At 41.5% G+C, this 57,671-nt stretch carries 51 protein-coding genes (1 of these 51 running past the window's edge); 35 read left to right on the forward strand and 16 right to left on the reverse strand.

Annotated features, from left to right (window positions below):
* The 5 genes from lysA to C509_RS26190 all read left to right on the forward strand — a co-directional run.
* On the forward strand, positions 1–1,060 hold a 1,060-nt coding region (lysA, locus tag C509_RS0115135; protein WP_018707772.1), incomplete at its 5' end, for a diaminopimelate decarboxylase.
* Positions 1,061–1,144: 84 nt separating this feature from the next.
* A complete protein-coding gene (locus C509_RS0115140; RefSeq protein WP_018707773.1) occupies positions 1,145–2,860 on the forward strand; it encodes a sigma-54 interaction domain-containing protein in 1,716 nt (571 codons plus the stop codon).
* A 28-nt stretch (positions 2,861–2,888) separates the two neighbouring features.
* Positions 2,889–3,755 carry a dipicolinate synthase subunit DpsA gene (gene dpsA, locus C509_RS0115145; RefSeq protein WP_018707774.1) on the forward strand — a complete coding sequence of 289 codons (867 nt, stop codon included), beginning with the start codon at positions 2,889–2,891 and terminating at the stop codon, positions 3,753–3,755.
* Positions 3,756–4,035: 280 nt separating this feature from the next.
* The gene (locus C509_RS0115150) at positions 4,036–5,583 is read left to right on the forward strand and encodes a glycine betaine uptake BCCT transporter (protein ID WP_373315312.1); all 1,548 of its coding nucleotides are present in this window, start codon (positions 4,036–4,038) and stop codon (positions 5,581–5,583) included.
* 16 nt (positions 5,584–5,599) lie between these two features.
* Positions 5,600–5,755, forward strand: a complete 156-nt coding sequence (locus C509_RS26190) for a hypothetical protein (protein ID WP_018707776.1) — start codon at positions 5,600–5,602, stop codon at positions 5,753–5,755.
* A 5-nt stretch (positions 5,756–5,760) separates the two neighbouring features.
* On the opposite strand, the gene C509_RS0115160 is transcribed toward C509_RS26190, so the two are convergent.
* Positions 5,761–6,564, reverse strand: coding sequence for a TetR/AcrR family transcriptional regulator (locus tag C509_RS0115160; RefSeq protein WP_245542489.1), 804 nt, complete (start codon positions 6,562–6,564; stop codon positions 5,761–5,763).
* 121 nt (positions 6,565–6,685) lie between these two features.
* Between C509_RS0115160 and C509_RS0115165 the strand changes: the two genes are divergently transcribed.
* From C509_RS0115165 to C509_RS0115200, 8 genes are all read left to right on the forward strand, one after another.
* Positions 6,686–9,769: an efflux RND transporter permease subunit gene (locus tag C509_RS0115165; RefSeq protein WP_018707778.1), complete on the forward strand. Its 3,084-nt coding sequence runs from the start codon at positions 6,686–6,688 to the stop codon at positions 9,767–9,769.
* 87 nt (positions 9,770–9,856) lie between these two features.
* The gene (locus C509_RS0115170) at positions 9,857–10,435 is read left to right on the forward strand and encodes a uracil-DNA glycosylase (RefSeq protein ID WP_018707779.1); all 579 of its coding nucleotides are present in this window, start codon (positions 9,857–9,859) and stop codon (positions 10,433–10,435) included.
* Positions 10,436–11,294: 859 nt separating this feature from the next.
* Positions 11,295–12,494: a sensor histidine kinase gene (locus C509_RS0115175; protein ID WP_026319886.1), complete on the forward strand. Its 1,200-nt coding sequence runs from the start codon at positions 11,295–11,297 to the stop codon at positions 12,492–12,494.
* Entirely contained in the window at positions 12,494–13,153 is a 660-nt protein-coding gene (locus C509_RS0115180) for a response regulator (protein ID WP_018707781.1), read from the forward strand. Before C509_RS0115175 ends, C509_RS0115180 begins: the two co-directional genes overlap by 1 nt.
* Before the next feature lie 481 nt (positions 13,154–13,634).
* Positions 13,635–14,570 carry an ABC transporter ATP-binding protein gene (locus tag C509_RS0115185; protein WP_018707782.1) on the forward strand — a complete coding sequence of 312 codons (936 nt, stop codon included), beginning with the start codon at positions 13,635–13,637 and terminating at the stop codon, positions 14,568–14,570.
* An 11-nt stretch (positions 14,571–14,581) separates the two neighbouring features.
* Positions 14,582–15,796, forward strand: a complete 1,215-nt coding sequence (locus C509_RS0115190) for an ABC transporter permease (protein ID WP_018707783.1) — start codon at positions 14,582–14,584, stop codon at positions 15,794–15,796.
* 12 nt (positions 15,797–15,808) lie between these two features.
* Positions 15,809–16,972: an ABC transporter permease gene (locus C509_RS0115195; protein WP_018707784.1), complete on the forward strand. Its 1,164-nt coding sequence runs from the start codon at positions 15,809–15,811 to the stop codon at positions 16,970–16,972.
* Between the two features lie 387 nt (positions 16,973–17,359).
* Positions 17,360–18,817: a protein adenylyltransferase SelO gene (locus C509_RS0115200; RefSeq protein ID WP_018707785.1), complete on the forward strand. Its 1,458-nt coding sequence runs from the start codon at positions 17,360–17,362 to the stop codon at positions 18,815–18,817.
* A gap of 92 nt (positions 18,818–18,909) precedes the next feature.
* Here the strand turns inward: C509_RS0115200 and C509_RS0115205 are convergent, their stop codons facing one another.
* Together C509_RS0115205 and C509_RS24060 are read right to left on the reverse strand one after the other, a co-directional pair.
* Complete coding sequence (locus C509_RS0115205; protein WP_018707786.1) at positions 18,910–19,725, reverse strand: carbon-nitrogen hydrolase family protein; 816 nt, start codon at positions 19,723–19,725, stop codon at positions 18,910–18,912.
* Complete coding sequence (locus tag C509_RS24060; RefSeq protein WP_018707787.1) at positions 19,726–20,955, reverse strand: sigma-54 interaction domain-containing protein; 1,230 nt, start codon at positions 20,953–20,955, stop codon at positions 19,726–19,728.
* Between the two features lie 200 nt (positions 20,956–21,155).
* Here C509_RS24060 and C509_RS24065 point away from each other — a divergent pair, with 200 nt between their 5' ends.
* From C509_RS24065 to C509_RS0115225, 3 genes are read left to right on the forward strand one after another with little or no spacing between them, the layout of a single operon-like run.
* Complete coding sequence (locus C509_RS24065) at positions 21,156–22,268, forward strand: class II histone deacetylase (protein ID WP_018707788.1); 1,113 nt, start codon at positions 21,156–21,158, stop codon at positions 22,266–22,268.
* Positions 22,268–22,486 carry a DUF3311 domain-containing protein gene (locus C509_RS0115220; RefSeq protein ID WP_018707789.1) on the forward strand — a complete coding sequence of 73 codons (219 nt, stop codon included), beginning with the start codon at positions 22,268–22,270 and terminating at the stop codon, positions 22,484–22,486. The genes C509_RS24065 and C509_RS0115220 overlap by 1 nt, the downstream gene beginning before the upstream one ends.
* Complete coding sequence (locus C509_RS0115225; protein WP_018707790.1) at positions 22,483–23,976, forward strand: sodium:solute symporter family protein; 1,494 nt, start codon at positions 22,483–22,485, stop codon at positions 23,974–23,976. Before C509_RS0115220 ends, C509_RS0115225 begins: the two co-directional genes overlap by 4 nt.
* Before the next feature lie 78 nt (positions 23,977–24,054).
* On the opposite strand, the gene pgeF is transcribed toward C509_RS0115225, so the two are convergent.
* The gene (pgeF, locus tag C509_RS0115230) at positions 24,055–24,822 is read right to left on the reverse strand and encodes a peptidoglycan editing factor PgeF (RefSeq protein ID WP_018707791.1); all 768 of its coding nucleotides are present in this window, start codon (positions 24,820–24,822) and stop codon (positions 24,055–24,057) included.
* Positions 24,823–25,000: 178 nt separating this feature from the next.
* Between pgeF and C509_RS0115235 the strand changes: the two genes are divergently transcribed.
* The 5 genes from C509_RS0115235 (at position 25,001) to C509_RS0115255 (ending at position 28,551) form a co-directional block, all read left to right on the forward strand.
* Entirely contained in the window at positions 25,001–27,061 is a 2,061-nt protein-coding gene (locus tag C509_RS0115235; protein ID WP_026319888.1) for a GAF domain-containing sensor histidine kinase, read from the forward strand.
* A 63-nt stretch (positions 27,062–27,124) separates the two neighbouring features.
* Complete coding sequence (locus C509_RS0115240) at positions 27,125–27,505, forward strand: VOC family protein (RefSeq protein ID WP_018707793.1); 381 nt, start codon at positions 27,125–27,127, stop codon at positions 27,503–27,505.
* Between the two features lie 63 nt (positions 27,506–27,568).
* Positions 27,569–27,715, forward strand: coding sequence for a hypothetical protein (locus C509_RS26760; protein WP_018707794.1), 147 nt, complete (start codon positions 27,569–27,571; stop codon positions 27,713–27,715).
* A 5-nt stretch (positions 27,716–27,720) separates the two neighbouring features.
* Positions 27,721–27,891: a hypothetical protein gene (locus C509_RS26540; RefSeq protein WP_018707795.1), complete on the forward strand. Its 171-nt coding sequence runs from the start codon at positions 27,721–27,723 to the stop codon at positions 27,889–27,891.
* 171 nt (positions 27,892–28,062) lie between these two features.
* On the forward strand, positions 28,063–28,551 hold the full coding sequence (locus C509_RS0115255) for a metallophosphoesterase family protein (RefSeq protein ID WP_018707796.1): 489 nt from the start codon (positions 28,063–28,065) through the stop codon (positions 28,549–28,551).
* A 146-nt stretch (positions 28,552–28,697) separates the two neighbouring features.
* Here the strand turns inward: C509_RS0115255 and C509_RS0115260 are convergent, their stop codons facing one another.
* Positions 28,698–30,329 (reverse strand): FMN-binding glutamate synthase family protein, encoded by a 1,632-nt coding sequence (locus C509_RS0115260; RefSeq protein WP_018707797.1) that lies wholly within the window; start codon positions 30,327–30,329, stop codon positions 28,698–28,700.
* 141 nt (positions 30,330–30,470) lie between these two features.
* Between C509_RS0115260 and C509_RS0115265 the strand changes: the two genes are divergently transcribed.
* The 11 genes from C509_RS0115265 to nhaC all read left to right on the forward strand — a co-directional run bounded on the left by C509_RS0115265 (position 30,471) and on the right by nhaC (position 42,164).
* Positions 30,471–32,315: a DUF4153 domain-containing protein gene (locus tag C509_RS0115265; RefSeq protein ID WP_211214279.1), complete on the forward strand. Its 1,845-nt coding sequence runs from the start codon at positions 30,471–30,473 to the stop codon at positions 32,313–32,315.
* Between the two features lie 199 nt (positions 32,316–32,514).
* The gene (locus C509_RS0115270; protein ID WP_026319889.1) at positions 32,515–32,856 is read left to right on the forward strand and encodes a zinc ribbon domain-containing protein YjdM; all 342 of its coding nucleotides are present in this window, start codon (positions 32,515–32,517) and stop codon (positions 32,854–32,856) included.
* A 111-nt stretch (positions 32,857–32,967) separates the two neighbouring features.
* On the forward strand, positions 32,968–34,017 hold the full coding sequence (locus tag C509_RS0115275; RefSeq protein WP_018707800.1) for an LLM class flavin-dependent oxidoreductase: 1,050 nt from the start codon (positions 32,968–32,970) through the stop codon (positions 34,015–34,017).
* Positions 34,018–34,186: 169 nt separating this feature from the next.
* A complete protein-coding gene (locus C509_RS0115280) occupies positions 34,187–34,486 on the forward strand; it encodes a metal-sensing transcriptional repressor (RefSeq protein ID WP_018707801.1) in 300 nt (99 codons plus the stop codon).
* Positions 34,487–34,781: 295 nt separating this feature from the next.
* On the forward strand, positions 34,782–34,988 hold the full coding sequence (gene copZ, locus C509_RS0115285; RefSeq protein ID WP_018707802.1) for a copper chaperone CopZ: 207 nt from the start codon (positions 34,782–34,784) through the stop codon (positions 34,986–34,988).
* Positions 34,989–35,087: 99 nt separating this feature from the next.
* The gene (locus C509_RS0115290; RefSeq protein WP_018707803.1) at positions 35,088–37,505 is read left to right on the forward strand and encodes a heavy metal translocating P-type ATPase; all 2,418 of its coding nucleotides are present in this window, start codon (positions 35,088–35,090) and stop codon (positions 37,503–37,505) included.
* A 14-nt stretch (positions 37,506–37,519) separates the two neighbouring features.
* Positions 37,520–38,359, forward strand: coding sequence for a hypothetical protein (locus C509_RS0115295; protein ID WP_018707804.1), 840 nt, complete (start codon positions 37,520–37,522; stop codon positions 38,357–38,359).
* A 103-nt stretch (positions 38,360–38,462) separates the two neighbouring features.
* Positions 38,463–38,738, forward strand: coding sequence for a glutaredoxin domain-containing protein (locus C509_RS0115300; RefSeq protein ID WP_018707805.1), 276 nt, complete (start codon positions 38,463–38,465; stop codon positions 38,736–38,738).
* An 85-nt stretch (positions 38,739–38,823) separates the two neighbouring features.
* Positions 38,824–39,444, forward strand: coding sequence for a Nitrite and sulphite reductase 4Fe-4S domain protein (locus C509_RS0115305; protein WP_018707806.1), 621 nt, complete (start codon positions 38,824–38,826; stop codon positions 39,442–39,444).
* A 585-nt stretch (positions 39,445–40,029) separates the two neighbouring features.
* Positions 40,030–40,713 carry a GntR family transcriptional regulator gene (locus C509_RS0115310; RefSeq protein WP_018707807.1) on the forward strand — a complete coding sequence of 228 codons (684 nt, stop codon included), beginning with the start codon at positions 40,030–40,032 and terminating at the stop codon, positions 40,711–40,713.
* A 41-nt stretch (positions 40,714–40,754) separates the two neighbouring features.
* On the forward strand, positions 40,755–42,164 hold the full coding sequence (gene nhaC, locus C509_RS0115315; RefSeq protein ID WP_018707808.1) for a Na+/H+ antiporter NhaC: 1,410 nt from the start codon (positions 40,755–40,757) through the stop codon (positions 42,162–42,164).
* A gap of 144 nt (positions 42,165–42,308) precedes the next feature.
* On the opposite strand, the gene pdxR is transcribed toward nhaC, so the two are convergent.
* Complete coding sequence (gene pdxR, locus C509_RS0115320) at positions 42,309–43,712, reverse strand: MocR-like pyridoxine biosynthesis transcription factor PdxR (RefSeq protein ID WP_018707809.1); 1,404 nt, start codon at positions 43,710–43,712, stop codon at positions 42,309–42,311.
* 124 nt (positions 43,713–43,836) lie between these two features.
* Here pdxR and pdxS point away from each other — a divergent pair, with 124 nt between their 5' ends.
* Positions 43,837–44,718 carry a pyridoxal 5'-phosphate synthase lyase subunit PdxS gene (gene pdxS / locus C509_RS0115325; RefSeq protein ID WP_018707810.1) on the forward strand — a complete coding sequence of 294 codons (882 nt, stop codon included), beginning with the start codon at positions 43,837–43,839 and terminating at the stop codon, positions 44,716–44,718.
* Between the two features lie 382 nt (positions 44,719–45,100).
* On the opposite strand, the gene C509_RS0115330 is transcribed toward pdxS, so the two are convergent.
* From C509_RS0115330 to C509_RS0115350, 5 genes are all read right to left on the reverse strand, one after another.
* On the reverse strand, positions 45,101–46,423 hold the full coding sequence (locus C509_RS0115330) for a sodium-dependent transporter (protein WP_018707811.1): 1,323 nt from the start codon (positions 46,421–46,423) through the stop codon (positions 45,101–45,103).
* Between the two features lie 214 nt (positions 46,424–46,637).
* Positions 46,638–47,648: a FecCD family ABC transporter permease gene (locus C509_RS0115335; protein WP_018707812.1), complete on the reverse strand. Its 1,011-nt coding sequence runs from the start codon at positions 47,646–47,648 to the stop codon at positions 46,638–46,640.
* Positions 47,645–48,652 (reverse strand): FecCD family ABC transporter permease, encoded by a 1,008-nt coding sequence (locus C509_RS0115340; protein WP_018707813.1) that lies wholly within the window; start codon positions 48,650–48,652, stop codon positions 47,645–47,647. Before C509_RS0115340 ends, C509_RS0115335 begins: the two co-directional genes overlap by 4 nt.
* 229 nt (positions 48,653–48,881) lie before the next feature.
* On the reverse strand, positions 48,882–49,802 hold the full coding sequence (locus C509_RS0115345) for an iron-hydroxamate ABC transporter substrate-binding protein (RefSeq protein WP_018707814.1): 921 nt from the start codon (positions 49,800–49,802) through the stop codon (positions 48,882–48,884).
* Positions 49,753–50,598, reverse strand: coding sequence for an ABC transporter ATP-binding protein (locus tag C509_RS0115350; RefSeq protein ID WP_018707815.1), 846 nt, complete (start codon positions 50,596–50,598; stop codon positions 49,753–49,755). The genes C509_RS0115345 and C509_RS0115350 overlap by 50 nt, the downstream gene beginning before the upstream one ends.
* 142 nt (positions 50,599–50,740) lie before the next feature.
* Between C509_RS0115350 and C509_RS0115355 the strand changes: the two genes are divergently transcribed.
* Entirely contained in the window at positions 50,741–51,793 is a 1,053-nt protein-coding gene (locus tag C509_RS0115355; protein ID WP_018707816.1) for an NAD(P)/FAD-dependent oxidoreductase, read from the forward strand.
* A 92-nt stretch (positions 51,794–51,885) separates the two neighbouring features.
* Here the strand turns inward: C509_RS0115355 and C509_RS0115360 are convergent, their stop codons facing one another.
* Together C509_RS0115360 and C509_RS0115365 are read right to left on the reverse strand one after the other, a co-directional pair.
* On the reverse strand, positions 51,886–52,170 hold the full coding sequence (locus C509_RS0115360; protein ID WP_425423167.1) for a DUF2653 family protein: 285 nt from the start codon (positions 52,168–52,170) through the stop codon (positions 51,886–51,888).
* A complete protein-coding gene (locus tag C509_RS0115365) occupies positions 52,167–52,604 on the reverse strand; it encodes a hypothetical protein (RefSeq protein ID WP_018707818.1) in 438 nt (145 codons plus the stop codon). Before C509_RS0115365 ends, C509_RS0115360 begins: the two co-directional genes overlap by 4 nt.
* 441 nt (positions 52,605–53,045) lie before the next feature.
* On the opposite strand from C509_RS0115365, the gene C509_RS0115375 reads away from it, so the two are divergent.
* A complete protein-coding gene (locus tag C509_RS0115375) occupies positions 53,046–54,215 on the forward strand; it encodes a TraB/GumN family protein (protein WP_018707819.1) in 1,170 nt (389 codons plus the stop codon).
* 100 nt (positions 54,216–54,315) lie between these two features.
* Here the strand turns inward: C509_RS0115375 and C509_RS0115380 are convergent, their stop codons facing one another.
* From C509_RS0115380 to C509_RS0115390, 3 genes are all read right to left on the reverse strand, one after another.
* On the reverse strand, positions 54,316–56,259 hold the full coding sequence (locus tag C509_RS0115380) for an ABC transporter permease (protein ID WP_018707820.1): 1,944 nt from the start codon (positions 56,257–56,259) through the stop codon (positions 54,316–54,318).
* The gene (locus tag C509_RS0115385; protein WP_018707821.1) at positions 56,249–57,010 is read right to left on the reverse strand and encodes an ABC transporter ATP-binding protein; all 762 of its coding nucleotides are present in this window, start codon (positions 57,008–57,010) and stop codon (positions 56,249–56,251) included. The genes C509_RS0115380 and C509_RS0115385 overlap by 11 nt, the downstream gene beginning before the upstream one ends.
* Positions 57,011–57,305: 295 nt before the next feature.
* Positions 57,306–57,671: the end of a sensor histidine kinase gene (locus tag C509_RS0115390; RefSeq protein WP_018707822.1), read on the reverse strand. The gene runs 636 nt beyond the window's last position; only the last 366 of its 1,002 coding nucleotides appear in the window; its start codon lies off the right edge, out of view — the gene reads right to left on this strand; it ends in the stop codon at positions 57,306–57,308.

The raw sequence follows: 57,671 nt of genomic DNA on the forward strand, positions 1-57,671 counted from the left end.
ATCAGGCGGGGAGTTGTATACGGCCATTGCTGCGAAATATCCGGTTGAAAAAATTCATTTTCATGGAAATAATAAGAGCGAAGAAGAGCTGGAAATGGCTTTGGATCATAAAATCGGCTGTATCGTTGTCGACAATTTCCACGAGCTTCATATGCTCCATCACCTATGCCAGGAAAGAAAACAAATCATTAATATATTGCTCCGTGTGACACCTGGAATTGAGGCTCATACCCATGACTATATCCTTACCGGACAGGAGGATTCGAAATTCGGATTTGATCTGGAGAATGGGCAGGCGGAAACAGCGCTGGCTATGTCTTTGGAAAGCGAGTATTTGAATCTGCTCGGGCTCCATTGCCATATTGGGTCACAAATTTTTGAAACAGCCGGCTTTGTGATGGCCGCCAAAAAAGTTTTGGAAAAATTAAGTCTATGGAATGGTGAATATGGCTTTGTCCCTCAGGTTCTAAACCTTGGAGGCGGATTTGGGATTCGCTACACGGAAGGGGACACACCTCTTTCTCCTGAACAGTATGTCGAAGAAATGATTGTAGTCGTGAGAAATGAGACAGAACGGTTGTCGCTTCCGATGCCGGAAATTTGGATCGAACCTGGGAGGTCGCTTGTTGGGGATGCAGGCACAACCCTATATTCGATCGGTTCCAGAAAAGATGTCCCGAATGTAAGGAAATATGTGGCTGTTGATGGCGGGATGAGCGATAATATCAGACCTGCTCTATACGACGCCAAATACGAAGCTATACTGGCAAACCGGGCGCTTGACAAGCATGACGAAGTTGTATCGATTGCCGGGAAGTGCTGTGAATCCGGCGACATGCTTATTTGGGACCTTCCGCTCCCAGAGCCAGGAACACAGGATATTTTAGCTGTTTTCTGCACAGGGGCGTATGGTTATGCGATGGCAAACAATTATAATCGGATTCCAAGACCGCCGGTTGTTTTTGTTGAAAATGGAAAAAGCAATCTTGTTATTAAACGTGAGACCTATGAGGATCTGGTCAGACTTGATGTCCCTTTTGGTGAAAAGTCCACCATATAAAATACTCTGTCCACTATTTTTCCCCCGTGTTAAGATGATATAAATTATAAAAATTATAATTTATACAGTTCGGGAGGAAATAGGATGGCAGTATATACTCCGATGACCCTTTTAGTCATTGGCCATCAAGAAGATATGGTGAATAAAGTGAAGAAATGGGATGAAAAAGGGTTCTTTTCCATGGTTGGTGTACTAGATCCGCTTTTTGATCAAGCCCAAAAAGAAATCCCGTTCTTTCATTCGGCAGAACCATTCATTGAACAGGAAATTGATATCATTTTGATGGCAGTAAAGGAAGAAGCATATCGCAAAGAAACTGAAAAATTGAAAAGAAAAAACAGATTGACAATCGGGCCTGAAACCTTTTGGATTCTGGAAAAGATGGCCCGGCAAATAGATGAAATTCAATCTCTGACCGAAGAGCAAAAGTTTTTTCAAACCATTTTAATGCATTCGCATGAAGGTGTGCAGTTTGTTGATTCTGACGGTATTATCCGCTATATAAATCCCTCGTTTTCCAGAATTACAAACGTAACTCCTGAGGAAAGGCTTGGAAAGCACATTGAAGAGGTATCGCCAAATGGGTCATTAAATAAAGCTTTCAAAACGAGAGCCCCTGTTTTTGGATATAAATCTTCCAGTGTAGGGTCAAATGTCGAAACGGTTGCCAATGCGGCCCCCATTTTTGTTGAAGGTAAGTTCATCGGGGCAGTTGCCACTTTCCAAGATGTCACTGAAATAAAGTACCTGACGGAAAAATTGATGGAGCATGAACAGGATCAGAGTCGGATCAATCAACAATCCGGAAATGGATATCAAGCAAAATATTCTTTTGGCCATATTATTGGAGAAAGTGAAGGAATAAAAGAAGCTTTGCACATGGCAAAGAAGGCGGCGCGAACCCGTTCTACAGTATTAATTACGGGGGAAAGCGGTACAGGGAAAGAATTATTTGCCCATGCTATTCATGCTGAAAGTAAATTTAATGATAAACCTTTTGTCACGGTTAATTGTGCAGCCATTCCAGAAGATTTATTGGAGAGCGAATTATTCGGCTATGAAAAAGGGGCGTTTACACACGCGGTCAAACAAAAATTGGGCAAAATCGAACTGGCGGACGGAGGCACTTTATTTTTAGATGAGATTGGTGAGATGAGCCCCTCTTTACAGGTGAAATTGTTAAGAGTTTTACAGTATAAGGAATTTGAAAGGATTGGTGGATTAAGGAAAATTAATGTGGAGTTCCGGATTATCGCAGCAACAAATGCGAACTTGGAAAAATTGGTGTCAGAGGGTAAGTTTCGTGAAGACTTATATTATCGGATAAACGTCATCAGACTTGAAGTGCCGCCTTTAAGACAAAGAAAGCAAGATATCCCTTTATTGGTACAAAAGCTTATGGATAAGATTGCCCAAAGAATTGGATTTCATCCAATGCAGGTAACAAGCAAAGGCATGTCGATTTTATCTGAACATGGTTGGCCGGGGAACATTCGTGAATTGGAGAATGTTTTAGAAAGATTAATGAATGAGAGCCCATCATCTGTGATACCGGATGATCTGGTAAAAAAGCATGCTCAAAAAATGTTGAGATCATCAACGAAGAAAGAGACAGATACTCCCCTCGTTTCTGCGTCTTCCGCTTCGCTATTGTCATTGAAGGATATTGAAAAAGAATATATTCAAAGAACTTTAGAACATTTTGGCAGGTCGTTGGAAGGGAAAAAGAAGGCCGCCCATTCTTTGGGAATATCCATTTCAACGCTCTATAATAAAATAAGAGATTACCAACTGGAATAATAGTGTTATATGAAAGGCGGTATTGTCAGTGGAAAAAAATTCTGATTTATTGATTTTGGGCGGTGATCAGAGGTATTTGGAAGTCATTAATCAATTGGCTTCAAAAGGGCTGCATATTGTTTTAGCCGGATTTGATCAAATGGCTTTTTCCCATCCCAACATAAGTAATCAAAAAGTAGATCAGGTGGATTTTGGACAAATTGATGCCATTTTACTTCCATTGAATGGAACAGGTGCCGGTGGAGTAGTCGAGGCTGTGTATACGGATGAAGCAGTGGCTTTGTCGCCCGATATGTTAAAGCGAACACCGGACCATTGCATAGTGTACACGGGAATTTCAAATGAGTATTTGGATAAAGCTGTCGATCAGGCCGGCAGAAAGCTTGTGCGTTTAATCGCCCGGGATGATGTTGCGATTTTAAACTCGATCCCTACGGCGGAAGCAGTATTAAAGATTGCTATAGAAGAAACGGATTATACAATCCACGGTTCCAACGTGATTGTGCTGGGGTTTGGCAGAACGGGTGTAACTTTAGCAAGGCTGTTCTCAGCTGTAGGTGCCAATGTATTTGTAGCCGCCAGAAAAGATTCCGATTTTGCACGGATAACTGAAATGGGGCTGCACCCGGTTCATTTGGACCATTTAGTCGATTATATTTCTGACATTGATATTTGCATTAACACAGTTCCTCATATGCTGTTGAAAGAAGCAATTCTTTCAAAAATGCCGGTGTCTGCCCTGATTATTGATATTGCCTCAAAACCAGGAGGTACGGACTTCTCGTTTGCGGAGGAAAAAGGTATAAAGACGATCCATGCCCTCGGTTTGCCAGGAAAAACGGCTCCCAAGACAGCGGGGGAAATCATTAGTAACGTTTTGTTCAAGTTGTTATAAATTAATTAACAAAGCATAGCATAGCAGAACTATGTTGATTGTGTGAGGAACTTCCAATATGCCATCCGTAGTCCTTTTAAATACATAAGCTCTTGATCTGATTGTATTTCATTTAAAATGCAAGTGCCTGTCAATTATGGCAGGCTCTTTTTGCGTGGTGTGATCACTCTGATAGCAGAGGGATTGAAACCCCAGACATGATGCATCTCAAAAAAATCTTTTCGATGAATTCATTATTTCCCTTCGGGAAAGATATCAGTATTCGATTTTTGCAAGGGAGATGGCTTGTGTGTGCAAAATATCAATAGTCTTTTGGATTTCCCTCGTTATTGCAATTGTCTTTGTCGCCTGGGGAGTCATTGCGCCAGTTCAATTGGGAAAGATGATGGATCAGACGAAGGCATTTTTCCTGGATTCATTCGGCTGGTTTTATCAATTGTCAGCAACCTTTTTCCTCGTCTTTGCCTTATTTTTAATATTCAGCAGATATGGAAGGATTAAGTTAGGGAGAGATGAGGATAAGCCAAGCTTTAGCCGTCCTACTTGGTTTGCCATGTTGTTCAGTGCCGGAATGGGGATTGGTCTGCTGTTTTTTGGCGTTTCAGAGCCAATTTCACATTATGCAAGCCCTCCTGTTGGTGAAGGAAGTACGGCGCAATCCGCCCAGGCTGCTTTAGTATATACCTACTTGCATTGGGGATTTCACGCATGGGCCATCTACTCAGTTATTGCACTTATATTAGCTTATTATAAATTCAGAAAGGAACGGCCAGGTCTAATGAGCACGACGCTTTCCCCTCTCTTGGGCGGAAGGGAGAAGGGTGCCATAGGGACGGTCATTGATGTGGTCGCTGTATTTGCTACTATCTTTGGTGTGGCGGCTTCGCTGGGATTGGGGGCTGCCCAAATTAACGGGGGCCTGCACTACGTGGCAGGGGTACCGAATAACTTTACAGTCCAGTTGATAATCATTGCTATCGTAACCGTCTTATTCATTTTGTCGGCAAGTACGGGTCTGCAAAAAGGGATTAAATATTTAAGCAATGCCAATATGATATTGGCAGTAATCTTGCTTGTAAGCATTTTATTTTTAGGTCCAACGAAATTTATCCTTAATATGTTCACAACCACTTTGGGAAGCTATATACAGAATTTGCCAAGTATGGGTTTAAGACTTGCTCCCTTTAATAAGGAACAGGCAGCCTGGATTAAAGACTGGACAATTTTTTACTGGGCGTGGTGGATTGCCTGGGCTCCGTTTGTCGGAACATTCATCGCCCGTGTTTCTAAAGGAAGGACAGTACGGGAATTTATGGTGGCTGTTCTTATCATTCCGACGCTTGTCTGCGCATTCTGGTTCTGCGTTTTTGGAGGAGCGGCCATTTTTTATGATTATTACAAAGGAGCTGATATTGCGGGGCAACCCCTTGAAACAGCTCTGTTCCATGTATATGATGTGTTGCCATTCACTGGGGCATTTGTCATTGTCACACTTTTACTGATCACCACATTCTTTGTAACCTCAGCTGACTCTGCCACTTTTGTATTAGGGATGCAGACAGCGTATGGAGCTTTGAACCCACCAAATTTCGTGAAAATTATTTGGGGTATCTTTCTATCTGCTTCGGCTATCGTATTAATGCTGTCTGGTGGGCTTAATGCCATGCAGACAGCCATTATTGTCAGCGCCTTTCCCCTTACTTTCGTACTTGTTGCCATGGCATTTTCTGTTTTAAAAGACTTTAAAAAAGAAATTCCTCCAAAAGTACACAGTAAGAAAACAAAGAGGAAAAAGGAAAAAGAGGAGCCAGAACCAAAGCTGACATAAGCAAAAAGGTTGGCAAGTGAAAGGCAAATGGTCTGGGATATACGGTCCCATTGGGAGCAAAATACCTGAAATGTGGGCGGGGGCGGAGGACGCAGCGCATGAGACAACCAGAGATAGAAGACAATCCAAAAGAGGCAATCATACCGGTCTTTCTTATGGTGTGATTGCCTGATTTTATTAAAATCCATAATATTTCCGGAGTAAATAGGAGATCCATTCACAATGAGGATGGTTCCGTATATTTTCCAGCAGACCCTTCACGATCGCTGGGCTAAAAGTCGGTTCCAACAGGTGTTGCTTTAACAGAACTAATGATTCTTTTTCAATTAATTCTTCCATTTCTTCAATTTTTTCTTCAATCACTGAAAGGATTTGTTCCTTCGATGTTTTTTCATTTGCCGGAAACGTCCGGGTAATTTCCCTTGAAAGGAAGGGGATAGTCGTATATTTCGCCAGTATATTTGTTTTTTCCACAAGTGATTGGGCCAGTAGCTTCAAATCAACCGGTGCATTACAGAATAGAAGATAATTTGTGTAAGTGTTTAAAAGTCCCTTGATGCAATAGATTAAATCATACTTCGACTCCTTGACTTCCTCGCCATATACCCGTTCCACCATGGTTAAAATGATTTGCTCGAATGATTTTTCATAGGAATACATTTTTTCCATGAATTTTTCGTTAAATGGCTGCATTTGTTCCTTGAGTAGAACTTTGGCAAAGTCCGTGTGTTTTTGAAAGAGGTCAAACATTGTTTGATAAAATTCAAATATTAGAGTCTCTTTTTCAGTGTTTTTGACCAGGTAGTCAGTTCCGGATAAAGTCAGTTTCGCAAAACGATCAATCAATGCTAGTATCAATTCTTCTTTTGATTTGAAGGACAAATAAAAAGCACCTTTGGAAATACCGCAATGTTCTGTTATTTGCTGAATGGATGTGGCTTCAAACCCTTGTTTTGCAAAAAGTTCTAACGCCTTTTCCATAATTAATTGTTTTTTCACTATGATAATCGATCGCTCCCAAGGTATTCATTTGACAGATGACCAATCGGTCATTATTATAGGTAATTGGAACGATAAAGTCAATTTTGGGGCAGGTGTGAATGTGAAAGGGTTAGTCAATTTTGTCTTAAAGAATAAACTTGCTGTATGGCTGCTTACAATCATCATTACGGTATCGGGTATTTATTCAGGGACACGAATGAAAACAGAGACGATCCCGGATATTTCCATTCCTTTCTTAATGGTAACGGGCGTATATCCTGGAGCGACCCCTGAACAGGTAATGGAAGAAGTATCGATGCCGATAGAAAAAGCGGCAGAGGGGCTAGACCATGTAAAAGCTGTTTATTCCAATTCCTATTCCAATATGGGGAGTATTCAGGTGGAGTACGAATATGGCATCGATATGGACGAAGCCAAAAGAGAATTAAAATCTGCGTTGGATAACATAGAGCTGCCGGAAGGGGCAGAGGAGCCGACAACATCTGCTATCAGCATGAACATGATGCCGGTTATTGCCTTGAGTGTCAGCAGTTCAAAAGAAGACATTGTCGAACTTACGTCAACAGTAGAGGAAAGTTTGCTGCCGAAAATCGAAAAACTAGATGGTGTAGCTTCAGCCACCATTACCGGTCAGCATATCGAAGAAGTAGATCTCACGTATGACAAAGCGAAAATGGATGAATTGGACTTGACTGAAGATAAAGTCAAAGAAATAATCCAAGCCAGCAACATGGATGTTTCATTAGGGCTTTATGAGTTCAAAGAAGGCGAGCAGGCTGTATCAGTTGATGGGAAGTTCATGACTGTTAATGAATTAAAGAATATGTTAATTCCTGTCACACCATCGGCTGCCAATCCATCCCCATTTGTGAAACTTAGCGATATCGCAAAAACTAAGTTAGTCGGAAAGGTTGAATCAGTTTCCCGTACAAACGGAAAAGATGCCATTGCAATCCAAATTGTCAAAGATCAGCAGGCAAACACAGTTGATGTAGTCAACAATGTGAAGAACCTGATAAAAGATGAAAAGGCGAAGTATAATGGCCTTTCCATTGACGTAACGCTTGACCAAGGAGAACCGATCGAGGACTCCGTGGCTACGATGATTGAAAAAGCGTTATTTGGCGGATTGATAGCTGTATTAATTATTCTGCTTTTCCTTAGGGATTTCAAATCAACGCTCATCTCCATCATTTCAATTCCAGTGTCTATTTTCATGGCATTAATGCTGTTGAATTGGATGGATATTACGTTGAATATTATGACGCTTGGTGCGGTGACAGTCGCAATTGGACGGGTCATCGATGATTCGATTGTAGTTGTTGAGAATATTTACCGGCGCTTACATTTAAAAGAAGAAAAATTAAATGGTCGAGCCCTTATACGTGAAGCGACCATTGAAATGTTCAAGCCGATTATGTCTTCAACATTAGTGACAATTGCCGTATTTGCCCCGATGATTTTTGTTGGTGGCATGGTTGGTGAGTTATTTATGCCGTTTGCTTTGACGATGGCGTTCGCGCTTGGTGCATCGTTGCTTGTGGCGATCACGATTGTACCAGCCTTATCTCATTTCTTGTTTAAAAAGAAACTTTATGGTGAGAAAACGGAAAAAAGCCACAAAGGTCCTGGCAAATTGGCAAATGGATATAAAAGCTTTCTTAACAGGGTGCTTAACCATAAAATCATTGCCTCAGTACTCGCAATTGCTTTATTAGTCGGAAGTTTGGCGTTAACGCCACTCATTGGTTTCAGCTTTTTAGGCAGTGATGAAGAAAAAGTGATGTATCTGACATACACGCCAAAAACTGGGGAACTGCGTGACGATACCTTGAAAAATGTTCAAGTCGTCGAAGATAAAATGCTGAAACGTGATGATATTGATATTGTCCAAGTATCTGTAACAGAAGCTGGCGATCCCTCAGCTGCAATGATGGGCGGCGGATCAGGCGGCGCTTTGATGTATTTGATCTTTGATCCGGATATGGAAAACTTCCCGGAAGTAAGGGAGAAAATAGAAAAATATGTAACTACCCTTGAACAATCGGGAACTTGGAAAAGCCAAGACTTCTCTTCAATGTCTGGCTCTACCAATGAAGTGAGTTACACCCTCTACAGCGAGAATTTAGATAAGCTGAATGAATCGGTTAAAAAAGTGGAAGATGTCATGAAGAAAAATGACGGACTTAAAGATGTATCTTCCAGTGGTGAGGATGCTTTCGTTAAACATACCTTCAGGGTTGAACAGGCTGATTTGCTGAAACATGGATTGACAACGGGTCAACTCGTGATGATGTTAAACCCTCAAAAAACAAAAGATGTGTTAACGACGGTAGAAAAAGACGGGAACTCTTTAGATGTCATAGTCCAGCAAGAACAGGCTTCCCAACCGAAAACGATAGATGAACTTCTGGATAAGAAAATCCCGACAGCGCTTGGGAAATCAGTTCCGCTTTCAGATCTTGTCAAGGTAAAGAAAGGATCTACGTACAACACGCTTGACCGCAGTAAAGGTGAATACTATGCAACGGTTTCAGGGACAGTTAAAGGAGACGATATATCCAAAGTAACTTCCCAGATTGGTAAAAAAGTAGATCAGTTGGATCTGCCAAAAGGTGTGACTGTCGATATTTCCGGCGTGCAGGCTGATATGGATGAAACATTTACACAGCTTGGCATGGCTATGTTGGCGGCAATTGCCATCGTGTACTTCATCCTTGTTGTCACCTTCCATGAAGGTGTAGCGCCATTTGCTATTTTGTTCTCACTGCCATTTACCGTTATTGGATCTTTCGTCGGCTTATTCCTTGCCAATGAAACTATTTCAGTCTCTGTCATGATGGGGTTATTAATGTTAATTGGTATCGTCGTGACGAACGCAATTGTTCTGGTCGACCGGATTGTCCGTATGGAACGAACTGGACTGACGATGCGCCAAGCGATATTGGAAGCTGGAGCGACACGTCTCCGTCCAATTCTTATGACTGCGATCGCTACAATTGGTGCATTAGTTCCATTGGCACTTGGTAATGGCGGAGGAGGTTTAATCTCCAAAGGTCTTGCAATTACCGTTATCGGTGGTTTGGCAAGTTCGACATTACTCACTTTGATTGTTGTACCGATTGTATATGAAGTATTGTCCAAGCTATTCAAGAAAAATCGTAGAAAAATAGAAGAAAATTAATGAATGGAGCCCAGCAAGTGAAAGTTCTTGCAGGGCTCATTCTTTTTTATGCATTGGGGTATCCTATGTAAAAAGGAGCGTGAAAACATGACTTCATTTTGCCCGGAAATCTGGCCGGAGGACCCAACACCTGAGTCTCAATTGGACTGTAGGAAATGTGGATTGTATCAACAAGGGTCCCGGATGATATGGGGAGAGGGCAATCCAAATGCTCCCATCATGCTCATCCTTGACAATCCTGGAGCCCGTGAGGACCGACAAGGGAATCCAATGGTCTGCGGGACGCGGCAGACATTGCAAAAAGCATCCTATGAGGCCGGTTTGGATAAAAGCGAGCTTTATGTTACCTATATTTTAAAAAGAAGGCCTGTCCGCACATATGACAAGGAGCAGGTCCGGACAATCTGCATGCGCCATTTGGAAGAACAACTGCATGGGCATCGGCCTGGAATCATTGTCTGTCTGGGAAACGTGGCGGTACAGTCATTTTTTCGCAACCCGGAGCTTGATGTTAAAGGTTTGCGGGGAAGCCTGTATAAGGTGAACGGATATCAAACCACTGTGGCTTACCATCCGCTGGCTGTCAGGCGCCGACCCAATTTATACCCTCAGTTTCTTGAAGATTTGCGGTTTGTGGCAGCAATGCGTAATAGTCCTGCGGATTAGTAGGGCTTTTTTCTAAAGTAGAGAAAATAGACTAAGACTTCGATTCGGGTAGAAGTTTGTTTTGTCCACCATCACCTCGAGGTCATAAGCCTCTTATTTTTGAAAGTTAACGCCCGTATTATGCTATTCTCCTAAGGCTTCCCGCCTGTACTTTCCTTATTATCTTAACGCTGGAGGAAAAATGGTATACTGTGAATATGTCTCGCTAAAAAAACAGGGCGGGGTTAAGGAAAATCAACGATATTAAAAAAGTTGTTTGTGTAATTGCACTACTTTTAAAAAGCATAGATTTTATGGATACGGAGCAGGGCATTGTCCAAAACTATATTCTCTATATGATTTAGGGTTTTGCACAAAGTGTTTACAAGGTGGTTTTGATAATTTCTAACCGGGCTGTATATGGTGTGACGGATGCGGAGGAGATGGAACGTAAGCTCTCCAAGGCGAGTGAACATCCTTTAAAAGCCGTTATACAAAAACAGTACGAGACGAGAGCTATACCCTGTGCATAGAATTATAATTTGTAAGTGGATATATATATATAAATACTTCGACGAATTGGAGAACTTTATGGGGGTTCCTAGATTCATTGAAGTAAAACTCTTTTTAATCTTATTCTAAACATCAACCCGATACCCAGATTCGCGGTAGAGATTCCTTTCTGGTCATTGTAGTACACTGCTACACCTATCTTGAGATCTGATTCCGCACTTTAATCCTCATTAGCATACATGAGAACGAAAAAGCTGCAAATTTAATGAAGTCCAATCTTCTCAATTCGTGTATTATATTTTTAAATCGATTTTATTAGGAGTCGAAAGTGAAGCATTCGGAAATGTTAGTTTTTGGAGGTGCCTCTTTGAATTTAACGCTTTTAAGCAGTATCCGTTTGGTTATGATGATTCTGCTCAGTTATTTTTACTATATGAGCATCGAAGATCATACAACAGCTCAAACAGCGTTTGTCATTATAGCTGTTCTAGGTTTCTGTATCAATCACTTTTTGATGATTTCGTCATTCGCAAACAAGTATTTTTCTTTGGTTCTAGGGCTTGATACAATTCTAATTCTCTGCTTTGTTATATTCTTCCCGGAACAGACGCTTTATTTGATCCTGTTTGGAGTCAATGCTGTTACTCTTTTTTTAAAAGTTGACAATAAAAAGTTGCTTTATGCATTTTCCCTTGGGTTTTTCATCATATGGGGAGGGAGTATCCTCTATATCTATCAAAAGACCGGAACATTTGATATACCATCAAATATAATCAATTTTACTTTTATTGTATTCGCAACTATTGTTGGCCGGCTCATTCATAAACTGCAGAATGCACAGGAAAAAATCAAAGCTCAGTATGATGAACTCCAAGAAACGCATCATGCGTTAACAAAAGCACATGAACAGCTGCATGGTTATTCCATGCAAGTGGAAAAACTGACACTTGTCAAAGAGCGCAATCGCATCTCAGGCGAGATACACGATACCGTTGGACATAAAATGACAGCATTGCTCGTTCAGTTGCAGGTTGCCAAGGAACTCCTTAATATCCAGCCTGAACAAAGTAAGGAAACAATTATTCTTTGTGAGGAACTGGCAAGAAATGCCCTTCAGGAATTGCGTCTATCTGTCCGTACGTTAAAGGAAGATAATCAAAGCCAGTCATTTATTGCTACAGTGAAAAAGATTTTAGAAGATTACCAGGAAATGACGGGACTGAAGTCCAATATCTATGTGAAGGGAGATGTCTTGCAAATCCCCCCTTCCATTCAGTTCGATTTGACCCGGATGATACAGGAATCCATAACAAACGCCGTCCGTCATGGCCAGGCAACAGAGTGCCATATATCGATTGAAATATCCGAGTCGGCGATTGAAACATCCATTAAGGACAATGGAACAGGGTCACCGGGAGTAAATCCCGGATTTGGAATGAAGAATATGAGGGAAAGGGTTCTTCATCACGGCGGCCAAATTGTTTTTGAAAGCAATCCGGAAGAAGGGTTTATTGTAAAAGCAAGTTTTCCATTGAGGGAAATGCGCTGGGAGATGGGGGGAGCGTAGTGATCAAGGTTTTAATAGTAGACGATCAGGAATTAATGAGGGATGGCCTTGCTACGATTTTGAACTTAAAGCCCGAAATCGATGTGGTGGGGGTCGCTTCCAACGGAAAAGAGGCATTTGAAAAAGCGGAGCGGCTTCGCCCGGATATCGTATTAATGGATATTCGGATGCCAATTGCCACCGGGGTGGAAGGTACAAAGCTAATTAATGCTTCATTGCCGGAAACAAAAGTATTGATGCTAACTACGTTCAATGACAGCGACATCATTTTTGAAGCTTTGGAAGAAGGGGCAAGCGGCTACCTGTTAAAAGACATGCCCACGGATGCGATTGTTCAGGCTATCATGACTGTCCAATCTGGAGGGATGGTTCTGCCCAAAGAATTGACTGCTGAGATCGTAAAAGAAATGAGAAATAATCAAACAGCAGGTCATGCTGTCGAAGCTGTTCCTTCGATCATCAATGAATTGACAGAGCGCGAACTGGAAGTATTGAATAAACTCGGCCTAGGCTTGAACAATAAAGAAATTGCCGCAGAATTATTTATTTCCGAAGGCACTGTCAAAAACCATGTGTCTAACTTAATAAGTAAGCTTGAGCTGAGAGATCGGACGCAGGCAGCGATTTTTGCCGTCAGGCATCATATCACTACCTTCTGATAGATGACTTTTAGCATAGTGCCCCATGACATACAGCTAATATAGCTGTATTTTTTTATGGAAAAATCTATCTCCAGGGAGATTTCGTGTAAAAGGATCCCCGATATAATGGGGTTAATAAGAAAAGCGTAAACGCCTTGCTCAGCGCGGGCAAACAAGACGATTCCCGAGTAGGCAGTACTTCAGCCAAGCGGCTGACTTCCATCACATTATGTGAAACTTCTCTGAGTATCCTTCATGCAGCTTTGCGACGAGCTGAACAAGACTTCCTGGGATATCCTTTGGAGCTTAAGCCCATTCTTCCTTACAGGCTTGATCCTTGCAGGGCTAGGCGCTGGCCGACTTAGGACGCCACGTCCTGTGGCGCCGTCGGCACTAGGACATCCTGTCCGTCGAAGCTGGACAGTCATTTAGTCTTGAAAATATATAGATTCTTTTTTTAAAAAAGGCGGCGAAATTTTTCAAAAAAGGGAGTGGTACCATGTTACAGGTGACGGATCTTAAGAAAAGCTATGGAAAAAAAGAAGTGGTAAAAGATGTTTCTTTTACAATCAAAAAGGGTGAATCATTCGGACTGCTGGGTCCTAACGGTGCGGGGAAATCGACCACGATATCAATGATTTGCGGACTGATTCCTTACGATGGCGGAGAAGTATTGGTCGATGATCAGTCGGTGAAAAAGTCTCCGATGGAAATAAAGAGAAAAATTGGTGTAGTACCACAAGAAATTGCCCTTTATCCGACGATGTCAGCAAGGGATAATTTGCTGTTTTGGGGAGCCATGTACGGCCTGACAGATACAGAAGCAAAGAAACGTGTGGAGGAAGTGCTGGAATTTGTTGGCTTGAAAGACCGGGCAAAAGATCGGATTGAAACTTTCTCCGGCGGAATGAAACGAAGAATCAATATTGGTGCAGCTTTGATGCATGAGCCAGAGTTACTGATTATGGATGAGCCGACGGTAGGGATTGATCCACAATCGAGAAACCATATTTTAGAGACAGTCAAGAAGTTGAATGAAAAAGGGATGACCATTATTTACACGAGTCATTACATGGAGGAAGTAGAGTATTTATGCAATCGGGTCGGAATCATCGATCATGGAGAAGTCATTGCGGTGGGGACGCAAGCTGAACTTTGCGGCCGGCTGGTCGGTGGATCTGTCGTTCAATTGACTGTGGAACAAGATTCTTCTGAAGCGATGGATGCGATAAAGAATTTGGAGAATGTGAGTGGGGTTGTCAAAAAAGAAGGGTCGAATGTAATTGAAGTTTTAACGCAGCGGCCGCATAAGATGCTGGGTTCCATTGTAGCAACCGCAGTGAATCATGGAGTAAAGATAGGATCAGTTGAAATAAAAGAGCCGAATCTTGAGGCGCTTTTCTTACAATTAACCGGGCGGTCATTACGGGATTAGGGGGATTATGGGTGAAAGCTTTTACGATAGCAAACAAAGATATGAAAATTCGTCTGCGGGATCGGAAGGGATTCATTACGTTGTTACTGATGCCGTTAGTTTTAACAGCCATCCTTGGTTCGGCACTCAGCGGCCTATTTAGTGAAAGCGGCTCAATACCTGATACATCAGTTGGAATAGTCGTATCTGCAGATGATGATTTGACTGATCAGTTTGTAAACAAAATTTTACAGGGCGATGAATTAAAAGAAAGTATTGCGCTTAAGGAATTTAATTCTAAAGCAGCCTTAAAAAAGGCTGTAGGTCAGCAACAGGTTGATGTCGGGGTCATTATTCCCTCTGGCTGGGGCGAGGGTCTGATGATGGGTGAAGTGAAGGAAGCAACTATTTTGAGCGATCCTGAAAAAGAAATTCAATCCACGATTATGAAGTCGATCATGACATCTTTTATTGACAGGGTGACTTCTGTATCGATTGCCTCTGAAGTTGTGTCGAAAGAATTATCGTCAGCTGTACCTGTTTCGGATCAGAAAGTCGATGTTGTAAACGCAGTATCGGGGCTTGCAAATGACCTTTCCGAAATTGCCGGAGCCCAATTAAACGCGGTAACGACTAAAGAGGGTGGCAAGGAGCCAATTTCCGGAATGCAGTATTATGCAGCCGCGATGTGTGCCATGTTCGTTTTATTCAATGTAACCTTTGGTGCCAAATCGATTGTCCAAGAACGTAAAACGGAGACATTGGCACGACTGTTGAGCAGTCCGATCCACCGTTCCTCTATTATTACTGGTAAGTTTTTGGGAACCTTGTATTTCTCCTTCCTCCAATTTTTGGTGTTTGTCACAGCAACCCATTATCTGTTTGGAGTGAGTTGGGGAAGTAATATTTTACAGGTCCTCGTGATCGGACTGGCGTACTCCGTTACTGTTGCGGGTTTCGCCATGATCATTGCAGGGATTATTACGGAAGAGAAAACAGCAGACACCGTTGGCGGAATTGGGGTTCAAATACTGGCATTGTTGGGCGGTTCGATGATTCCGGTCGCGACATTTCCAAACAGTCTGCAGCAACTTGCGAATATTGCGCCTAACAAATGGGCATTGGGAACTTTATTAGAGATAATGAACGGCACTGCCTGGAGTACACTTATTTTACCTGTTTCCGTACTCGTTTTAAGCGGGCTGCTGGCATTGATGGTTGGCTCGCTGAAATTAAGGGCCAGATAGGAGAGGAAAGTTATGAAGAAAGCAAAAGCCATTGCGGTTTTTGAAATAAAAAGAATTTTTAAAAAGCCGCGGTCATACATTCTGATGTTCGGGATGCCTCTTTTGTTTACGTTCATCTTCGGAGGGATTTTTTCCGGTGGAACGGACGATAAACCAAACATTGCTGTGATCGATCGTGATCAATCGACTTTATCACAATCGTTGGTAAAAGAGTTGGAAAATAAAAAAATCATGAACATGAGGATTGAGAGCGCCGAAAAGGCACGGTCAGAGTTCGAAGACCAAAAAATAACAGGATATATCCGAATTGATGAAGGCTTTGAGGAACAGATGCTGAGGAAAGAAGTTCCAAAGGTTGTGTTTGTTCATTCCCCGTCGTTTAATGGGGCGACAATGATAGAGCAAGTCATAAACGATAGCATGGTGAAACTGAGAATAGGAGCGGAAGCTGCCAGCGTTTATCAGGATATGACAGGCGGGGACTGGAAAGGGGTTCAGAAAGAAATCGCGAAAGGACTTTCGGAAGCCTCCGAAGGAATAAAAAACGTAACGGTCACAAAGAGTAAAGAGCTCGCTTCCATGAACAATATGACGGCTTTTTCTGCAGGGTTTACAATTATGTTCGTCATGATTGCAATGCTTATCAGCACAGGAGTGTTCCTTGAGGCCAGGCAGACGGGAGTGTGGTACCGAATGATGTCTGCACCTGTATCAAGAAAAGAGATCTTACTTGGGTATTTGGGAGCCTTTTTCTTGATTGGATGGATTCAATTTGGCGTTTTGATGCTCATATCTACATTTGTTTTTGACGTTTATTGGGGAAATGTATTGGGAAACTTCGTTCTTGTTTCAAGCTTGCTTCTGTGCATCATAGGTTTGGGCCTTTTTATCGCAGGATTCGTACAAACGTCGGAGCAACAAACTGCATTTGGCAATTTGATTATTGTTTCCACTTGTATGCTTGCCGGCGTCTATTGGCCGGTTGAGGTCATGCCGGATTTTATGCAGAAAATGGCCATGTTTGTTCCGCAATATTGGGGGCTGGAGGGCTTTGCTGAATTATCCGGAAGAGGCGGTACGGTGGTAGATGTCCTTTTGCCAAGCGCAGTTCTGCTTGTTTTTACTGCTATCTTTTTAATCGTTGGAATGTCGAGAATTCGTTTTGATAGGGGTTAAGACGAAGGAGCATTTCCCTGTAAAAGGGTCTTTCTTTTTTTTAGGATAATCACATGTATCTTGTCATATAAAGGGTATAATACAAGAACAGACGCAGTAATGTCCATATAATCGTAAGGTCCTTCCTGATGTCATCTATACTCCTGAACAAAGGCCTGGCTGGAACGGCCGTCTGTAAAATTTCTGAGCAGAACAAAGGCCTGGTCATCCAAATAGGAAGGGGTCTATCCACATGAACAGGTCCCTGACTTATCGGAACAATGGTGTTTAGAACAACTTCATAATTTCGGAATATCGAATTGCCTAAGTCGCAGATTTGGTTTTTAAACAGACACAAGGATTCATTTGAAAGATTTGTGTTATTAACCTAAAAGGAAAGGAGAAATCATGAAAAAGGAAACAGGATGGAACTTTGACAATAGTTATGCCCGCTTGCCGAAGATGTTTTATTCTAACATCAAACCGACTCCCGTAAGGTCCCCTGAATTGGTGATACTCAATGGAGAATTGGCAGCATCCCTTGGGTTGAACGCCGCAGCATTAAAAGGTGATGGCGGTGCAGCGGTGTTTGCCGGAAATGAAATTCCGGAAGGGGCGGAGCCGTTGGCTCAAGCTTATGCCGGACACCAATTCGGCCATTTTACGATGTTGGGTGACGGCCGTGCGGTACTGTTAGGAGAGCAAGTGTCACCTCAAGGAGAAAGATTTGATATTCAGTTGAAAGGTTCAGGGAGGACGCCTTATTCTCGCGGAGGTGATGGCCGCGCAGCGCTGGGTCCGATGCTCCGCGAATGTATTATCAGTGAAGCCATGCATGCACTGGGAATCCCCACTACCAGGAGCCTGGCGGTTGTGACAACGGGTGAACCGGTAATGCGGGAAACAAGGCTGGAAGGTGCCATTTTAACCCGTGTCGCGGCGAGTCATTTACGTGTTGGTACTTTTGAATATGTCGTGAGATGGGGCGGTGTTGAGAACCTGCAAATCCTAGCTGATTATGCAATTCATCGTCATTTCTCAAAGATCGATGATGATGAAAATAAGTATTTGTCTTTTCTTCAGGAAGTCATTAAACGGCAGGCCGCGCTTATCGCGAAATGGCAGCTTGTCGGCTTTATCCATGGGGTGATGAATACAGATAATATGGCTATCAGCGGAGAAACGATCGATTATGGCCCATGTGCGTTTATGGATACGTACGATCCAAAGACGGTATTTAGTTCAATCGACCATCAAGGCCGCTATGCTTATGAGAATCAGCCGCTGATCGGAGGATGGAACCTTGCCCGTTTTGCTGAAACGCTCTTGCCGCTGCTTCATGAAGATAAGGAAGAGGCTGTTAAACTGGCCCAGGAAAAGGTTTCCGGTTTTAATGATATTTTTCACTCACACTGGCTTGCAGGAATGAGAGCAAAGCTCGGCCTGTTTAATGTCGAGGAAAAGGATGAAGAGTTGATCAAAGATCTTCTTAGCCTGATGGAGAAGCACCGTGCAGATTTTACGAACACTTTTCTTGCTTTAACCCGCGATGAATTTGATGAGTCAAGCCTTTATAAAACGGAAGAATTCGCTCAATGGAAAATGCGTTGGGAGACAAGAGTGGACAATCAGGAAGAATCCAAAGCAGATTCGCATAAATTGATGGAGAATAGCAATCCTGCGGTGATCCCTCGTAACCATCGGGTGGAGGAGGCCTTGGAAGCGGCAGTCGAAGAAGGGGATCTAAGTGTAATGGATCGGCTTTTGGAAGTGCTATCGAATCCTTATGGATATGCACCGGAAAAGCCTGAATACACAAAGGTCCCGGCAACGGACATTCCTTACCAGACTTTTTGTGGAACTTGATAACATCTGCTTTAATATCACGAAAGGAGCCATCGGCTATAAGTCGATGGCTCCTTTCAAATCAAGCAAGGCATTGTATATGAAATAAAATATTAATTAGGAATAAAAGGTTCGCATATATTGCTTTTTTTAAAATAGCTTAAATTCCTATTTTCAAGATACTTCATGGGCAAACTTTCTCGTGTTTTTGATACCAGCGACAGGTCGATACTTTCAATGATCACTTTTTCTTGATGTTCTGTTTTATTTAAGTAGTCACCATACGGAGATATAATGGCACTTTCTCCAAAATAAACGGATTGTTCTTCCAATCCAACTTTATTAACCACAGCTAAAAAGACTTGATTTTCTAATGCTCGTGCCCTCATCATAATTTTATGATAGATTTGGTAGGGTACCACATGTGCCGATAGGACGACAATCATTTCAGCGCCATTTAGGGCATATATTCTCGACATCTCGGGAAATCCAGCATCGAATGTCATCATTAAAGACATTTTTCCGTTACCAATAGTGAACAAGGGTCCATCATTGCCAGCAGTGAAAATATCCTTTTCCCACTCAAATAAATGAACTTTTCGGTAAACCCCTTGTATCTTTCCATCTTTTTGAATAAAGACCGCCGAATTAAAATATTGGTTCTCCTTTTTTTCCGGAAAACCAATCACTACTCCTATTTCGTTTTCCTGTGCTGCTTGACACAATTGTTTCAAACTTGGCCCATCCAGCGGTTCAGCCAACTCACGGGCTTTTTCTTTTAGAGCATATCCCGTTAAAAACATTTCAGGGAATACGATCAAATCGACGGCTTTTTGCTTGCATTCCCTCATGGTAGTTACAGCCGCCTTAATGTTTTCCTGCTTGTTCATGAAGGTACTTTTCAATTGTGCCAAAGCGATTGTTAGCAATTAAAGCTCTCCTTTCTCTCGTAACTCCTTTACCTTTCTGGCGATTGTAGATTGGTTTACTTGGAGTACTTCCGCGACTTTATAAGTGTTTTGGTAAATTTTATAAGCGTTTGATATTAATTCATTTTCTACTCTTTGTTTTGCTTCTTTCAAAGGCAAGAATGGCTGGGAGTAAGATTCATAGTTGGTTTTGCTAGTAGAAAAATTGGATATGCCTTCGGGCAAATCATTTAATGTAATCACTTCTTCTTCAGAAGTAATAAAAAGGCGTTCAATAATGTTTTCCAACTCTCTTACATTGCCGGGCCAATCATATTGATAAAAGGCATTCATCACTTCTGGAGTGAATACCTTTTCCACCCCATACTTTTGACCGAATGTATTTAAAAACTGGGTGATTAAGACCTGTAAATCTTCTTTTCTTTCTGATAATGGCGGGATTTGAATGGGTACAACATTTAAACGATAGTATAGATCCTCTCGAAATAACTTCCTTTCAACCATGTCCTCAAGATCTTGGTTAGTTGCTGCTATAATTCGAACATCTACGGGAATCGACTCAACCGAACCAATAGGTCTTATATGATTTTCCTGAATCACTTCAAGTAGCTTAGACTGAAGATGGAAAGGTACTTCTCCTATTTCGTCCAGAAAAATAGTGCCTCCTGAAACTGATTGAAAGATCCCCGGCTTTCCATCTTTGTGGCCTCCAGTAAAACTTCCTGCTGTATATCCAAATAGTTCAGCCTCAATGAGCGATTCGGGGATGGCACTGCAATTGACTGTAGCAAATTGCTTATTCGACCGATGGCTGTATTGATGGATAAGTTTGGCTATATGGCTTTTTCCAACTCCTGTTTTTCCAAGGATAAGGACTGTAGAATCCACGAATGATACCTTTCTGACAAGCTCCATTACGCCTTTCATTTTGGCGGACTGGAAAGAAAGCTGTTTTCCGTTATGGTGTTTTAGGCCCTCGGTCGTTCCATTAGAGGAATTTATTGTTGAGACACCCAACCATTTAACATGATCTTTTTTTATAAGAAGAAAAGGTATTTCCTCTATCCATATCACTCGAGCCGTCCCTTCCTTTAAATGTGAAAGATGCTGATCAATTTCATTATAAGGTTTACCCTTTCTTAGTTTTTTCGGGATATATTGATTAATCTTTTCCTTGTTTTCTTCTTGAAAATTTAATATAAACCATGATGTATTTTCTTGGAGAACCACGATTTTCCTCCTTTCAAGAATGCAAAAATACATTATAATGTTTATTTGCATTCAAAAACCCTTGAATTAAACAGAAATACCCTCATAAAAATGCATATTTTCATTATTGTAATTCCAAAATACCGATAAATCAATACTTTTTAAATTGGCACACAATTTGCGATATAAAAGGAAAATCAAATAGAGGAGGAATTAAAGCAATGAAAACAGCATTAATTTGGGACGAGAAGTATAGTGAACACGATATTGGAAAGCAGAAATATGTTCTAAGCAAAGAACTTGAGATGAATTCAGGGCTAGCTTTTGAAAACCCTTACAGATTGAATCTTGTACATGAACTATTGGAAAAAACACAACTAATAAACAAAATGGTAGCTTACAAGCCTGAATTCGCCAGGGAAGAAGATTTATTAAAGGTACACACAACCGAAATGGTTGAGAAAGTCAAAGAAGCCAGTAAAAACAAGGTAAATATAGAGGTTGGAGAAGCGGCAGTCTCCTCGCCCGGAGCCTATGAAATTGCTTTATTATCAGCGGGAGGGGCAAAAAAAGCCATCGATGTTGTATTTGAGGAGCAAGATGTTAAACAGTCATATGCTTTGATCAGGCCACCTGGACACCATGCGACAAGAACTAGCCCAATGGGATTTTGTCTATTTAATAATGTTGCTGTAGCTGTGGAGTATGCAAAGGAAAAATTTGGTATGGAAAGAGTATTGGTTCTTGATTGGGATGTGCATCACGGCAATGGAACACAGGATATTTTTTATCATGATCCGAGTGTTCTGTTCATCTCTATCCACCAATATAAAAATTACCCGTTAGAGGGAGGAGAAATAGCCGAAACCGGCGAGAATGATGGTAAGGGATTCAATATTAATATCCCCCTTATTCCTGGTTGTGGAGATCAAGAATATATAAAGGTTATTGATCAAATTATCACACCTGCAGTTAATGCATTCAAACCACAACTGATTATAATATCAGCCGGACAGGATGCTAATCTATATGACCCGTTATCCAGAATGATGGTTACCAGAGAAGGATTTAGAACGATGGTGACAAAAGTAAGGGAGCTGGCAGCAGTTCACTGTGCCGACAGGTTGGTTATTATACAAGAAGGGGGATATAGCTTGCCTTATTTCCCCATTGCAACATTGGGTGTCATCGAGGGTTTATTAGATGAAAACTATCCATGGCAGGCGGACATAGAAAAACTGCTCCCATATTCCGGTTTTAAGCCGGTTATCGACCCTATTTTAGCCGAAGTTAAAAAGGCGTTCCCCGCCATATTTAAGGAGTTGAAGGTTTAGTGAAGAGAGGAACTGTGACACTTATATTTTTCTGTGCTATGTGGATGATCTTAAGTACCGTTGTTTTTCCTCCGTTCTTTCAATTCTTTAACAGAGTCGATCCATGGGTGTTAGGTCTTCCGTTCGTTCAGTTTTGGATTTTGTTCGTTGTTCTGGCAGTTTGTGTCCTGCTCGCTATTTGGTACAAAGTTGAAGAGAAGAGAGGAGAACTCGAATGAATGCATTAATAGCAATTGGTGTCATTATTGGGTTCTTTATTATAAATGCGGTCATCATCAAACTTGCTCATAGAAAGCAAGATTCACTTGAAGAATTCGCTGTTGGAGGCAGATCGTTTCCATGGTATTTAAGTATGTTTGGGTTTATCGGTGCCTGGTATGTTGGAGCAATGTATACAGGCTGGTTTGCTGATTCAGCTAATCTAGGTTTGTTTGCACAATATTTGGCACTCTATTCCTTGGGTTCAATGGTTATGATGTATACTATTGTCCGTCCAGTTTGGGTTTGGGGAAAGGAATACCAACTTGAAACTAATGCCGATCTTGCAGAACTTAGATATGGAAGTAAAAAATTCGGTACTTTTATTGCTATTACAACGTTTCTATTTTGGAGCCCATGGTTAATTGTAGAAATCAAAACCATCGGTTATCTTATATCTGCTGCAACATATGGAACAGTTCCATTTAATCTGGGACTTGTATTGGTAAGCTTGTTTGTTGTCGTGTACTGCTGGCTTGGAGGAGCACGAGCAAGTGCCGTGGGAGCGCTTGTTCAAGGAGTATTCTTTACAATTGTAGGAACGGCTCTTGTTTTATACTTGATGTTTCAAGCTTACGGTGGTATCTCGCCAATGTTTAAACAAATAGCCGAAACTGCACCTGAATTATTGGTGATTTCCGACACTGTTGGATACGGGGGATGGAGTTCTGCCATCATCATCGGAGCACTGGGTGGGATGATGATGCCGGGGGTATTTATCCGAATGTATATGACCAAGAACGTAACAGAATCTAAAAAGGCCGTTTTAATTGTTCCTTTCATCGGAGCGATATTTACAATCTTATTATTATGGCTTGGTCTTGGTTCAGGGTTGCTTGACGGTTTTCCGGATGATGCGCAAAGCGGCGCTTTCTGGATTGCAGATCAGTTTGGGGGGCCTGCAGCTTTGGGATTAATGGGAGTTTTTGCGTTGGCTGCCAGTATGTCGACGATTAGTGCGGCAACCCTTACGGCTGCAGTCATGATAGGAAAAAATATTCTTGCGCCTTTAAACCTTTCTAGAGATCAAACATTAAAAGTTTCAAAAATCGCTACATTATTTGTAGGATTAATTGCCATAGGGATTGCTACATTGGAAATAGGAAGATTGGTTTCTATCATTCTTTATGTCTATGATTGTATAGTTCAGGTTGCAGTGCCGATGGTACTTGGCCTTTTTTGGAGACGAGGCAATGTATACGGAGCTTTTATAGGAACATCGGCAGGCATGTTGGTTGTACTGACTGCTGGAATATTCCCGTGGCTGACGGATTGGGCCGGGAGTTGGTCAGCAGGTAGTGTTGGCCTATTGTATAATCTAATACTTTATATTGTTGTTTCTTTACTGACGAAAAAGCAAAGACATGTAGATGGCCTATTTGAGACATTGGAAAATTATCAGGCTCAAGAAGAAAAAGCAGAAGAAAAATCAAGTTTAAAGGCGCTTTAGCCGTGATAAAACAAAGAGAATGTAATAGCGATTGAAAATGTATTCAGGCGCATGGAAAAATGCGCCTTTCCTTTTTATTTATGCTGTAGGCTTCCTCATAACAAAACTCATATGCCTGCCGCATTTCTTGTCCTGGCGGTAGGAAAAACCATCCGGGCTCAAATAGGTGCAGGCACGGTCAATCATAATCCGCTCCGCGGGAACCCCCGCTAACTCACATTGCTTTTTTACCGTTAATTGATTATCGATATGATATTTTCGGGTTTTGTCATTAAAATAAATAAATTCCTCCGTGTAGCCCAGATCCTTGAATTTTACATACACGTCTTCATCGACTTCAAATTTCTCCTGGCTCAGTGCTGTTCCGAGTTGAACATAAAAATCCTCCGGATTACAATGCTCAACTTGCTTTAAATGTTCAAACAGCCTCAAGGTGATTTCTTTGACAGTGCCCTGCCACCCGGAATGGATTACTCCAGTTAGCCCCTTTACTTCATTGAAAAAAATGACCGGTACACAATCCGCAGTAAAGCTGCACAATAGTAGATTGGGTTCATATGTGTACAGGGCATCTGTATCAGGGATAGCTGTGTCTAATCCATCAGACCCACGTCCTTTATCCGAAAGCGTTACCTTATGGAAATTTGAAGAATGGGTTTGGTTGGCACAGACGAAATCACTCAGTTCGCACTCCAGAAATTTGGCCAGTTTTTTTCGATTCTCCACCACATTATCTGTGCTTTCACAGACATGAAGGGCCATATTATTCATTTCAGGTTGTGCTTCCTCTTTCATGGTCATTCCAAGCAGGAAATTCCGATTTTTGACATATAATTTGGTTTTCATATCATCACCTAATTTAAATATATGTGAGTAGACAGCAGTTGTATAGAGAAAAGTCCAATGGTTGTTGGCATTTTTATTTTTCCAAGGTGCTTATCATCATCATGCAATCCATGTAAAATATAGGTACATTACTAGACTTTTGTATGTTTGGGAGAATTGTATGATTGGAGACAGAAAAATGGTAAAGGGACCGACTAGATATTCTTTGCTTGAGCATATAACAAAAATAATCAATACCAAATCGAATCTGCATGAAGTACTGGAGCATGTAACCAAAGTTATTTCCGAAGAAATCGTTCAATGCAGCGGTGCTGGGATTTATTTACCGCAGGAAGATGGGACATTCGGTGGATTTGTAGGGAAACCACAAGAAATCAATGGAATAGGGATCGGCACTCTGGTCATTGATCCCGAGAAGGATTTGTTGGTAAAGGAACTGATTGAATCGAGAAAAGCGATTTATATTCCGGATACATCCAAGGATAACAGGCCCGATCCCAAAATTGTCGAAGCCTTGGAAATCAAATCTTTGCTGGCACTTCCTATATCTTTTGAGAAGGAGTTATTCGGTCTTATTTTTTTATTTGATAGCGGAGTCCCTATGGGTTTAACAGGGATGGAGATAAAAAGTGTCGAAGCGTATGTGAACATTGCTGCGATTGCCATTCAAAATGTAAACCATTTAAAACAAAAGGAAGTTCTGTTGGCTGAAAAACAGCTGATGCTTGGTATGTCACGTGACCTGACCAAGTGTTCCTCAATGGAAGAAAGTCTCGATATTTGCTTTTCATACATGGAAAGGATTTTAGGCAGCCATCAGATGGTTGCGTATCTTCTTGAACACCCAGATATGGTGTTAAGCAATAGTTGTACTGAAACTGGTCTTATCTCGATCAAACAAAGCCTCGAAGGTATCATTCAAGATGTCATCAGTGACAATAAAGCGATACATATTCCGGATATTCTCAAAGATGAAAGAATAAACTGTGAAGAATTCAAGCATTTTAACATTAAATCACTGTTGGTCTTTCCTTTCGTTTCATTGGGGGAAGTACTGGGAGTTATTGTTGTTGCCATTCAAGAGGAACATTTCAAGTACTATGACTGCCTTATTCAAACTGCACAATCAATTGTTGACTGGACTGCTCCGGTCTTTTCAAACCTGCAATATGTAGGCCGACTTGAAAAAATGGTCGAAGAGCGAACGAGGGAGCTGGCTGTGGCCAATGAAAAAGTGATCAGTGTCATCGAAGGGATTACAGGCGGATTCTTTGCATTGGACAGGGATTGGAAAATTACCTATGTCAATCAGCATCAATTTTTACCTCATAATAAAAAAGCAGAGGATGTAATTGGAAAAAACCTATGGGAGATTGCTCCTGAAACTATCGATACGGTCATGTATAAGGAGCTACATCGAGCGATGTCCGAGCGGGTTGCTGTACAATTCGAAGTATTCTCGTCCTATGAAGAGATTTGGTACGAAATTGTCGCTTATCCTTATGAGGATGGCATTTGTTGTCTTTTTAAAAACATAACGGAAAAAAAGAAGTTTGAGAACGAATTTAAACGATTATCGAGCCTTGACCTAATTGGACAAATGGCTGCAGGGATTAGTCATGAGATCAGAAATCCGATGGCGACGGTGCGGGGATTCTTGCAACTATTAAAGATGGACAATGACTTTGGAAAGCAGGAACATTACTTTGAAATCATGATCGAAGAGTTGGACCGCGCCAACTCAATCATTACGGAGTTCCTCTCAATAGGCAATACTAAGACCTCTGATATGAAAATGCTGGATTTAAACACAATCATTTTTGATATGTGTCCATTGATGGAGGTTGACGCCGTCACTCAAAATAAAATGATCGAAGTAGAAACGGAAGATGTCCCATATTTGCTATTAAATCATAATGAGATACGGCAATTAATCATGAACATTTATCGAAATGGCCTGGAAGCGATGGAAGAAGGGAAGACTCTATTGATCAGAACATACAAAGAAAACGATTCTGTGGTGCTTGCTGTCCGGGATCAAGGGATAGGAATCAGTCAGGAAGTCATGGAAAAACTAGGCACTCCATTCTTTACGACAAAAGACAATGGAACAGGTTTGGGACTCGGTGTGTGCTATGCCATTGCTGCACGTCACAATGCAAAGATCGAGATTGAAACAGGGAATGAAGGCACAACTTTTTTCATTAAATTCAATATAGGACATAGGACAAAGGGTTGATGAAAGCGGAACCAGAATGGAGTAAGATGTACAAAACTGCGGAATCGGAAAGGAAGGGGAAAAGTGATTAACAAAGTAGGCCAAATTATGTTGTATGTAAATGACCAAGATGAGGTATTACGGTTCTGGACGGAGAAAGCCGGTTTCATTGTAGTTTCCGAAGAAAATAATGGCCAGGGGATGAGGTGGATTGAAATTGCCCCCACTAAAGATGCAGAAACAAGTCTTATTCTGCATAATAAGGAGTTAATTGCAAAAATGGAGCCAGAGTTAAATTTGGGCACCCCTTCGTTGATGTTTTTCTCGGAAAACGTTGAAGAATTGTATCAAGACTTTCTGGATAAAAATATAGCAGTTGGTGAAATGGTTGATATGCCTTCCGGAAAAGTATTTAATTTTGCAGATAGTGAAGGAAACTATTTTGCAGTCATGGAAAAAAAGTGAATAATTAAGCGATATTCTAAAGCATTTCCTATAGAGGGCGATTAGAGGAATGCTCTTTTTTTTATGGCGGTTTTTGTTCGGCAGGGCCAAGATAATTCGTGGAAGACAGCAGTTATGTTGAGGAACTTTGGAGCAGGGAAAAAGATTAAGGTCAGCCCGCGTGCTGATCCTGAGATGGAAATGAGGCCGCTTGTCAGCCTGACCATATAGAAAAAGTGCTTGGTTATATTGAGATTGGAAAGGAAGAAGGTGCACGGGTGGCCAAGCAGGACCACCAGCTCAAAAGAAGGTATATTGGAATAAGAGTGTTTTTTCAAGCCGATCGTTTGGTAAATGTGTGTATAGGCGCTGCTATTGAGAATAGCTCCGATCTAAATAAAATTTAACAATGGATCCATTATGGAAAAATACGGGTTCAAATAAAGGACCAGGATACCTCGGAATGAAGAGGCCTGCGTATCAACTCGTGATAAGAGATGAATGCCTGTTATGGAGTGAAAATCTTTTGGCATTATCATACATAATATTGAATATTACGATAAAAGGAGCTGTCTGAGTTGAAGATAGTTGTAACAGGGGACACGCATATTCGGAATAAGAACAAACAACTGCCGGAATGCTTGTTAAAGGAATGTGAATCGGCAGACTTGATTATTCATACGGGTGATTGGGTATCTATGGAGGTCCATAAGATTTTGTCCGAATATGCCAAGGTTGTCGGTGTACATGGAAATGTGGATGGTGACGGGGTTCGGGAACATTTTAACGCGAAGGAACTCTTCGAGGTGAACGGTTTTAAAATTGGAGTTGTCCATGGGGATGGTGAAAAAAGGACTACCGAAAAACGTGTCCTGGAAGCTTTTGAAGAGGAAGGGACGGACATCATCATTTTCGGTCATTCTCATATTCCTATGCTTCGTTATGTTAAAAAAGTTATGCTAATGAACCCCGGATCGCCGACAGATAAGCGGAAGCTGCCTTATTATTCATATGGAATTTTACATATTGATGAGCATTTTCGGGCTGAGATTGTGATGTTTGATTAAAGATCATAGGCATTGCCTTTATCAATGGCGGTTGCCAAACGAAAGTTATTATAGAGTGTCGAAGGGATTGCTGAATATGCAGCAGTCGTGAACAAAGATATGTCAGTTAGTCAAGGTAAGCCGCGGTGTTTTTTATGGCGAGCAGATCAATATTTTATTGGCTCTGTCGATAAAGCCGGTGTTTCATCAAGTTGCTGTTCTATTTCGTGTATGATGCTTTCAAGTGAATGTACGACGCCTTTATCATCCTTGAACATCACGTTTTTGGAGGAAAAATGGACAGGTGAATCCAATCCAGCTGCAGCGGCTATTCTATATAATGCTTTCCTTAATGTAATGACATAGTTCGCAACACGGTGTTTTTTCTCATCAACGACAAGAGCCTTTTGTAAATGAGGGTCCGTTGTTGCCACTCCGACCGGGCATATATTGGATTGGCATTTTAATGTCTGGATGCACCCGACTGATATCATGAAACCTCGTCCGATTTGGACAAGGTCTGCGCCCATCGCTAATGCGACAGCAATCCTGTCAGGAGAAAATAACTTTCCGGAAGCAATGATTTTGACACGATCGCGGACACCATATTTTTTGAGGGTGGCATTTAAAATGAGCAGCCCGGATTTGATAGGGAGACCGACGCTGTCTGCCAATTCCTGATAAGAGGCTCCGGTTCCCCCTTCACCGCCATCCACTGTGATAAAATCAGGCCCTCTGCCTGATTCACTCATATATTTTGCCAATTCATGTACACTGTCATTTCCGCCAATCACAATTTTTATACCAACAGGCTTCCCGGTGGTTTCCCGTATTTTGTCGATAAAATCAAACATTGTTGGCACGTCATGAAACTGCTTGAATCGGTTGGGGCTATCCACTGCTTTGTAAGGCTCGACTTTCCGGATTTCAGCCACTTCCGGGTTCACTTTTTCCGCATCAATGTGGCCACCGCGGACTTTCGCCCCTTGAGCGAGCTTGATTTCAAATGCCTTGACTTGGGGAAATTCACTTTTCCTTTTAAGCTCATCCCAATCGACCTCACCGTCTTTATCACGAATGCCGAAAAGGCCTGGCCCGATTTGCATGATGATATCGACGCCGCCTTCCAGATGATAGGGTGACAAACCACCTTCTCCGGTGTTCATCCATGTCCCTTTGGCAATCGCAAGTCCCTTGGATAAGGCGGTTATCGCATTTTTTCCCAAAGCTCCATAGCTCATGGCGGACATCCCGATCAGCCCTTTAAGGACAAAAGGGTATTCCAGATGTGGGCCGATAACAACTGTATCATTATCATGAAGCAGATAGGCGGAAGATCCGTCATCTTCAATCTTCTCAATTCTCTGGGTAAACAGTGGATCTTTGATGAGAAGATATTTTTTTGTCAAAGCCATTGTTTCCTCATCCACTTTCAATTCTTCAGTCAACTTCGGAAACATGTCATTGCGAATGTAGTAGCCTTCTTCTTCAAAGTCTCTTCTGGACCCAAAGCCGATCACGTCCCGCTTGTATTTTGCACTTCTTACGATATGCTCATAATCTGCTCTGGAAAAAGGCCTTCCTTCCGTATCGCTGTTAAACCAATACTGGCGCATCTCAGGTCCGATTTTCTCGAAAAAATAGCGGATCCTTCCAAGTAAAGGATAATTTCTTAAAATGGAGTGCATTTTCTGGTTCCGGTCGAACAAGATCAAATATATGAAAAAAACAATGAGTGCCGCCAACATAAGGGCCCCAATTGTAAAGGCGATAATGATTAAGATGTCTGAAAGATTCATGTTGTCCTCCTGTATAAGTCTGGCTTTCTTTGTATTTTGTCCTGAATCGTTTTTTCTTATCAAATGAAGCTATGTACAGTCTACTCATTTATTAGTAACATCAAGGAAAGCACATTACATTGTTCTCATCCAAACAGGTATATGAATAACATGAAAGAAACTCCGTCCCGAATAAACAGGAAAAAGGTGATGCTGATGAATATGGTCAAAAGCTTAAGGAATAAGCTGCTGGGCCTGATAGATGCTGTTAACCGTTATCCATTGACGATGCTATTCCTGGTGGCTGCTGCTACGGTGAATGTAAATATGATCAACAATGAAATGGAAAGCTATTCAAAGTATCTTTTCACCTTCGTGATTGGTGCCCTTTTGAGCGCAGTGGCTCAGCAAACGTTCGAACGATTTTTCACGAAGGTAAGCGAACGGTTTCTGCTTATGGGGGGAGCAGTGGTCTTAACAGCCGGATACTTATTCGCCATTCGATCCGCATCTACCTTTAACATGGAGATTGGAACAAAAACGGATGTGGCCATATTTGCGCTTATCATGGCATTTATATGGATTCCTTCTATAAAAAGCGAGATAACATTTAATCAGAGCTTCATGTCCGTGTTCAAAGCATTTTTTACCACAGTTCTTTTTACAATTGTCATTTCAATCGGGCTTTACGCTGTTTTATTGGCTGTTGACCAGCTTTTATTTTCACTGGACCAAAAAGCGTACGGTCATGTTATGAATGTTGTTTACTCTTTGTTTGCACCGATATTTTTCCTGTCCTTCACCCCTTTTTATTCGGGTAAAAAGGATGCTGGCAGAGTGAACATACAAAAGGAGAAGGTAGCAAAAGCCGTTGATACCCCGAAATTGTTGGGGATATTGATTTCATATATCATCATCCCGTTGACGGCTATATACACCGTGATACTTCTTGCATATGTCCTGTTGAATATACGCGGGGATTTCTGGACGAACAATCTGCTGGAACCGATGCTTGTTTCGTATGCCATTACCGTCATTTTGGTGTATATTCTGGCGAGCAGCATAGAAAATCAATTTGCAGTTTTGTTCAGAAAAGTTTTCCCCAAAGTGTTAATTCCGATCGTGTTGTTCCAAACGGTTGCTTCGATTTTGAGGATTGGGGAAATGGGCATTACACATGGACGCTATTATGTTATTTTGTTTGGAATTTTTGCCATTATTGCAGGGGTGATATTCAGCTTTTTTCCTGTTAGGAAAAACGGATTAATAGCGGCAGTCTTAATTGTTTTTTCTGCCATTTCCATTATTCCGCCTATAGATGCTTTTACAATTAGCCGTGAAAGTCAGATCAACTTGCTTAGAAGTACATTGATGGAGAACGGGATGCTTGAAAAAGGAGAAATTGTTCCAAATACGGACATCTCCATCAAAGATAAGAAAACCATCACAAGGACGGTCAGTTATTTAGACAGCATGGATTATATTGATGATATTGGCTGGCTGCCGGATAAGATTTTTCATTATGGAAATTTTAAAAACACCTTCGGATTTGATGAAACCTACGATGATACGGGTCAAGGCGCGGATGGTAGCCAAATGGCCATTCTTGACTGGGATCGGAGTCCGGCTTTGAACATCGAAAATTATGACCGGATGGTCTCTGTATATATCGACGATGATCAAAAGAAGGGCACTGGGACGGTTATTCCGGTAGAAATAGATCAACATAACTATGTATTAAAAAATGTGTTCGATGAGAAAGAGATCTATTTAGTTCTGGTTGACGAAAACAATCGGGAACTGATTCGATTTGATGCAAAAAAAGCTTTTAATCGGATTCTTGATAACCAAAAGGAATTAAAAGGGGAAAATGGCACTTTATCTGTGGATCAGGCCACTGTGACCAAAGAAAATGATAGGGCCAGAATAAGTATTGTCGCCAATAATATTCATTATTATGATTCCAAGTATAATGCCGAATTATATGTGTTCATTCAGATAAAATAGGGTAGAAAATGCGCCTCCTTGTTGATAAAAGTTTACGGAGGCGTTTTTATCATGCCAGCCTTCCGAACTTTTTTTGCCGGAGGAATGCATACTAGGCTTTAATAGCATCATATGAATTGTTGTCAATACAAGGAAACTATGACAGGATATGTGTTGATGGGGAATTTGCCTATATATGATGAAAACGGGGGAGAATATAGTGTCTAATTTGCCAAACTGTCCAAAATGTAATTCGGAATATTCATATGAGGATAGGGATTTCTTAGTATGCCCGGAGTGCGGGAATGAATGGAAGCAGGGAGCGGACGTTGAGAGAGCCGTCGGGCAAAAAGTAGTCAAGGATGCACATGGAAATATCCTTCAAGACGGGGATACCGTGACAGTCATCAAGGATTTAAAAGTGAAAGGAAGTTCATCTGTTGTAAAAATAGGAACAAAAGTGAAGAACATTCGTTTAGTTGAAGGGGATCATGATATCGACTGTAAAATTGACGGTTTTGGAGCCATGCAGCTCAAATCGGAGTTTGTTAAGAAGGCGTAATGTTGTCTTGTTTTCCAAATTCCTCCTACAGTCAAATAACTTGTATAATTCAAGTAAAAAACTCAAAATAAGTATATTACTTTTTGTAACCTTAGTTTGGAGGAGTGACCAATGGAAATAGGTATAACGACGTTTGTAGAAACAACTCCGGACCCTGAAACCGGGAAAGTGATCAGTCATGCTCAGCGATTGCGGGAAGTGGTCGAAGAAATTGTACTTGCGGATCAAGTAGGTCTGGATGTATTTGGCGTAGGTGAGCATCATCGGCATGATTTTGCGGCTTCATCTCCAGCCATATTGCTGGCGGCTGCTGCGCCCCAAACAAAAAGAATCCGATTGACAAGCGCGGTTACAGTGCTTTCTTCGGACGATCCTGTCCGTGTATTCCAAGATTTTTCCATGCTTGATGGGATTTCGAATGGTCGAGCGGAAATTATGGCGGGGCGGGGATCGTTCATCGAATCCTTTCCGTTGTTTGGCTATGATTTAAATGATTATGACGAGTTATTTGAAGAGAAGCTGGAATTGTTGTTGAAAATACGCGAATCTGAAAAGGTGACATGGAGAGGTGGGCATCGTCCTGCCATTAACAATCTTGGGGTATACCCCCGACCGGTACAGGATCCGCTTCCTGTATGGATCGGGAGCGGAGGAAATACTCAATCTGTGATCAGGGCGGGCCTTTTAGGTTTACCGCTTGTTCTCGCAATCATTGGAGGCCGTCCGGTACAATTTGCACCGCTTGTGGAAATTTATAAGAAAGCTGCTGCCCAAGCGGGCCACGATGTATCAAAGCTTCCGGTGGCCTCGCATTCACATGGGTTTGTAGCGGATACCACTGAAGAAGCGGCGGACAAGTTCTTTCCATCCACTCAGCAGGTAATGAATGTTCTCGGCCGCGAAAGGGGATGGGGCCATTACGACCGGTCCAGCTTCGATGCAGCAAGAAGCTTAGAAGGAGCACTGTATGTGGGTGATCCGGAAACTGTTGCAGAAAAAATCATCCATCTTCGTAAAAAAGTCGGTATTACCCGCTTCATGATGCATGTTCCGCTGGGCACTATGCCCCATGACCAGGTCATGAGAGCCATTGAGCTGCTTGGAGCAGAAGTGGCGCCGCTTGTTCGTAAGGAAGTCGCAAAGTGGGAAGCGGGACAGTGATATACAAAAGGGCAGTTCCTGTAAGGGTCTGCCCTTTTTGCATTCCAACTCAGTATTGGGGCTCCTCTTCGCTTTTTTTTCTCAACCCTAAATTGAAATTTGTGGTAAAATCTCACATAATACCGAAATAGAATATTATTAAAAACATGGTACTGAAGGTGACATAGACGTGAACAACTCTGATGAAAATAAAGTATCACACAGACCATCAAGAGAAAAAGAGCTTTTAATCAATCGATTGAAGAGAATTGAAGGGCAAGTGCGTGGTATACAGGGCATGATTGCCAGTGATCGATATTGTGTAGACATTCTTACCCAGATTTCTGCTATTAACGCTGCTATAAACAAAGTGGGCCTTCAATTATTGGAGAAGCATACACAGCATTGTGTATCTAATGCGATAAAAGAGGGAAATGGAGAAGAAATGATTCAAGAACTGATGGATGTGTTTAAACGTTTTTCCAAATGATTTTATAAATAAGGCCAGTCCTGCCATACTGGCATTTTATTTTTCCGCTTGACATACCCATCGGGGGTATGGTAATTTTAAAATGTAAAAAGAAAAGTAAGGGAGGATTAGTTATATGCTTCGAAGACAATGTTGAAAAAGAAAACATAGTTGTGTCCGGCGTATTGAGTATGATGAATAAAAGCCTTAATAACGAGAAAAGCTTATGGTGAATTGTAAAGATTTAATATGTTTAATTCATTACCTTACAGGGGTAGTGTAAAATATGGAAGCTGAATAATAGGAGGATTTTATTATGGAACAAGTAACTTTAAATGTACAAGGAATGTCTTGCGGACATTGTGTAAATTCTATTGAAGGGGAAGTCGGAAGAATGGACGGTGTTCAGTTTGTTAAAGTGCATCTTGATCAGGGTAAGGTTGATGTGACATTCGATTCAAACAAATTGAGTTTGGAAGAAATCAAAAGTGCGATTGAAGATCAGGGATATGATGTAGCTTAATCCAATCATAGAGAAAATGAATCGTGCAGCATGTTGGCACGATTCATTTATAAATAAAAATATACCCCTATATAGTATAGGGACAGGATGTGATAAATCGTGAGCAATAGGGAAGCAACTCTTCAAATATCAGGGATGACTTGTGCAGCTTGTGCAACGAGAATCGAAAAAGGGCTGCAAAAGATGGAAGGCGTAGAAGAAGCAAATGTAAATTTTGCGATTGAGAAAACAACTATTAAGTATGACCCGGACAAAACGAACGTATCGCAGTTTAAAGAGAAAGTCCAAGCGTTGGGGTATAACGTTGTAAGTGAAAATGTAGAATTTGATATTTCTGGAATGACTTGCGCAGCTTGTGCCAACAAAATTGAAAAAAGGCTCAACAGGATGGAAGGCGTTGATAAGGCTACTGTTAACTTTGCGTTGGAAACCGTTCTTGTAGAATATAGCCCTGACCAGGTATCCGTTTCCGACATGAAAGACGCCATTAAAAAGCTTGGTTACACCTTAGAGCAAAAACAGGAAAATACAGGAGACCAGGTTGACCATAGGCAAAAGGAGATTGAAAAACAGCAAGGAAAGTTTATTTTTTCAGCTATCCTTTCATTTCCGTTGTTGTGGGCTATGGTCAGCCACTTTAAGTTTACGTCCTTCATTTGGCTGCCTGACATGTTTATGAACCCGTGGGTTCAATTTGCCCTTGCCACACCCGTTCAGTTTATTGTAGGTGGTCAATTCTACGTTGGAGCTTTTAAAGCGTTGCGAAACAAAAGCGCGAACATGGATGTACTTGTTGCATTAGGTACGTCAGCCGCCTATTTCTATAGTCTATATTTAAGTATCAGGTCAATTGGTTCAAATGCCCATATGGTTGAGCTCTACTATGAAACGAGTGCGGTTCTCATAACCTTGATCATATTGGGGAAGCTTTTTGAAGCGAAGGCTAAAGGCCGCTCATCTGAGGCCATTAAAAAACTTATGGGATTACAAGCGAAAAATGCTGCGGTTGTTCGCAATGGCCAAGAGATGATCATTCCGATTGAAGAAGTTTTACAAGGCGATATTGTTTATATAAAGCCAGGCGAAAAGGTACCGGTTGATGGAGAAATTGTGGAAGGCCAATCAGCGCTTGACGAATCCATGTTGACCGGGGAAAGTATTCCGGTTGATAAAACAATTGGAGATAGCGTGATTGGATCAACCATTAATAAGAACGGATTCCTAAAGATTAAAGCTACCAAAGTCGGGAAAGATACGGCCTTGGCGCAAATCATAAAGGTGGTGGAGGAAGCACAAGGTTCCAAAGCGCCTATCCAACGTCTGGCCGACGTAATTTCGGGCATTTTTGTACCGATTGTAGTAGGTTTGGCGATTGTGACCTTCCTTGTATGGTATTTTGTCGTCAGCCCTGGAGAGTTTGCGGTAGCTCTTGAGAAATTCATCGCCGTTTTGGTTATTGCCTGCCCATGTGCACTTGGCTTGGCAACACCGACTTCAATTATGGCCGGTTCAGGTCGCGCCGCAGAATTTGGAATTCTATTTAAAGGTGGAGAACACCTTGAAACCACTCATCATTTAGATACGATAATTTTGGATAAAACAGGTACGGTCACCAATGGGAAACCTTCGTTAACGGATGTCATTTTGGCAGAAGGCCTAAATGAAACTGAATTTCTAACACTGGTCGGATCCGCAGAGAAAAACTCAGAACATCCACTCGCTCAAGCAATAGTTGAAGGAATCCAAGATAAAGGAATTGAACTGGCCGGATCGGAAACATTTGAGGCTCTCCCCGGTTTTGGAGTACAAGCGACAGTTAATGGTAAAGAGTTATTGATTGGTACACGAAGGCTCATGGCAAAACATCAAGTCAATGTCCAAGAAATGCTGGCAAAAATGGAGGAGTTGGAGAAACAGGGGAAAACTGCCATGTTAGCTGCCATAGACCGTCGCTTTGCTGGAATCATAGCCGTAGCCGACACGATTAAGGAAACATCAAAAGAAGCCATAGAGCGTTTACAGGAAATGGGCCTGGATGTCGTGATGATCACAGGGGATAATACGCAAACTGCTCATGCGATTGCTGAACACGTCGGAATCAAGCATGTTATTGCTGAAGTTTTGCCAGAGGGCAAGGCGGCAGAAGTGAAAAAGTTGCAACAGGCTGGAAAGAAAGTTGCTATGGTGGGCGATGGAATCAATGATGCCCCGGCATTGGCAACAGCAGATATAGGGATGGCAATTGGAACAGGCACCGATGTCGCAATGGAAGCAGCGGATATCACTCTTATTCGCGGGGATTTAAATGCGATCGCCGATTCGATTTTCATGAGTAAGAAGACTATCACCAATATTAAGCAAAATCTTTTCTGGGCACTTGCATACAACAGCTTGGGCATACCTGTTGCAGCAGTAGGCTTCTTGGCACCATGGTTAGCTGGAGCCGCGATGGCATTTAGTTCCGTATCGGTTGTATTAAATGCCCTAAGACTCCAAAGAGTAAAGTTGAAGGGATAAAGGGAGGATCTCCTATGAAACGAAACATATGGATTTGGACGGTTTCGGCCGTTGTATACCTTGTGATCGTCATTTCAGCTTATAGTATTTACGCAAGTGTGAATCCTGCAACGGATGGACTGACTAATCATACAGATGTAGAACAGGAGGAAGCAAACATGGAGAATCAGCATAATCACCATAATCACCACCAACATATGAACCATGGTGCAAACGTTTCTACTGAAATGACACCAAAAATATCTTATAACGACGGAGAAATTACAATTGAGTTAAAAGATAAAAATGGTCATGTTCCTGAACTCGAAGTTTCACATGAAAAATATATGCATCTCATTATAGTCAGTTCAGACCTGAAAGAGTACCATCATTTACATCCTGAAAAGAAGAGTGAAGGATTCTACCAAGTACCCATCAGGTTAGCCGATCATTCTTATAAAGTGTTCGTAGATATCAAACCAAAGAATCTTGAATATTTCCCAAAACCGATCGAATTACATGTAGGTGAAACGCATAAACAGCATCAAGACAATAACCTTGTTGTAGATACGGAATTTATAAAAACAGTCAATGGCCAACCGGTTGAATTGAAGGCTACATCCTTAGTAGTCAATAAAGAGGTTACCTTTGATTTCGACATAAAAGATGCCAAACCAGAGCCTTATTTGGGTGCTTTGGGTCATGTTGTCATATTGGATGAAGATGGAGAACAGTTTATCCATGTTCACCCGGTTTCAGATAATCAAACAGTTTTTCAAACCCAATTTAACAAACGAGGCATTTATAAACTTTGGGCTGAATTCAAATTTGGAGAACGAGTCAATGTATATCCATTTGTGATCGAGGTTCATTAATATGTACGGAATAAGGGAAGGGGGCCAAAAATTGCAAATACTTTCCTGAAAGCCATAGATCGGATCCCCTTTTCTATTTTTTAAAGGTGAGGAGAATATGAGTATGAAGAAGTTTGAACTTTATACCCGGCCTACATGTTCGGATTGCCAGGCAGCGAAAAAGTTTCTTGCAGAGAAAAATATCTCCTATATAGAGTATGATTTATCAAAACAACCAGAAAAGGAAAGGGATTTAATCCGGATATCAGGTACAAGAATTGTTCCAACGTTTGTGTTTAAAGGGCAATCCCTTTTAAGGTGGATGAGTAAACCAAAATTCCTGATAGGGTTTGAACAAAATATAGATGAAATAAGGGAGATATTAAAAATAGATAACTAATGTATCCTGTGTAGTTAATTAAGCAGGTATATTTCAATCACTTATTTACTATACCTTGGTACAGTAAATAAAGAGGGGAGAAATAATGTTGAAGAGCGATGTAGGAAAAATTAAAATCGCCATAAATGGAGGAATAGGGTTTGGGGCAAAACTAAATTCAAAACAACTTGTAACGATCTCAAAATACATGAATGAAGATGAAGAACTTGAATTGACAACCTTCCAGCAACTCTATATAGAAATTCCAGAGGATAAAAAAAAAAAGATCATAGAAGAATTCCAAAGTGTTGGATTAGCATGTTATCCAGTTGGCAACTTTGTAAAAAGCTTAAGAACCTGTAACTTTTGCAAAGGGGAAGAGAGGGAAGGAATGCCGGTGGCAAAAGAGATAAATCGCCGTATAGCAGGAAAACCCGTACCATCTACTCTAAAGGTTGCTTATACAGGTTGCGCTATCGGTTGCGGTGAGCCAATGTTAAGCGACTTAGGCATTATGAAGATTAGGGATCATTACAATTTGTATGTTGGCGGAAAAGCGAAAGGGAAAGACGCTGAGGTGGGTTTCTTGTTGAGGGAGAACCTAACACCAGATGAATTGTACGATACAGTTGAAAAGGTTATTGCTAAATATTCACAAATGGGTAAGAAACGGGAGACATTCTATAAATTTTTGAAGAGGATAGGTAAGGACCAACTCATCAATTAAGATGAAAATGGATTTGTGGATACGTAAATAAGTCAGAGGAATTTGGGAAACCAGTTAGAATTATCTTTGACAGCAATCAAAAGGTTCACACAGAATCCTTAGAACGGTATGATATAAAAGAATGTCAATATATCACAGACAGCACAACACGCTGCAACCTTGCAATGGATAAAATGAGTAATGCCACTTTTTTTATGAATAGGGTAAACAAAAAGCAACCAAAGGAAAATGATGCATTTCTTGGGTTGCCTTATTTTTTTTGAATCATTTTTTTTTTAGTGAATGGACATTCAATATGCAGCACGGACAGCCTGGAAGAATATTTATAACCTTATCAAAACTTGAGATTAAAACGTTTCTGCACCAATAAGTATGTAGTTTTTCGCCAAAAGACGTAGCAGCTTGGAAGGAAAAGAGGAAGGAGTAACAAATTAAGTTGCTAGACTATTAGCAGTCGGAATATTACTGGGATTTATAAAAGATTTCTAAATAGAAATTATTAGACTATTGAAAAGCGTCTTAATATGTTGTATTTTAAATTGTATACAATCAGAAATCCAGATTAATAAATAAGGGGGGGTTCATATGGATAGTAATTTAGAAAATAAGATATATACAATGCTTAAAAATGCGATTGTTAATCGGGAATTGACACCAGGAACGAAGCTTTCAGAGGAGGCATTGGCACAGGCGCTCAATGTGAGCCGGACGCCTATACGTTCCGCATTGCGGAGACTGTCTTACGAGATGTATGTAAAAATTCTTCCGCGAAGAGGTGCATTTGTAAATGAACCCACTCCAAGGGAAGTAGAAGATGTTTTTGAAATGAGAATATTACTGGAAGATTGTGCAGTAACAAAAGCCTGTAGAAATTACGCAAAGTTTCAACCTGTTTTTGAGAAAATAGAGGATTTGATTCAAAAGGAGAAAGAAGCTTATGAGGTAAAGAGCATAGGGGGAGTACTGAAAAATGTATATGATATCCATATTGAAATCGCTAAGCTTTCAAAAAATGAAATTTTAATTAAACAACTCCGAGAGTTAATATCATTAACAAACATATATTTGACATTTTATAGTGAAAGGCTTTATGACCCCATTTCTCCTAAAGAACATTTGGATATCCTGGAAGCAATCAGAGTCAGTGATGAGGATTTGGCCCGTAAACGGATGAGGAACCATATTAATGGTATTATATCCAGGCTGAATTTCGAAAAAATCGAGCGTAATTCCGCCGCTATTGAAAGCGTTTTAACGAAGTATAAATAAAAAAACTCCACGTCTTCTGAACTTGGAAAGGGGCTAACAATATGAAATCATCTTTGTCTGTATTCAAAACGATTATCCTTGCTCTTGTAGCAATTACAGTTGTAATCGGCGGAATTGCAATAATTAAAGCACCAACATCGGTTGTATTGATCACTGGTGGTGCCTCGATTATTCTACTGTCTTTGATTTGGGGAATTAAATGGGAAGATATAGAACGGGACATCCTGAAAAATATAGGTCACATGCTTGTTCCTATTTTGATATTATTAGCTGTTGGCATGTTGATCGGTTCTTGGATTTTATCAGGCACGATTCCCTTTTTCGTATATTATGGTTTGGTTTTACTGAAGCCATCGGTATTTTTATTTGCAACTTGTTTAATATGTGCCATTATGACATTGATGTGCGGCAGTTCCTGGGCCACGATCGGAACAATAGGTGTAGCATTTATGGGGATTTCAATGGGGCTTGAGGTGCCTTTACATTATACTGCTGCTGCCGTTGTTGTAGGAGCGATCTTTGGTGATAAAGTGTCTCCGTTGTCTGATTCCACCATTCTGGCTTCTTCAATTGTGGATGTAAACTTAATGGAGCATGTGAAACATTTACTTTATACTACGGTTCCTGGGCTCGTAATATCATTAGTTTTATACTTGATTATAGGTTTTCAGTTTAAAAGTGGAACCGCTAACAGTGAAACAATTTCCATTATACAAAATACAATCATGGATCAATTCAATTTAAATCCTTTGGTCATCATACCTCCATTGGCGGTTTTAATTTTGATTTCGCGGGGTGTTCCAGCGCTCCCTGTCTACGGGATCGGCATTTTCCTTGGCTGTTTGATAAGCGGGATTTTCCAGAAGCAAAGTTTATTGGATATTGCCGGAGTATTGAATAGCGGGTATACGTTCGATACAGGAGTGGATATTGTCAATCAAATCGTTCAGCAAGGAGGCTTATCCAGCATGCTGAGTACAGTGGCAATCTTGATTGCTGCAGCAATATTCGGGGCACCATTGCAGACGGCTGGGGTCGTTGACGTACTGCTGGATAAAATTAAACAGTTTTCCAAAACAAGCCGTTCGATGATGACCTCTTGTCTTGCGATGCATGGGGCCCTCTTTACGATCATTGGAAGTTACTACGTGACGTATTCTGTTTTGGGGCCTATGTTGAAAACATTATATACCGACTATGGGGTGCACAGAAAAAATCTATCCAGGACAATGGAGGATACTGGGACTGCACTTGCACCTATGATTCCGTGGAGTGTAACCGGAGCTTTTATCGCTACTACATTGCAAGTCCCAACAGGGCAGTTCATATTATACGCACCAATGGTTTATTTGGGTATTGTATTCGCCTTGATCTATATCTATACTGGTTTTGGCATTGGGAAGCTATACACTGGGGAAAAAGTGAAAGATATAAAACAGGAAGTCTCGTAAGCAGAACCAAAGGCATAGTTAGTTTAAAATTCTATGACGGCGTTATGCATTTGAACGTTGATTAGCTGCGGGGAAATTCCCTCAACTCTATAGATAGGCAACGGGCCTGTTTTCATTTTGAAGACAGGCCCGTTTATATGAAAATCAAATAATTTTCCAGCATTTCAATAACATTGTGATCGCTTGTTCCAACTCTTCCTCAGGAATTCCGGCAAACCCAAGAATCATTTTCGGAGGGAATTCCGTCTTTTTCATCAAAGAATAGGAGGACAGGGGGAGAATTTTTATTTTTGCCTCCAAGGCTCTTTTTACCAGTTCCTGTTCATTCATTCCGTTTTTAACTGCAAGTAGAATATGAAGACCGGAATGTTCACCGATTATTTCAACCTTTTCTCGATAAGGCTTTAATAGATCCAGGGTCTTTTCCAGTTTTCTGCGGTAAATTTTCCTCATCCTGTTTAAGTGTCTCTCAAAATCTCTTTCTTTCATAAACTGAGTTAATATATGCTGGTCAATTCTTGAGACTGAACAATGATAGAAAGATAGTGCCACTTCTTTATACCTTATTAGTAAAGGCTTTGGTAAAACCATATAACTGATTCGTAATGAGGGAATGAGGGACTTTGAGAAACTACCCAGATAAATTACTTTCTCGCTATGATCCATACTTTGCAATGAAGGAATGGACTTGCCGCTGTAACGGAATTCACTGTCGTAATCATCCTCAATGATATAACGATGATCGCCGCCCGCTGCCCAATTCAACAGTTTGACCCGACGATTGACCGATAGTACAGACCCGTAAGGGAAGTGGTGGGACGGTGTGACGTAAACGACGTTGATGTCTGTATTCTCGATGGATTCAGTCTTTACACCTTCCTCATCTACTTCCAACGGTTGTATTTGATGCTGAGTGCTTTTCAATATATGCGATATGACGTGATAACCGGGATCCTCTACGCCATATATAGTTTCTTTGGCAAACAGGAGAATGAGCTGTTGCAGCAGATTGTCACTTCCCGCCCCAATGACGATTTGTTCAGGGGTACATTGGACGCCTCTGGCATGATATAAATAATGGGCTATTTCCCTTCGAAGCTCCAATTCTCCTTGTTTATCCCCAAGCAAAAGTAATGAATGATGCTGACGGTCAATTGTGTCTTTTGCATATTTCCGCCATTTGTGAAACGGGAAATTCTCTGTATCAATCCAACCTGGATGAAAATGATATTTCACCAATTCCTTCTCTTCGATCAATTCATCTGTTACAGCAGCTTCGCTTTGCACATATTCCAAGTCTTCGTAGGCGAGTACAAAATATCCCTTTCGGGGCAGGCTTTCAATATACCCTTCAGCCAATAGCTGATCATAGGCAGTTTCCACCGTATTTTGACTGACCTTTAGAAATTCAGAAAGCTTCCGCTTGGATGGAAGCTTCGTACCATATTCAAGGCGGCCTTCTGTAATCTCTTTTTTTATATATAAATAAAGCTGTTCATAAAGCGGAACATCAATGGAACGGTTTAAATTGCATGATAACATTTCCATTTAATTAGCCTCCTGCACATCTGACCCCTTCGTTTACTTTGAAACTGGTTCTTTCAACAGAGTCACTTTATTTCTATAATAATGGCAAATGAAAGAAAAAACAATATACAATGGAGGGGCAATCATGACACAACCAGTAAGCGAAACAACAAAAAACACTTTGGAAAAGATTAATGGCGGCGTTATCATGGATGTTGTCAACGCGGAGCAGGCAAGAGTTGCGGAGGCTTCTGGAGCTGTAGCAGTCATGGCTTTGGAAAGGGTTCCATCGGACATTCGTGCTGCAGGCGGAGTCGCCAGAATGGCGGACCCGAGAATAGTTGAGGAAGTTATGAATGCAGTATCTATCCCAGTAATGGCGAAAGTACGTATTGGACATATCGTTGAGGCCAGAGTACTTGAGGCAATGGGAGTCGATTTTATCGACGAGAGTGAAGTGCTCACTCCAGCAGACGAAGAGTTCCATCTCTTGAAGAGTGATTTTACAGTTCCATTTGTTTGTGGATGCCGTGACTTAGGTGAGGCCGCTCGTCGGATTGGAGAAGGTACTGCTATGCTTCGGACAAAAGGCGAGCCTGGAACAGGAAATATTGTGGAAGCTGTTCGCCATCTTCGTAAAGTAAATGCGCAAGTGCGTCAAATCACAAGAATGAATGATGATGAGTTGATGACAGAAGCGAAAAATCTCGGTGCACCGTATGAAGTCCTTAAGCAAATCAAAGATAGGGGCAGACTTCCGGTTGTCAATTTTGCGGCTGGTGGAGTGGCGACACCCGCAGACGCAGCGTTAATGATGGAACTTGGGGCAGACGGTGTTTTTGTCGGCTCTGGTATCTTCAAATCTGAGAACCCTGAAAAATTTGCGGGTGCGATTGTACAAGCGACGGCTAATTACACTGACTACGACTTAATTGGAAGACTGTCAAAAGAATTGGGTGCAGCTATGAAAGGAATCGACGTAAATCAGCTAAGCCTTGAAGAGAGAATGGCGGAGCGCGGCTGGTGAGTAGGAATGGGTCTGGTAAATCGGAACCTGTATAAAAGTAAGAACAGTCTGACAGGGAAATGAGCCGAGGATACGTGATGCCTGAAATCCGTCACTGTTGATCATGCCAGTGTCCGAATAAAGGGGATAGCCGGCCCTTCTTATAGGTTAAGAGTGGAATCTATGCCTTGATACTCTGTAAATTGTAAATGGATAGCCAGTCACTCTAACAAAAAGCATATCAAAACCCGAAATCGCCATCTGTTGGATGGTCGCTTTCGGGTTTTTCTATTTCCATAAAGATTTGAAATTTTTTTAAGTTCCTCTATTTCTTTACAGATGCGGTCTTTGTATATGGTACTTGTGTTTTCTATGGGTACGAAATCACTCCGCAGCCATTGGGTTACCCATTGATAAATGAGGCTACAAAAATCAGGATGATGGCAACCGGTGCGATATACCGGACAATCACTTTCCATAATGAATGTACCGCCGGATTCATCCGCAGTTCATCGGTAGTGTCTGCTGAGGTAAGTATGTGCCCCGCGAACAGTGATACGAGCAATGCATTGATTGGCATTCCGATTCTGCTCGTCAAAATGTCTGCGAAGTCAAAGATCGAACCTCCCGGCAGATGCACTCCTGACAGCACTCCGAAAGACAAGGCACTCGGAATCCCCACAATGAAAATGAGTAATCCCAATATCCAAGCCATCCGTCTTCTTCGGTCATATCTTTTTTGAATCCCTGTCGACACAACAATCTCCAGCATGGCAATGGAGGAAGTCAGTGTGGCGAATAACAACAAAATAAAGAAAATAATCATAAATATGCTGCCAAGTGGAATTTCATTGAAGATGGCAGGCAAGATGACAAAAATCAATCCCGGGCCCTCTTCCGGAGAGTGGCCGAGTGCAAACACGGCCGGAAAGATGACGAGCCCTGCTAATAGAGAAATAAATATATTCAATATCGATACATTCAAAGCCGATTGGCCGAGACGTTCCTCTTTCGGCAGGTAAGACGCATATGTCACCATGGCAGTGACACCCACACTCAGCGAGAAAAAAGCCTGTCCAAGCGCAAGCAAAAAAGTTTTTCCTGTTAAAAAAGACCAATCCGGAACAAATAGGAACCGAACTCCCGCCATTGCACCGTCCAATGTCAAAGAGCGGATGGCAAGAACGATGAAAAAGATGAACAGCAAAGGCATCATCCATCTGCTTGCCCGCTCAATTCCCGCCTTAACACCACCTTGGACAATCCAAATCGTCAAAAACATGAATAATGCCTGCGCCGATAGAACCTCTATCGGATTTGTGATGACTGTCCCGAACAGTTCTCCGTAATCGGTACTTTTCAGGCTGAAGGTCAGTGCTCTTGCTAAATAGGAGAGGATCCATCCACCCACGACACTGTAAAAAGATAAAAGAATGAAAGACGTGACAAGACCCATCCAGCCAATCCAATGCCACTTCTTTCCGGGCGCCAGTATCTTCAGGGAAGTGACCGCATCATGTTGGCCTCTTCGACCGATGACAAACTCCGCCAGTAGAATAGGCAGGCCGATGGCTATAGTAGATAAAATAAATAAAAACAGAAAAACACTGCCGCCGTTCGTGCCCGCCATGTATGGAAACTTCCAAATGGCTCCAAGCCCGATGGCGCTTCCAGCGGCCGCCAATACAAAACCGATCTTTGATGTCCATTGCTCTCGTTGTTTCATTTTATCACTCACTTCGTTTTCAATGACTTCATTATAGCTTTTTCAATAAGAAAAAACTATCTCCATCCGGAAAAAGAGTCCAAGGATCGAATGCTATAATTCCCTTTATCAAAAGTTAAAAATCCGAACAAATTCACTATTACTGTGAATAAATGGGAATAAAATCCGCTTTTGGAGAATAAAAAAACCGGGACACTTTGCCCGGATTTTCACTTTAATTCTTTTTTAGCAGCAAATATACAAAATAGGGTGCCCCGATCAAGGCAACTATAATACCTGCCGGGAGTCCGTCGGTATCGCCTATATTCCTTCCTACCGTATCTGCAACTAATAACAGCCATCCGCCAATAGGAACCGCTAATGGAATGAATAATTGATTTCTCGGTCCTACCAAGGCTTTGGCGATATGCGGTGCCATGAGCCCGATAAAGGTGATTCCGCCTGTGACGGAGACAGCGGAAGCTGCAAGTGCAACAGCAGTCAATAGCAGAGTGATCCTTTCTTTTTCAACGGCTACACCAACTCCGATTGCAACGGGTTCACTAAGTCCAAGGAGGTTTAATCGGCTGGCTTTGTATAGTGTAAATGGAATGAGAATGATCAGCCACGGAAGAATGGCCCAAATAAATGGCCAGTCGGTGCCCCAAATACCTCCAGCCAGCCACCTTGCAATGAAATCCACTTTTGCACGTTCGGCAGATGATATAAGAACGATCATAGCCCCGGATAAAGCCATAGAAAATCCAATTCCTACTAGAACCAGTTTCATGGGCTGAACGCCGAGATTTCTCTTATATGAAAAAATATAAATGAAACAAACTGTTACTAAAGCTCCCATAAAAGCAATCAAGGGCAGTAAATAAATAAAGGAACCTGCTTTAATGGGAAAAAACAAAAAGAAAATGGCAATGGCGACGCCTGCTCCCGAATTGATTCCTATAATACCCGGATCAGCCAAGTCATTGCGCGTAATGCCTTGTAGAATAGAGCCGGACAATGCCAATCCCATACCGGCTAAAAGGGTGATGATGATTCTTGGGAGACGAATGGAAAATAAAACAAAATCCTCTTTGAACGAACCCTGACCCAGAATAGTTGGAATGATTCTGTCGTAAGAAAGTGGGGAGTACCCCGTTCCCAACCCAATAATAATAGTGCTCAGGATAAGTATCAGCAGTATAAGAAGGATCAATCGCTGTTTTTTGATTAAAGCGGGTTGGATCATGAAAATGCCCTACCTCCTTTACGGACAATCATCAAGAAGAAAGGCAAGCCCATAATGGCAGTAACCGCTACTATTGGTGTTTCGTATGGAGAGTTGATTGTCCGGCTTAGCGTATCGGCTAAGAGCATAAAGGCAGCCCCTAAAATAGCTGATGTCGGAATGATGAATCGATAGTCGGTTCCAACTATTGCCCGTACAACATGAGGGACCATTAAACCGATGAATGCCATTTTCCCGACAAGGGCTACAGAAGCTCCGGCCAATAGTGTAATGACAATAAAAAGGGCTGTCTTAATTTGGGTTGTTTTTTGGCCCAATCCTACAGCAACCTCGTCGCTTAAACTAAGAACCGTAAGCTGCCTGGAAAGATATATGGAAATAAGCAGCCCTGTGATGATAAAGGGAGTGATCACTTGAAGTTGGGTCCACGTAGTTCCAATCAATCCTCCGGATGTCCACATGGATACATCCTTTGAAACCTTAAAATAGATTCCAACTCCCTCTGCAATGGCATTTAAGAATGCAGTAACCGCTGCACCGGCCAATACGAGACGAAGGGGAGAGAATCCACCCTTTTTTATAGCTCCGATTCCAAAAACCATAAGCGCTCCAGCGGCCGCTCCAATGAAGCAAGCAACCATGAGACCGAAGTAATTCACAGAAGGAGCCAGCACAATAGTAATGGCCAGCGCCGCATTTGAACCTGCCGTTAATCCGAGCAGCCCTGGATCTGCAAGCGGGTTCCTTGTCATTCCTTGCATAATAGCACCTGAAACAGATAATGCCGCACCTACAAAAGCAGCTCCAACTTCACGTGGTAAGCGTATTTCTCGGATAATGGAAATTTTTTCACTGGCCGTTTCTGAAGTAAGCGCCAGCCAGACATCTTTAATTGTAATATCAGCCGCTCCAAACACCAGGGCACCCAAGAATGTGGCTATTAATACAATTGTTGCGACAATCAGCTTATATGAGTAGGGTATAACATATTTATTCTCATTCATTATCAGTCACTCATCTTTTCTGCTTTCTTAAAAAAAGGGGAATTCCATACTGAAGAATTCCCGATCATTTTTTCGGTTAAAGAAAGTATAAAATTTTACTGAATTTTCTCTTCAAACAAAGGTTACGTAATGTCCAGTTCCAGCCCTAGCCCCTTGAGGTCGAGCCGCTTCCCTGTGGTGGCTGAAGAACTGCCTCCTCGGAAATCGTCTTGTTTACCCGCGCTTTTCTTTAACGAAGAAAGCTTTTCATAAAGAAATCAAGTTGAAGCTCTAATGTGATCGGATCATTAAAGTAGAATTCATTCGCATTTACTTCAAAGACTCTGTCATTTTTTACAGCTGGTATGTTTTTATATGTGTCTGTTTCTTGGAATGAGTTGTCCGTATCCGGATTTTTGCTCAGGATGACATAGTCGCCTGCATAATCAGGAAGCACTTCTACTGATAGAGCATAATACCCGTCTTTTAATGCCATTTCTTTAACTTTTTCAGGCATGGCTAACTTCATCTCCTGGTACAGGATTTCTGTTCCGCGGCCCCAGTTATCACCATATACATAAAGCTGTTTATCCCAATTTTCAATGACGGATACTGTTGCATCTTCACCAATTTTTGCTTTAATTTCCTTACCGGCTGCTTGGGCGCGTTTTTTAAAGTCATCAACCCAGGCTTTTGCCTCTTTTTCTTTATTCAGGAGTTTGCCAATTTCCAGGTGCTGCGTAAGATAATCCACTTTCCCATACGTATATGTTACGGTCGGAGCAATCTCATTTAACTTATCAACGTTTTTAATATTAGATAAACCAATGATTAAGTCTGGATCCAACTCAATAATTTTTTCCAGGCTTTCATCTGAAACTTCTTCGACATCTTTTAGCTTTTGATCAAAACGGGGATTCTTTTTAGACCAGGAATCGACACCCACCAAATTAACATCCAACGCCATAACGTTTCCAGCAAACGAAGAGAGTACTACGACGCGCTGGGGATCGGCAGGAACTTCGATGGGCCCGTTTTCGGACTCATATGTAATGGTTTCTGTTTTTTTATCAGTTGAAGATGAGGCGTTTTTCTTTTCTGGCGTTTCACTGCCGCACCCACTAATGAACAGCATGAGGAATAGCAGGGATGGTATCCATAATCTCTTCATTCTTTTGTTCTCCTTTTATTAAGTTATAGGTGATGCACACCGGTTTGTTTGTACGAGGATCCTGCCCGATTTCAGCATCGATATTAAATACCTTTTTTAATACATGACGGTTGATGACGTCTTCGCCTTTCCCGGCTTTCACGATTTCACCGTCTTTTAAAGCGATAATATAATCTGCGAAGCGGGCAGCTTGGTTTAAATCATGTAGAACCATAATAATGGTGCGATCCTGCTCCATATTAAGCCTTTGCAATAACTCCAATACTTCCAATTGGTGGGCCAAGTCCAAATAGGTTGTAGGTTCATCGAGAAATATAATTTCTGTTTCCTGAGCCAAGGCCATAGCGATCCAAACCCGCTGCCTTTGCCCCCCTGACAATGCATCTACAGAACGGTACTTAAATTCACTTGTTCCCGTCACTTTAAGAGCCCAATCAATGACTTCAATATCCTTATTGGATAAGCGGCCAAATCCATTTTGGTAGGGGAAGCGGCCATACGATACCAGCTCTCCTACTGTTAGCCCATTCACCCCCTCAGGAGTCTGAGGAAGAATCGCTATTTTTTTTGCGAGTGCTTTCGTATTTTTCCTCGTAATATTTTTCCCGTCTAAAAGGATTGACCCTGATTGATGAGGAATGATCCGTGTGATCGCTTTTAATAAAGTCGACTTTCCGCAACCGTTCGGGCCAATGATGGTCGTAATCTTTTTATCAGGGATTTCCACATTCAGGTTTTTTATGATGAGACGGTCGTCATAGTTTACATTCAAGTCATCCGTATACAAGCGAATCATTTTACACCTCCATAAAAAAACATAGTTGAGAATGATTATCAATTTCACTATAATACTAACTATAATGACTTATTTTTCTGAAGTCAACCTTTTAATTGAGAATGATAATCAATAATATTTAGTTTCTGAGGAGCGGATACAGATGGATCAGCAGGAATTGTTTGATGTGACGATAATTGGGGGAGGGCCGGCAGGTCTTTATTCCTCTTTCTACAGTGGACTTAGAGAAATGAAAACAAAGCTTATTGAATATCAACCGCAATTAGGCGGGAAAATACATGTTTACCCGGAAAAGATGATTTGGGATGTTGGAGGATTGACGCCGATTACAGGAGCAAAATTAATTGAACAGCTTGTGGAGCAAGGATTAACCTTTAATCCGGAAATTGTGTTGAATGAAAAAGTTGAATCCATTTCAAGAAATGAGGAAGGAATTTTTATTTTGCATACAGCCTCGGGACAGAGGCACTTCTCTAAAACAGTCATTGTGGCAGTTGGAAGTGGTATATTGCAACCGCAAAAGCTGGATATAGAAGGTGCAGAAAGATTCGAAGTGACAAATCTGCATTATACTGTAAAGTCATTAAAACAATTCAAAGATAAGACTGTGATCATTTCAGGTGGAGGAAATTCAGCCATTGACTGGGCAATGGAATTGGAGCCCATTGCCAAAAAAGTATATCTAACCTATAGGAGAAGTAAATTAACCGGTCATGAAGCTCAAGTTACAAATCTCTTAAACAGCTCAGTTGTTTGCTTGTATAACACATCCATTACTAAACTGATAGCAAACCGCGACCACGAAGTGATTGAACGGGTTGAGTTAAAAAATAGCAAGACAGGAGAGATTTCTTATTTGCCTGTTGATGAAGTGATTGTGAATCATGGGTATGAAAGAGACATGTCTTTACTGGATAAGAGCGAAGTGAAAGTTGAAAGGGCAGACAATTATTATGTAGCGGGGAATCCGTCAAGTGAATCATCTATAGAAGGGCTGTACGCTGCCGGAGATATTCTCATGCATGAAGGAAAAGTGCATTTAATAGCTGGAGCTTTTCAAGATGCGGCAAATGCCGTAAACAAAGCAAAGAAATTTATTGATCCGGATGCTGAGAAAGCAGGGATGGTGTCTTCCCATAATGAGAAGTTTAAGGAGCGCAATAAGAAGTTGGTCAGAAAAATGGTTCAGTTGTAGGGGAACGATTTTTGATCGTCTGAGCGATTATGAAAGAAGGCTGCCGCTCATCACTCATTATGGTGAAATAGGCAGCCTATCTCTAACTGTAGTTATGATCCATTTATTACCGCAGTAATCCCTTCGGTATCGTCAAGAACAAGTTGGATTCCTGCATAAGGGTCTTCATTTAAAAATTCACCAAGCCATAGACGAAGGGCTCCGATGATATCCATCTCTTGAAGGCCTTGCCTCAGCCCATTGATATAAGCTTCCGCCGAAAAACCACTGTCTTCGTCATACATTAATTCCACTTCCACATCTTCAGGCTGGGCATATTTTTTCCTGGCTTGATCAATGCAGATGGCATTGACGATGTCCTGTTCAGAAATAATCATCTGCCCCACGGTCCAGTATCCTCTCTTCTTTTCTGCTGAGTCAAGGCATGGAACACCTTACGGATCACTACAAAAAGAACATAGATAGCTGCTAGGTTGATCATCAATCCCAATAGGGATCCCAATGCACCCATATTTGCAAAGAGACTTCCAAAAAGCAACCCGGCCAATCCACCGAACATCAAGCCCTTCATCAGGCCCCCTGAAAAGAACCCGCCTTTGGGATTCGTCTGTTGTTTGGTGGAGTTTGTTTTTGGTGTTTCCTGCTTTTGTTTCTGTTGGAAATTGGACTGGTTATTTTTCATATTGAAGCTTTTTTTCCCAGATTTATAGCCTTTGGCTTCTACTGTTGTTGAATGATCCTGAAAAACAAAGCTTCCGACTGGAGACAATAGAAGTGTTGCAGTAAGCAATGCTGTAATTATTTTTTTCATTTCAACCCTCCGTTGATTTTAAGTGCAACTACTCTCATTATAACGTAATTTTACTTTTTTCTATATGAAAATGATTTAAGGCTAAAACGATTTCAACGGGGAGTGTATAATAGACCTAACAAAGAAGAATTGGCAGGAGTTTGATGCGGGAGAGGAGAAAAGTGTTCGATCTAAAGCGTTGGACAGTAAACGGCAATTGCCGCAGTTTCATAATAGAAAAATTACTACTTGGATGGACATACAATTCCACTGCTAAGAAGCAATATACTGACACCTGGAAGGTAAACAAGGAAAAATCAGATTGGTCTACCTATTAATAGATTTGGACAAAGCACGTGCAAATGAAATGTGTGGTTTTATTGAATTAGTAAAACTTGAGCTGGATTTGTGGCTAAAAAGCCTATAATAGTTGAAAATACTGTTTTTTAGAGGAAGGTACTTATGTCAGAAGATAATATCACAAGAATTGAATTAAATGGCAAGGAATTCATACTGGTTGGGACAGCCCATGTTTCCAAACAGAGTGCGGAGCAGGTAAAAGAGGTTATCGAATCCGAACGGCCGGATTCCGTATGTGTCGAACTGGATGAACAGAGGTATGATTCGATACAAAATAAAAATCAATGGAAGGACATGGATATATTTAAGGTCATCAAGGAAAAGAAAGCTACGCTGCTTTTGATGAACTTGGCGATCTCGTCTTTTCAAAAACGGATGGCCAAACAGTTTGGCATTCAGGCTGGCCAGGAAATGATTCAAGGTATTGAATCTGCCAAGGAAATAGGCGCTGATCTTGTCTTGGCAGACAGGAATATTCAGATCACGTTTGCCCGGATATGGAACAATGTCGGCTTTTGGGGCAAGGCACAGTTGCTTTCCCAAGTGTTTTTCAGTATTTTCAGCAATGAGGAAATTTCGGAAGAAGAGTTGGAAAAGATGAAAAACCAAGATACAATCAACGCCATTTTAAAGGAATTCACCGCAAGTTTCCCAAAGCTGAAAACACCATTAATCGATGAGCGCGATCAATTCCTGGCGCAAAAGATCAAAGATGCTCCTGGAAAGAAGGTTGTAGCGGTTTTGGGAGCTGCCCATGTTCCTGGAATTAAGGAGGAAATCAAGAAGGAACATGATCTTAGGCGTTTATCTGAACGTCCGCCGAAATCAAAGGTTCCAAAAATCATCGGCTGGTCCATTCCTATTTTGATTTTTGCTTTGATTGCCTATACTTTTTACGCCAATCCATCTGCAGGCTGGCAGCAGACCATCAGCTGGATCTTATGGAATGGTTCATTGTCAGCTCTAGGAGCAGCTCTTGCTTTTGGCCATCCACTGGCCATCCTTACGGCATTCGTTGCTGCGCCGATCACTTCATTGAATCCTCTTCTTGCAGCGGGATGGTTCGCCGGCGCCGCTCAAGCTTATATGCGTAAGCCGCACGTGAGAGACTTTGAAAAACTTTCGGAAGATGTTTTCAGCCTCAAAGGTTTTTGGCATAACAAGGTGACACGCATATTGCTTGTCGTCGTGCTGGCCAATTTGGGAAGTTCTGTCGGTACGTTCATCGGCGGAGCGGATGTTATTCGGCTGTTTCTGGAGAATATGAGGTAAGGTGGCCCTATTAAAAATGGGGTTTGGAAATGATATAACCATCACCATTCAAGTATGTAAAGAAAATCAGTAAAACCCCGCCAATCTGGCGGGGGTTTGTTTACAGTGCGTCTTTAATCACTTTTTTATAATAAAGGACGGACAGCAGTCCAAAAATAGAGTACAACGCTGTGTAAAGCAGCATGACGATAAACATTGGCGTCCACAGCTCCGTCCCGAAAAAGAACCACCCGGATTTAACTGCGAAATAGCCATGGAGCAATCCGATTCCAAGCGGGATGCCGAAGTTGAACAATTGTTTCGCCTGGATGCCCCGCAACAGGTCACCCTGTGTGTATCCGAGCTTCCGTAAAATGGTGTAGTTCGGTTTTTCATCCTCACTCTCATCCATCTGTTTAAAATAAAGGATACATCCTGATGTAATCAAGAAGGTAAGTCCCAAGAAGCCGACGATAAACATGGTAAGGCCGTATAATTGCTTTTGGGAGTTGATCATTTCATAAAGGGAATTGTATGTCCAGACCTCGTTAAAATTAAGAGTGTTAAAGATGTCGTTTGCTTTTCCAAGTTCTTTTTCATCCTTAATGTCAATTCCGATGTAAATAGGCTCCTTCTGAATCTTAGGATTTAAATCTTTCTTTAGACGGTTAAACACAGTATCGTCTACAATGGCAACTGGAAGTCCGCCGCTGGTAAAAGTCCAGGAAATGACCTGTTCCTTCCGCATGCCTTTATAATTTTGCATAATTGTTCCGTTTTGTGTTTTCCATTTGACTGTCCCTCGATCTTTAAATGAAATAAACTTCTGCATTACATCGGAATATCCAGTAAATATCGTATCGTCAGGAGAAACATCGACACCATCAATGTCCTTGTCACTGACAACAGCTATTTGCATGATATTGGGATCAAAATTCATTCCTTCCGGATCACTGTCCAGAATCTCTTTTATATTGGCTTCCACTTGGATAACGTTGATTTTTGTTTCACTGTAGGCAATTTGATTTCTTTTAAAAGAGTCTTTCAGTTCATCCGCATCTTTTACATCCGTCAAGGTGAAATGCGCAGGTACATTGCCCCGGGCCGATTTCTCCACCGAATAGTACGAAATGTAGCTGAGAGACAAGAGTCCTACTGCCAAAGCTGAAACTGTCGTAATGACGGTGAGCAGCAACGCATTTGATTTCATCCGGAACATGATGGAAGAAAGCGAAAGGACTTCGTTAATATTCAAATAGCCGTTTTTCCTTTTCCGGATGAGATGGAAGAGGAAACTGACCGAGCCTTTGTAAAAAAGGTATGTTCCAATTATGACGGAACCAAGAATAAACAGCATGGCCCCGAATAATTGCGGCATAGTTGTAAAATCACCGCTAAACAGTTTTGAAGATACATAGTAGCCTGTGATAATGAAAATGATTCCTAGGATCCCGATGACCACTTGAAGTTTGGACAGCTTCTTCACTTTTGATTCGGTGGAAGAAAGCACGCGGAATAATGAAAGGATTGTCTGCCTCTTGATAAAAAAGAAATTCATTAACAGGATGAAAAGATAGATGACAGAAAAGACAATCACTGTCTGGATCAGTGCCTTTGATGAAAATGTCAAAGTGGCAACCTCGTCTACGCCGGTCACTTTATAAAAAATCATAGTGATCAACTTCGAAGCGGAGAATCCGATAAATATACCAACAAAAAGGGAACAGAAGTAAAGAATAGAGTTTTCCGCACTAAGAAGCCGGAAAATCCCGTTTTTTGTCATTCCAATCAGTTGAAAAAGGCCTATTTCTTTGCTTCTTCTTTTAATAAAAAGCTGATTGGCATATAAAAGAAAGACGGAAACAATGGCGACGAGCATGACGGCAGCAGCTCTGATACCGGCTCCGCCCTTAATGGAGCCTTTTACTTCATCCATCGAAGGGTCATATTGCAAAGTGACAAAAGCGAAATAAAGGGCGACACTGAAAATCAAAGCAAAAACATAGAGATAGTAATTCTTTATGTTCTTTTTCAAGTTGCGGAAAATGATCTGATTAACGTTCATCGTGGACACCGCCCAGTACGCCTTGAGTTTTCATGATATCCTTCAGGAACGTCTGCCTCGTTTCTTCACCTTTGTTCAACTGTGTATACATTTGTCCGTCTTTGATAAAAATCACTCTGCGCGAGAAGCTTGCTGCCACCGGATCATGCGTGACCATTATAATTGTCGCTCCTAGCTTTTCGTTTAAGCCGCTCAATTTGTTTAAAAGGTCCGAAGCAGATTTGGAATCAAGTGCACCCGTCGGTTCGTCGGCAAAAATGATGCTCGGATTATGAATGAAAGCCCGTGCTGCTGAAGTCCGCTGCTTTTGCCCTCCGGAGATTTCATTCGGGTATTTGTCTTTTATTTCTGCGATGCCAAGTTCAGTTGCCAACTGATGAAACTTTTTCTCGGCTTCCTTTTTGGGCGTCTTTGTAATTGATAATGGGAGAAGAATGTTTTCTTTCACGGTCAATGTGTCAAGGAGATTATAATCCTGAAAAATAAATCCGAGATGATTTTTCCGGAATTCAGCAAGCTGTTTTTCCTTCATACCGACAATATCTTTCCCGTTAATTTTAATCATGCCCTGGCTCACTTTGTCGATTGAGGAAAGGACATTCAGCAATGTGGTTTTTCCAGATCCGGAAGCACCCATGATGCTGACAAAATCGCCCTCTTCCACTTGGATGTCTATTCCTTTTAAAACTTCTTGTCTATTGAATTTATTCCCATAGCTTTTATAAATTTTTTGTGCTTCTAGAATGCTCATTTTTTGTTCACTCCTTTATTATCTATGTCCAGCTTTGGCGCCTATCGACTAGTAGACTTCACGTGAGGACTCATCACAGCTTCACAGAAAGCTACACATGAGATTATTCAAGTAGTGGCTTTCCTACATCCGTTCGCCTTTGCCCCATCGCGCTTACTTTTCTCTTCGAAGTCTTTTCAGTCTGTACGTCGATTACAGACGCTATCGCTTTTCTTTGATAATCTCATCATAAAAGGATTTTTTGAATTTTTCCTTCGATTGGACGAACAAATGAGAAAAGCATGTGACAATCATGTCACATGCGTGTGAGATTCACAAATTCATTTGGTTTTGGAAAAATGAGGGTAAACGTCGTTCCTGCACCGGGTATCGATTTTACATGGGTTTTGATCAGCAGGGAATCGGCCGCTTTTTTGGCCAAATATAGCCCCATACCTGTCGCTGCTTGGTCCGGATTCACCGTTGATGTAAAACCTTTGTCAAAGATGCGGGGCAGGTCCTTTGGATCGATACCTCGGCCGAAATCGCGAACTTGCAGGACAGTTTGACCGCTTTGCTCCGTGCTCCCAATGATAATTTCGTCAGCTTCGCTGTATTTTACTGCATTCGTCAGCAGCTGCCTTATGATGAATCCGAGCCATTTTTCGTCGCTAAGGACCTC

Origin of the sequence: Siminovitchia fordii DSM 16014 = CIP 108821 (assembly GCF_000374565.1) — a bacterium.
Classification (GTDB): domain Bacteria; phylum Bacillota; class Bacilli; order Bacillales; family Bacillaceae_C; genus Siminovitchia; species Siminovitchia fordii.

Bases quoted from the DNA above. Each gene is read 5' to 3' on its own strand.
- C509_RS0115140 (WP_018707773.1), top strand. From the start codon at position 1,145: ATGGCAGTATATACTCCGATGACCCTTTTAGTCATTGGCCATCAAGAA.
- C509_RS0115150 (WP_373315312.1), top strand. From the start codon at position 4,036: ATGGCTTGTGTGTGCAAAATATCAATAGTCTTTTGGATTTCCCTCGTT.
- C509_RS0115160 (WP_245542489.1), bottom strand. From the start codon at position 6,564: ATGGAAAAGGCGTTAGAACTTTTTGCAAAACAAGGGTTTGAAGCCACA.
- C509_RS0115170 (WP_018707779.1), top strand. From the start codon at position 9,857: ATGACTTCATTTTGCCCGGAAATCTGGCCGGAGGACCCAACACCTGAG.
- C509_RS0115185 (WP_018707782.1), top strand. From the start codon at position 13,635: ATGTTACAGGTGACGGATCTTAAGAAAAGCTATGGAAAAAAAGAAGTG.
- C509_RS0115195 (WP_018707784.1), top strand. From the start codon at position 15,809: ATGAAGAAAGCAAAAGCCATTGCGGTTTTTGAAATAAAAAGAATTTTT.
- C509_RS0115200 (WP_018707785.1), top strand. From the start codon at position 17,360: ATGAAAAAGGAAACAGGATGGAACTTTGACAATAGTTATGCCCGCTTG.
- C509_RS24065 (WP_018707788.1), top strand. From the start codon at position 21,156: ATGAAAACAGCATTAATTTGGGACGAGAAGTATAGTGAACACGATATT.
- C509_RS0115225 (WP_018707790.1), top strand. From the start codon at position 22,483: ATGAATGCATTAATAGCAATTGGTGTCATTATTGGGTTCTTTATTATA.
- pgeF (WP_018707791.1), bottom strand. From the start codon at position 24,822: ATGAAAACCAAATTATATGTCAAAAATCGGAATTTCCTGCTTGGAATG.
- C509_RS0115235 (WP_026319888.1), top strand. From the start codon at position 25,001: ATGGTAAAGGGACCGACTAGATATTCTTTGCTTGAGCATATAACAAAA.
- C509_RS26760 (WP_018707794.1), top strand. From the start codon at position 27,569: ATGGCGGTTTTTGTTCGGCAGGGCCAAGATAATTCGTGGAAGACAGCA.
- C509_RS0115260 (WP_018707797.1), bottom strand. From the start codon at position 30,329: ATGAATCTTTCAGACATCTTAATCATTATCGCCTTTACAATTGGGGCC.
- C509_RS0115265 (WP_211214279.1), top strand. From the start codon at position 30,471: ATGAATAACATGAAAGAAACTCCGTCCCGAATAAACAGGAAAAAGGTG.
- C509_RS0115275 (WP_018707800.1), top strand. From the start codon at position 32,968: ATGGAAATAGGTATAACGACGTTTGTAGAAACAACTCCGGACCCTGAA.
- copZ (WP_018707802.1), top strand. From the start codon at position 34,782: ATGGAACAAGTAACTTTAAATGTACAAGGAATGTCTTGCGGACATTGT.
- C509_RS0115295 (WP_018707804.1), top strand. From the start codon at position 37,520: ATGAAACGAAACATATGGATTTGGACGGTTTCGGCCGTTGTATACCTT.
- C509_RS0115300 (WP_018707805.1), top strand. From the start codon at position 38,463: ATGAAGAAGTTTGAACTTTATACCCGGCCTACATGTTCGGATTGCCAG.
- C509_RS0115305 (WP_018707806.1), top strand. From the start codon at position 38,824: ATGTTGAAGAGCGATGTAGGAAAAATTAAAATCGCCATAAATGGAGGA.
- C509_RS0115310 (WP_018707807.1), top strand. From the start codon at position 40,030: ATGGATAGTAATTTAGAAAATAAGATATATACAATGCTTAAAAATGCG.
- nhaC (WP_018707808.1), top strand. From the start codon at position 40,755: ATGAAATCATCTTTGTCTGTATTCAAAACGATTATCCTTGCTCTTGTA.
- pdxR (WP_018707809.1), bottom strand. From the start codon at position 43,712: ATGGAAATGTTATCATGCAATTTAAACCGTTCCATTGATGTTCCGCTT.
- pdxS (WP_018707810.1), top strand. From the start codon at position 43,837: ATGACACAACCAGTAAGCGAAACAACAAAAAACACTTTGGAAAAGATT.
- C509_RS0115330 (WP_018707811.1), bottom strand. From the start codon at position 46,423: ATGAAACAACGAGAGCAATGGACATCAAAGATCGGTTTTGTATTGGCG.
- C509_RS0115335 (WP_018707812.1), bottom strand. From the start codon at position 47,648: ATGATCCAACCCGCTTTAATCAAAAAACAGCGATTGATCCTTCTTATA.
- C509_RS0115340 (WP_018707813.1), bottom strand. From the start codon at position 48,652: ATGAATGAGAATAAATATGTTATACCCTACTCATATAAGCTGATTGTC.
- C509_RS0115345 (WP_018707814.1), bottom strand. From the start codon at position 49,802: ATGAAGAGATTATGGATACCATCCCTGCTATTCCTCATGCTGTTCATT.
- C509_RS0115350 (WP_018707815.1), bottom strand. From the start codon at position 50,598: ATGATTCGCTTGTATACGGATGACTTGAATGTAAACTATGACGACCGT.
- C509_RS0115355 (WP_018707816.1), top strand. From the start codon at position 50,741: ATGGATCAGCAGGAATTGTTTGATGTGACGATAATTGGGGGAGGGCCG.
- C509_RS0115360 (WP_425423167.1), bottom strand. From the start codon at position 52,170: ATGATTATTTCTGAACAGGACATCGTCAATGCCATCTGCATTGATCAA.
- C509_RS0115365 (WP_018707818.1), bottom strand. From the start codon at position 52,604: ATGAAAAAAATAATTACAGCATTGCTTACTGCAACACTTCTATTGTCT.
- C509_RS0115375 (WP_018707819.1), top strand. From the start codon at position 53,046: ATGTCAGAAGATAATATCACAAGAATTGAATTAAATGGCAAGGAATTC.
- C509_RS0115380 (WP_018707820.1), bottom strand. From the start codon at position 56,259: ATGAACGTTAATCAGATCATTTTCCGCAACTTGAAAAAGAACATAAAG.
- C509_RS0115385 (WP_018707821.1), bottom strand. From the start codon at position 57,010: ATGAGCATTCTAGAAGCACAAAAAATTTATAAAAGCTATGGGAATAAA.